The organism is Haladaptatus ordinarius (assembly GCF_054177595.1).
Window position 1 is genome coordinate 1 of record NZ_JBPEHH010000002.1, and the last position, 55,474, is coordinate 55,474.

General features: G+C 62.3%; 57 protein-coding genes, 2 tRNA genes and 2 pseudogenes (1 of these 61 cut by a window edge). 27 read left to right on the plus strand and 34 right to left on the minus strand.

The window, feature by feature from the left end; genetic code table 11:
- From ACR3FF_RS01320 to ACR3FF_RS01340, 5 genes and pseudogenes are all read left to right on the plus strand, one after another.
- A pseudogene (locus tag ACR3FF_RS01320) lies at positions 1-286 on the plus strand (ISH3 family transposase); the annotation flags it as partial.
- A gap of 323 nt (positions 287-609) precedes the next feature.
- On the plus strand, positions 610-1,686 hold the full coding sequence (locus ACR3FF_RS01325) for a DHH family phosphoesterase (RefSeq protein ID WP_458185357.1): 1,077 nt from the start codon (positions 610-612) through the stop codon (positions 1,684-1,686).
- 67 nt (positions 1,687-1,753) lie between these two features.
- Positions 1,754-3,100, plus strand: a complete 1,347-nt coding sequence (locus ACR3FF_RS01330; RefSeq protein ID WP_458185359.1) for an alkaline phosphatase family protein — start codon at positions 1,754-1,756, stop codon at positions 3,098-3,100.
- Between the two features lie 209 nt (positions 3,101-3,309).
- A complete protein-coding gene (locus ACR3FF_RS01335; RefSeq protein WP_458185361.1) occupies positions 3,310-4,587 on the plus strand; it encodes an RNA-guided endonuclease InsQ/TnpB family protein in 1,278 nt (425 codons plus the stop codon).
- Between the two features lie 75 nt (positions 4,588-4,662).
- Positions 4,663-5,520 carry a DMT family transporter gene (locus ACR3FF_RS01340; RefSeq protein ID WP_458185363.1) on the plus strand — a complete coding sequence of 286 codons (858 nt, stop codon included), beginning with the start codon at positions 4,663-4,665 and terminating at the stop codon, positions 5,518-5,520.
- A 26-nt stretch (positions 5,521-5,546) separates the two neighbouring features.
- Here the strand turns inward: ACR3FF_RS01340 and ACR3FF_RS01345 are convergent, their stop codons facing one another.
- Positions 5,547-6,077 (minus strand): SRPBCC family protein, encoded by a 531-nt coding sequence (locus ACR3FF_RS01345; protein WP_458185622.1) that lies wholly within the window; start codon positions 6,075-6,077, stop codon positions 5,547-5,549.
- A gap of 195 nt (positions 6,078-6,272) precedes the next feature.
- Here ACR3FF_RS01345 and ACR3FF_RS01350 point away from each other — a divergent pair, with 195 nt between their 5' ends.
- From ACR3FF_RS01350 to ACR3FF_RS01360, 3 genes are all read left to right on the plus strand, one after another.
- Positions 6,273-6,560: a C2H2-type zinc finger protein gene (locus ACR3FF_RS01350; RefSeq protein ID WP_458185364.1), complete on the plus strand. Its 288-nt coding sequence runs from the start codon at positions 6,273-6,275 to the stop codon at positions 6,558-6,560.
- A 75-nt stretch (positions 6,561-6,635) separates the two neighbouring features.
- Positions 6,636-7,385: an NAD(P)/FAD-dependent oxidoreductase gene (locus ACR3FF_RS01355; protein WP_458185366.1), complete on the plus strand. Its 750-nt coding sequence runs from the start codon at positions 6,636-6,638 to the stop codon at positions 7,383-7,385.
- A gap of 2 nt (positions 7,386-7,387) precedes the next feature.
- Positions 7,388-7,576 carry a hypothetical protein gene (locus ACR3FF_RS01360; protein ID WP_458185367.1) on the plus strand — a complete coding sequence of 63 codons (189 nt, stop codon included), beginning with the start codon at positions 7,388-7,390 and terminating at the stop codon, positions 7,574-7,576.
- A 410-nt stretch (positions 7,577-7,986) separates the two neighbouring features.
- Here the strand turns inward: ACR3FF_RS01360 and sugE are convergent, their stop codons facing one another.
- Positions 7,987-8,310 carry a quaternary ammonium compound efflux SMR transporter SugE gene (gene sugE / locus ACR3FF_RS01365; protein ID WP_458185368.1) on the minus strand — a complete coding sequence of 108 codons (324 nt, stop codon included), beginning with the start codon at positions 8,308-8,310 and terminating at the stop codon, positions 7,987-7,989.
- A gap of 142 nt (positions 8,311-8,452) precedes the next feature.
- Between sugE and coaBC the strand changes: the two genes are divergently transcribed.
- From coaBC to ACR3FF_RS01380, 3 genes are read left to right on the plus strand one after another with little or no spacing between them, the layout of a single operon-like run.
- Positions 8,453-9,619, plus strand: coding sequence for a bifunctional phosphopantothenoylcysteine decarboxylase/phosphopantothenate--cysteine ligase CoaBC (coaBC, locus tag ACR3FF_RS01370; RefSeq protein ID WP_458185370.1), 1,167 nt, complete (start codon positions 8,453-8,455; stop codon positions 9,617-9,619).
- A 57-nt stretch (positions 9,620-9,676) separates the two neighbouring features.
- A complete protein-coding gene (locus ACR3FF_RS01375; protein ID WP_458185372.1) occupies positions 9,677-10,519 on the plus strand; it encodes an NAD(P)H-dependent flavin oxidoreductase in 843 nt (280 codons plus the stop codon).
- 27 nt (positions 10,520-10,546) lie between these two features.
- Positions 10,547-10,702: a hypothetical protein gene (locus ACR3FF_RS01380; RefSeq protein WP_458185374.1), complete on the plus strand. Its 156-nt coding sequence runs from the start codon at positions 10,547-10,549 to the stop codon at positions 10,700-10,702.
- Between the two features lie 9 nt (positions 10,703-10,711).
- Here ACR3FF_RS01380 and mnhG read toward each other — a convergent pair whose 3' ends face one another.
- From mnhG to mbhE, 7 genes are read right to left on the minus strand one after another with little or no spacing between them, the layout of a single operon-like run.
- On the minus strand, positions 10,712-11,032 hold the full coding sequence (gene mnhG, locus ACR3FF_RS01385) for a monovalent cation/H(+) antiporter subunit G (RefSeq protein ID WP_458185375.1): 321 nt from the start codon (positions 11,030-11,032) through the stop codon (positions 10,712-10,714).
- A complete protein-coding gene (locus ACR3FF_RS01390; RefSeq protein WP_458185376.1) occupies positions 11,029-11,313 on the minus strand; it encodes an MrpF/PhaF family protein in 285 nt (94 codons plus the stop codon). Before ACR3FF_RS01390 ends, mnhG begins: the two co-directional genes overlap by 4 nt.
- On the minus strand, positions 11,303-11,893 hold the full coding sequence (locus tag ACR3FF_RS01395; RefSeq protein ID WP_458185378.1) for a Na+/H+ antiporter subunit E: 591 nt from the start codon (positions 11,891-11,893) through the stop codon (positions 11,303-11,305). The genes ACR3FF_RS01390 and ACR3FF_RS01395 overlap by 11 nt, the downstream gene beginning before the upstream one ends.
- The gene (locus ACR3FF_RS01400; protein WP_458185380.1) at positions 11,890-13,458 is read right to left on the minus strand and encodes a complex I subunit 5 family protein; all 1,569 of its coding nucleotides are present in this window, start codon (positions 13,456-13,458) and stop codon (positions 11,890-11,892) included. Before ACR3FF_RS01400 ends, ACR3FF_RS01395 begins: the two co-directional genes overlap by 4 nt.
- Positions 13,455-13,802, minus strand: a complete 348-nt coding sequence (locus ACR3FF_RS01405) for a sodium:proton antiporter (protein ID WP_458185382.1) — start codon at positions 13,800-13,802, stop codon at positions 13,455-13,457. The genes ACR3FF_RS01400 and ACR3FF_RS01405 overlap by 4 nt, the downstream gene beginning before the upstream one ends.
- Positions 13,799-14,263, minus strand: a complete 465-nt coding sequence (locus ACR3FF_RS01410) for an MnhB domain-containing protein (protein ID WP_458185384.1) — start codon at positions 14,261-14,263, stop codon at positions 13,799-13,801. Before ACR3FF_RS01410 ends, ACR3FF_RS01405 begins: the two co-directional genes overlap by 4 nt.
- Complete coding sequence (gene mbhE / locus ACR3FF_RS01415) at positions 14,260-16,608, minus strand: hydrogen gas-evolving membrane-bound hydrogenase subunit E (protein ID WP_458185624.1); 2,349 nt, start codon at positions 16,606-16,608, stop codon at positions 14,260-14,262. The genes ACR3FF_RS01410 and mbhE overlap by 4 nt, the downstream gene beginning before the upstream one ends.
- Positions 16,609-17,228: 620 nt before the next feature.
- On the opposite strand from mbhE, the gene hpt reads away from it, so the two are divergent.
- The 5 genes from hpt to ACR3FF_RS01440 are packed head-to-tail and all read left to right on the plus strand — an operon-like array spanning position 17,229 to position 19,178.
- A complete protein-coding gene (hpt, locus tag ACR3FF_RS01420; RefSeq protein WP_458185386.1) occupies positions 17,229-17,795 on the plus strand; it encodes a hypoxanthine/guanine phosphoribosyltransferase in 567 nt (188 codons plus the stop codon).
- A gap of 1 nt (position 17,796) precedes the next feature.
- The gene (locus tag ACR3FF_RS01425; protein ID WP_458185388.1) at positions 17,797-18,132 is read left to right on the plus strand and encodes a hypothetical protein; all 336 of its coding nucleotides are present in this window, start codon (positions 17,797-17,799) and stop codon (positions 18,130-18,132) included.
- A gap of 45 nt (positions 18,133-18,177) precedes the next feature.
- Positions 18,178-18,429 carry a hypothetical protein gene (locus tag ACR3FF_RS01430; protein ID WP_458185390.1) on the plus strand — a complete coding sequence of 84 codons (252 nt, stop codon included), beginning with the start codon at positions 18,178-18,180 and terminating at the stop codon, positions 18,427-18,429.
- A gap of 4 nt (positions 18,430-18,433) precedes the next feature.
- Complete coding sequence (locus tag ACR3FF_RS01435; protein WP_458185391.1) at positions 18,434-18,958, plus strand: hypothetical protein; 525 nt, start codon at positions 18,434-18,436, stop codon at positions 18,956-18,958.
- Positions 18,959-18,965: 7 nt separating this feature from the next.
- The gene (locus ACR3FF_RS01440; protein WP_458185392.1) at positions 18,966-19,178 is read left to right on the plus strand and encodes a hypothetical protein; all 213 of its coding nucleotides are present in this window, start codon (positions 18,966-18,968) and stop codon (positions 19,176-19,178) included.
- On the opposite strand, the gene ACR3FF_RS01445 is transcribed toward ACR3FF_RS01440, so the two are convergent.
- The 11 genes from ACR3FF_RS01445 to ACR3FF_RS01495 all read right to left on the minus strand — a co-directional run bounded on the left by ACR3FF_RS01445 (position 19,175) and on the right by ACR3FF_RS01495 (position 28,501).
- On the minus strand, positions 19,175-19,405 hold the full coding sequence (locus ACR3FF_RS01445) for a hypothetical protein (protein ID WP_458185393.1): 231 nt from the start codon (positions 19,403-19,405) through the stop codon (positions 19,175-19,177). The genes ACR3FF_RS01440 and ACR3FF_RS01445 overlap by 4 nt on opposite strands.
- Before the next feature lie 67 nt (positions 19,406-19,472).
- Positions 19,473-19,931, minus strand: a complete 459-nt coding sequence (locus tag ACR3FF_RS01450; RefSeq protein ID WP_458185394.1) for a hypothetical protein — start codon at positions 19,929-19,931, stop codon at positions 19,473-19,475.
- Positions 19,928-20,422, minus strand: coding sequence for a hypothetical protein (locus ACR3FF_RS01455; RefSeq protein WP_458185396.1), 495 nt, complete (start codon positions 20,420-20,422; stop codon positions 19,928-19,930). Before ACR3FF_RS01455 ends, ACR3FF_RS01450 begins: the two co-directional genes overlap by 4 nt.
- Positions 20,423-20,489: 67 nt before the next feature.
- Complete coding sequence (locus ACR3FF_RS01460) at positions 20,490-21,860, minus strand: ABC transporter ATP-binding protein (protein ID WP_458185398.1); 1,371 nt, start codon at positions 21,858-21,860, stop codon at positions 20,490-20,492.
- A complete protein-coding gene (locus ACR3FF_RS01465; protein WP_458185400.1) occupies positions 21,830-22,981 on the minus strand; it encodes an ABC transporter ATP-binding protein in 1,152 nt (383 codons plus the stop codon). The genes ACR3FF_RS01460 and ACR3FF_RS01465 overlap by 31 nt, the downstream gene beginning before the upstream one ends.
- Before the next feature lie 3 nt (positions 22,982-22,984).
- Entirely contained in the window at positions 22,985-23,941 is a 957-nt protein-coding gene (locus ACR3FF_RS01470; protein ID WP_458185402.1) for an ABC transporter permease, read from the minus strand.
- Positions 23,942-24,931 carry an ABC transporter permease gene (locus ACR3FF_RS01475; protein WP_458185404.1) on the minus strand — a complete coding sequence of 330 codons (990 nt, stop codon included), beginning with the start codon at positions 24,929-24,931 and terminating at the stop codon, positions 23,942-23,944.
- A 183-nt stretch (positions 24,932-25,114) separates the two neighbouring features.
- Complete coding sequence (locus ACR3FF_RS01480) at positions 25,115-27,154, minus strand: ABC transporter substrate-binding protein (protein ID WP_458185405.1); 2,040 nt, start codon at positions 27,152-27,154, stop codon at positions 25,115-25,117.
- Positions 27,155-27,298: 144 nt separating this feature from the next.
- A complete protein-coding gene (locus tag ACR3FF_RS01485; protein ID WP_458185406.1) occupies positions 27,299-27,574 on the minus strand; it encodes a hypothetical protein in 276 nt (91 codons plus the stop codon).
- Positions 27,575-27,630: 56 nt separating this feature from the next.
- Positions 27,631-28,314, minus strand: a complete 684-nt coding sequence (locus ACR3FF_RS01490) for a type 1 glutamine amidotransferase domain-containing protein (RefSeq protein ID WP_458185408.1) — start codon at positions 28,312-28,314, stop codon at positions 27,631-27,633.
- 112 nt (positions 28,315-28,426) lie between these two features.
- Positions 28,427-28,501, minus strand: a tRNA-Met gene (locus tag ACR3FF_RS01495).
- A 149-nt stretch (positions 28,502-28,650) separates the two neighbouring features.
- Between ACR3FF_RS01495 and ACR3FF_RS01500 the strand changes: the two genes are divergently transcribed.
- On the plus strand, positions 28,651-30,906 hold the full coding sequence (locus ACR3FF_RS01500) for a DUF2298 domain-containing protein (RefSeq protein ID WP_458185410.1): 2,256 nt from the start codon (positions 28,651-28,653) through the stop codon (positions 30,904-30,906).
- Here ACR3FF_RS01500 and ACR3FF_RS01505 read toward each other — a convergent pair.
- Positions 30,903-31,721, minus strand: a complete 819-nt coding sequence (locus tag ACR3FF_RS01505; protein ID WP_458185411.1) for a nucleoside phosphorylase — start codon at positions 31,719-31,721, stop codon at positions 30,903-30,905. The two genes, ACR3FF_RS01500 and ACR3FF_RS01505, sit on opposite strands and share 4 nt — an antisense overlap.
- A gap of 455 nt (positions 31,722-32,176) precedes the next feature.
- Between ACR3FF_RS01505 and ACR3FF_RS01510 the strand changes: the two are divergent.
- A pseudogene (locus ACR3FF_RS01510) lies at positions 32,177-32,464 on the plus strand (zinc ribbon domain-containing protein); the annotation flags it as partial.
- 76 nt (positions 32,465-32,540) lie between these two features.
- On the opposite strand, the gene cdd reads toward ACR3FF_RS01510, so the two are convergent.
- From cdd to ACR3FF_RS01540, 6 genes are all read right to left on the minus strand, one after another.
- Positions 32,541-32,927 carry a cytidine deaminase gene (gene cdd / locus ACR3FF_RS01515; protein ID WP_458185412.1) on the minus strand — a complete coding sequence of 129 codons (387 nt, stop codon included), beginning with the start codon at positions 32,925-32,927 and terminating at the stop codon, positions 32,541-32,543.
- A 438-nt stretch (positions 32,928-33,365) separates the two neighbouring features.
- The gene (locus ACR3FF_RS01520) at positions 33,366-34,415 is read right to left on the minus strand and encodes an ABC transporter permease (protein WP_458185414.1); all 1,050 of its coding nucleotides are present in this window, start codon (positions 34,413-34,415) and stop codon (positions 33,366-33,368) included.
- Positions 34,408-35,580 carry an ABC transporter permease gene (locus ACR3FF_RS01525; RefSeq protein ID WP_458185416.1) on the minus strand — a complete coding sequence of 391 codons (1,173 nt, stop codon included), beginning with the start codon at positions 35,578-35,580 and terminating at the stop codon, positions 34,408-34,410. Before ACR3FF_RS01525 ends, ACR3FF_RS01520 begins: the two co-directional genes overlap by 8 nt.
- Positions 35,577-37,160: an ABC transporter ATP-binding protein gene (locus ACR3FF_RS01530; protein WP_458185418.1), complete on the minus strand. Its 1,584-nt coding sequence runs from the start codon at positions 37,158-37,160 to the stop codon at positions 35,577-35,579. The genes ACR3FF_RS01525 and ACR3FF_RS01530 overlap by 4 nt, the downstream gene beginning before the upstream one ends.
- Before the next feature lie 141 nt (positions 37,161-37,301).
- The gene (locus tag ACR3FF_RS01535; protein WP_458185419.1) at positions 37,302-38,372 is read right to left on the minus strand and encodes a BMP family lipoprotein; all 1,071 of its coding nucleotides are present in this window, start codon (positions 38,370-38,372) and stop codon (positions 37,302-37,304) included.
- 88 nt (positions 38,373-38,460) lie between these two features.
- Positions 38,461-39,822: a phosphohexomutase domain-containing protein gene (locus ACR3FF_RS01540; RefSeq protein ID WP_458185420.1), complete on the minus strand. Its 1,362-nt coding sequence runs from the start codon at positions 39,820-39,822 to the stop codon at positions 38,461-38,463.
- 91 nt (positions 39,823-39,913) lie between these two features.
- On the opposite strand from ACR3FF_RS01540, the gene ACR3FF_RS01545 reads away from it, so the two are divergent.
- The gene (locus ACR3FF_RS01545; protein ID WP_458185421.1) at positions 39,914-40,045 is read left to right on the plus strand and encodes a hypothetical protein; all 132 of its coding nucleotides are present in this window, start codon (positions 39,914-39,916) and stop codon (positions 40,043-40,045) included.
- Between the two features lie 12 nt (positions 40,046-40,057).
- Here ACR3FF_RS01545 and ACR3FF_RS01550 read toward each other — a convergent pair whose 3' ends face one another.
- On the minus strand, positions 40,058-40,531 hold the full coding sequence (locus tag ACR3FF_RS01550) for a DUF5793 family protein (protein WP_458185422.1): 474 nt from the start codon (positions 40,529-40,531) through the stop codon (positions 40,058-40,060).
- A gap of 247 nt (positions 40,532-40,778) precedes the next feature.
- Between ACR3FF_RS01550 and ACR3FF_RS01555 the strand changes: the two genes are divergently transcribed.
- The 8 genes from ACR3FF_RS01555 to ACR3FF_RS01590 all read left to right on the plus strand — a co-directional run bounded on the left by ACR3FF_RS01555 (position 40,779) and on the right by ACR3FF_RS01590 (position 46,586).
- On the plus strand, positions 40,779-42,413 hold the full coding sequence (locus ACR3FF_RS01555) for a type II/IV secretion system ATPase subunit (RefSeq protein WP_458185424.1): 1,635 nt from the start codon (positions 40,779-40,781) through the stop codon (positions 42,411-42,413).
- A complete protein-coding gene (locus ACR3FF_RS01560) occupies positions 42,413-43,060 on the plus strand; it encodes a hypothetical protein (protein ID WP_458185426.1) in 648 nt (215 codons plus the stop codon). Before ACR3FF_RS01555 ends, ACR3FF_RS01560 begins: the two co-directional genes overlap by 1 nt.
- A gap of 202 nt (positions 43,061-43,262) precedes the next feature.
- Entirely contained in the window at positions 43,263-44,153 is an 891-nt protein-coding gene (locus ACR3FF_RS01565) for a type II secretion system F family protein (protein ID WP_458185428.1), read from the plus strand.
- Between the two features lie 12 nt (positions 44,154-44,165).
- Positions 44,166-44,495, plus strand: a complete 330-nt coding sequence (locus ACR3FF_RS01570; protein WP_458185429.1) for a hypothetical protein — start codon at positions 44,166-44,168, stop codon at positions 44,493-44,495.
- 48 nt (positions 44,496-44,543) lie between these two features.
- A complete protein-coding gene (locus ACR3FF_RS01575) occupies positions 44,544-45,185 on the plus strand; it encodes a class I SAM-dependent methyltransferase (RefSeq protein ID WP_458185431.1) in 642 nt (213 codons plus the stop codon).
- A 69-nt stretch (positions 45,186-45,254) separates the two neighbouring features.
- Positions 45,255-45,325 (plus strand) — tRNA-Gly (locus ACR3FF_RS01580).
- Between the two features lie 123 nt (positions 45,326-45,448).
- Positions 45,449-45,901, plus strand: coding sequence for a hypothetical protein (locus ACR3FF_RS01585; protein WP_458185432.1), 453 nt, complete (start codon positions 45,449-45,451; stop codon positions 45,899-45,901).
- 88 nt (positions 45,902-45,989) lie between these two features.
- Positions 45,990-46,586 carry a class I SAM-dependent methyltransferase gene (locus ACR3FF_RS01590; protein WP_458185434.1) on the plus strand — a complete coding sequence of 199 codons (597 nt, stop codon included), beginning with the start codon at positions 45,990-45,992 and terminating at the stop codon, positions 46,584-46,586.
- 109 nt (positions 46,587-46,695) lie between these two features.
- Here ACR3FF_RS01590 and acs read toward each other — a convergent pair whose 3' ends face one another.
- From acs to ACR3FF_RS01620, 6 genes are all read right to left on the minus strand, one after another.
- Complete coding sequence (acs, locus tag ACR3FF_RS01595) at positions 46,696-48,669, minus strand: acetate--CoA ligase (protein WP_458185435.1); 1,974 nt, start codon at positions 48,667-48,669, stop codon at positions 46,696-46,698.
- Positions 48,670-48,815: 146 nt separating this feature from the next.
- A complete protein-coding gene (locus tag ACR3FF_RS01600) occupies positions 48,816-50,516 on the minus strand; it encodes an acyl-CoA mutase large subunit family protein (protein WP_458185437.1) in 1,701 nt (566 codons plus the stop codon).
- 218 nt (positions 50,517-50,734) lie between these two features.
- Positions 50,735-51,556, minus strand: coding sequence for a CBS pair associated ParBc domain-containing protein (locus tag ACR3FF_RS01605; RefSeq protein ID WP_458185626.1), 822 nt, complete (start codon positions 51,554-51,556; stop codon positions 50,735-50,737).
- Between the two features lie 144 nt (positions 51,557-51,700).
- The gene (locus tag ACR3FF_RS01610) at positions 51,701-53,185 is read right to left on the minus strand and encodes a DHH family phosphoesterase (protein ID WP_458185439.1); all 1,485 of its coding nucleotides are present in this window, start codon (positions 53,183-53,185) and stop codon (positions 51,701-51,703) included.
- A gap of 237 nt (positions 53,186-53,422) precedes the next feature.
- A complete protein-coding gene (locus tag ACR3FF_RS01615; RefSeq protein WP_458185441.1) occupies positions 53,423-54,910 on the minus strand; it encodes an NADH-quinone oxidoreductase subunit N in 1,488 nt (495 codons plus the stop codon).
- Positions 54,910-55,474, minus strand: the 3' portion of a protein-coding gene (locus ACR3FF_RS01620; protein WP_458185443.1) for a complex I subunit 4 family protein. It continues 974 nt past the right edge of the window; only the last 565 of its 1,539 coding nucleotides appear in the window; the start codon falls outside the window, past its right edge; its stop codon occupies positions 54,910-54,912. The genes ACR3FF_RS01615 and ACR3FF_RS01620 overlap by 1 nt, the downstream gene beginning before the upstream one ends.

Consider the following 55,474-nt stretch of genomic DNA (forward strand, 5'->3'; position numbering starts at 1 on the left):
CTACCGTGTATTCCGCCAAGCGCGGGTAATAACAACGACACAGGATCCAGTCATCCGCTTTGCGTTCGTCTTGGTTGGATTCTTGTTGGAGAACCTCTGGCTTGTGCTTCGATGGGCGGTCGTCGCCCGCCCACGGCGGGGCGGGCGCGACCTGCCCGAGGAATTCACCTTCAAGACCTTCTCTGACTGGATCAGACACGCATTAGAGGAAGAGTTAGAGCGGAGTTGGGAAATCAAGATGAACGGCGTCGGTGTGCCAGAAACGTACGCATCGGCCGCGGGCTGACGCCAGCCCGCGGCCTTGGGCAGGCACCTGACGAGCAACAGCATTCGTCTAGAACGGCGTATCTCAGCTTTCTCGGTTCGGTTCTCTCCATCTGTGGACTCTAGTTCTCCTTCACTCAGCTACTACACCAGCGTTCACTCTGGTCATCCGTGACTCAGCACAGCTCACGAAGCGACGCTCGGGAAGTACCGACAGTCCTCTTTGTCAGGTAGAAAGACCTCGTTGACACTCTCTCTGCTGACCATGCTGGGGAAGGCTACGAACTCCAGTCATGAAAAAGTATTCACCGCTACAGATGAGCGATCGTCGAAAACACGGCAGTCGTGCTCGTCGCAGTCGCGCTCGTTCTTTCCACCGGAGGAGTCGTCTACGCGGTTCAACTCCGGTCCGTGCGCCGACGGACGAAAAAATCACCCATCGAAACGCTTCAGGAGACGGTAGCGGGCCACAATCGGGTCGCACTCGTCGTTCCCGAGAGCGCGAGTATCGACTCGCTCGCCGCCGCAGTCGGCGTGCAGGCTCTCTGTAAGGACTGGGGCGTCGCGGGACGAATCGCCGCAGAAGGAGACGTAACCGGCGAGGACAGCAAGGCGTTTTGCAACATCTTCGACATCGACCTGACGGTGATCGACGAAGGTGGGAAAGGCCTACCGGACTGCGACGCCGCCATCGCCATCGGCGGGGGCGGTGCGGTTCCGCGTCTGTCGAACAATCCGCCGGTCGTCGGCGTCATCCGCCACCGACCGACGGCCGAGGAGAACATTTTGTCCATCACGCGCCCGGACGACGGTGCCACCTCGACCGTCGTGACCGAACTCGTCCGCGAGGCCGGTCTCATCCCCGACCAGCGCGTGGCGACGGCGCTCCTCTACGGCGTCCGTGCCGGAACGCGGGAATTCCGCCGTGCCAACGGGCCGAACGACTACGACGCTGCCGGATTTCTCCGCGCGTACGCCGACCTCGGGCGCATCGAGGCGTTGCGGTCGCCCGGCGTCAGCAGCGATACCTTCGACCTACTCGGCGAAGCCATCGCCAACCGGGAGCGCCGGGCGAGTTTCGCCGTGGCGAACGTCGGCACCGTTCCCTCCGTAAGCGCACTGGAAGAGGCCGCAGACTCCCTGCTCCGACTCGAAGGCGTCTCGACGGCGGCGGTGTTCGGACTCCACGAAGAGACCATCGTCATCTCGTGCCGGGCAGAGGACGTTCGAACCAGTGCGGTCGACATCCTCGGCGGGGCGTTCGACGCCAGCGAGACGACCGGCGGGAACACGGACGCCGCGACGGCGCGCGTCTCGCTCGGTATCTTCGCGCAGGTCGACGGGCAACACACGACGACGCTGGATTCGCTCACCGACGCGAGTACCCGAAAAGCACTGTTCACCGCCTTTGAGAGTTCGTAAGAGAGATACTTGAGAGGTCGTAGCATGGAAACGAAGGTTCTTGTAGCCGCCTGTGGTAGGGCGGCGTATGGGTCTATTCGATAAGCTTCGTGGAGGCGACGACCCCCGGGTAGCCTTCTTCGGCATCGACGGCGTGCCGTATAGCTTTCTCAAGGACAACGCCTCGGAGTTTCCCAACATCGCATCGCTGGCGAGCGAAGGAAGCGCCGGCGCGATAGACAGCATCGTCCCCCCCGAATCCTCGGCCTGCTGGCCAGCACTCACGACGGGCGTCAACCCCGGCGAGACGGGTGTCTACGGGTTCCAGGACCGGGAAGTCGGCTCGTACGACACGTACGTTCCGATGGGTCGGGACGTGCAAGCGACGCGCATCTGGGACCGCGTGACCGACGCGGGTCGGAACGCGACGGTGATGAACGTCCCCGTCACCTTCCCACCCCAGCGTAACGTCCAGCGGATGGTCTCCGGGTTCCTCTCGCCCGGCGTCGACAAGGCGTCGTACCCCGACGAGATGCGCGACTACCTGGAGTCGACCGACTACCGCATCGACGCGAACGCGAAGCTCGGTCACCAGGAGGACAAATCCGAGTTCTTAGAGAACGCCCACGCGACGCTCGAAGCGCGCTACGAAGCGTTCCGCCACTACATCGACCAGGACGACTGGGACCTGTTTTTCGGCGTGTTCATGACCACCGACCGAGTGAACCACTTCCTCTACAAGCATTACGAAGAAGACGGCGATTACAAACAGGAGTTCATCGACTTCTACAAGAAGGTCGACGAATACCTCGGCAAACTCCGCGACGCGCTGGCCGACGACGTGACGATGGTCGTCGCCAGCGACCACGGGTTCACCAGCCTCGACTACGAGGTGCACTTCAACCAGTGGCTCGCAGACGAGGGCTGGCTCTCCTACGAGGACGACGACCACGAGGAACTCGGCGACATCGACGACGACACCGTGGCGTACTCGCTCATCCCCGGTCGATTCTACATCAACCTCGAAGGGCGCGAACCGCGCGGAAGCGTCCCCGAGAGTGAGTACGAGGCGAAACGCGCCGAACTCAAGGAGAAACTCGAGAACCTCGAAGGGCCGAACGGGAAGAAGGTGTGTGCCCGCGTGGTCGAGAAAGAAGAGGCCTTCCGCGGCGACCACGAGGACATCGCGCCCGACCTCGTCGCCATCCCCAACTACGGCTTCGACCTCAAGGCCGGATTCAAGGGCCACGACGACGTGTTCGGCGTCGGCCCGCGCAACGGGATGCACAGCTTCGACAACGCCTCCCTGTTCGTGGACGACCCCGACGTGACCATCGGCGAGGGCGTCGACCTGTTCGACATCGCGCCGACCATCCTCGACCTGATGGAAATCGACTACCCCGCGAGCGAACTCGACGGGCGTAGTCTGGCCTGAGCTGGACAGTTCATTTTTCGGCGGTCGCAACGCTGGCAGGCGATTGTGACCTGTTACTCCATTTTCGAGGCCATAGCCTCGCCCTTTAGGGAAATACGACTTATATGTTACTCAATCACCATTAACGGTGGTATAGCCCGATATTCTACTACCTTCACTTTCACTCCGCATGGTGCAGTGTGAAGTAACCACATCACCATAGGTTACGTATGGGGGAACAGGTCGTCACGCGTACCTATCGCGCCCGTATCTGCAACTACTCGCAGGTGCGCGACGACCTCGATTCGCTCGGAATAGCCGCCAGCAAGCTTTGGAATGTCGCCCGATGGACGGCAGGGCGCGTTTGGGATGCTTACGGTCAGATTCCCAACGCGAACGCGCTTATGACGTACCTCAAGAACCACGAACGCTACGCCGACCTCCATTCTCAGTCGAGTCAGCGAGTTCTTCAAGAACTCGGTGAGGCGTTCACCAGTTGGTACGGCAAGCGCAAAAACGGGGACGAAAACGCGAATCCACCAGGCTACCGCAAACACGGCGATGACCATCCGCGTTCAACGGTCACGTTCAAGACAGCAGGGTTCAAACACGACGTCGAGAATAAGCGTGTTCGTCTCTCGAAAGGTAAGAACCTCAAAAACGGCTGGAGTGACTTCACTCTCTGCGAGTACGACGTTATCGGCCCGGCTAACCGAGCCGTCGAAAGCGTCCAGCAGGTTCGCGCAGTGTACGAACACGGCGTCTGGCGATTGCACTTCATCTGTCGCGTCGAGATCGACGAAGACGAGTCGCCCGGCGACCGTATTGCCGGCATCGACCTCGGTATTTGCAACCTCGCCACCGTCTCATTCGGCAACGAAGCTGTATTGTATCCCGGTGGGGCGCTCAAAGAGGATGAATACTACTTCGCCAAGAAACGCGCCGAGACGGACGACTCATCCTCGCGCGAAGCCAACCGTCTCGACAAGAAACGCACTGACCGTCGGACGCACTTCTTGCACTCACTGTCGAAGGACATCGTTGCTGAGTGTGTCGAACGCAACGTCGGGACGATTGTCGTGGGCGACCTCGGCGGTATCCGCGACGACGAGAACGGTGACGCTCGCGACTGGGGCGACCACGGCAACCTCAACCTCCACGGATGGGCGTTCGAACGCTTCACGACAATGCTCGAATACAAAGCCGAAGTGCGCGGTGTCGAAGTCGTCACAAAGTCCGAGAGTGGGACGTCGAAAACGTGTTCGGTGTGCGGTCGGTCTGAGAAGCGACAGCGTGTCGAACGCGGGCTGTACGTCTGCAGATGCGGGTTCGTTGGCAACGCTGACTGCAACGGGGCGGAGAACATCAGACAAAAGGTACTCCCAAATCCCGCCACGGATGGCGGCGATAGGGATAACGGCTGGTTGGCACAGCCAGCGATTCGCCTGTTCGACCGTAACGAGGGTAGTTTTGCCCCGCGAGAACAGGTCACGGGTTGCAAACCGTAATATCCCAAATGCGGTCGGGAATCCTCGCCCTGAAGGGCGGGGAGGATGTCAACGTCGAATCACAATTCCTGGATGATGACGGACCGAGTCGGAACCGCGCTGGTCATCGTCTCGGCGGTGGGCTTTGGCACCCTCGGCATCTTCGGCAAGCTCGCTGCGGAGGCGGGGCTGTCGATTCCGACGGTCCTCTTCTTTCGATTCTTCCTCGCCACCGTGCTCGTCTGGACTGGGCTCGCGGTTCGCGGCCGGCTCACCCGCTTTTCGGGACACAACCTGCTCGTCGGGCTGGGTCTCGGCGCGTTCGGCTACGCCCTGATGAGCGGGCTGTACTTCTGGGGGCTCGCGTTCATGACCGCCGGTCTCGTCGGCATCTTACTCTACACCTATCCCGTCTTCGTCGTCGCTATCTCGGCGCTCGTCCTGGACGAACGCGTGACCCGCCGAACCGGCGCGGCGCTCGTCCTCGCGCTGACCGGCGTCGCGCTCATCACGGGTGGCGACCCGGCGGGAGCCGACCTCCGCGGTATCGTCGTCGTCCTCGGAGCCGCCGTGGTGTACGCCAGCTACATCACCGCGAGCAGGGTCGCACTAGACGCCGTGCCGGCAGACCAGCTCACCGCCCACGTCCTCCCGGCGGCGGCCTGCGCGTACTTCGCCTTCGGGGCGACCACCGGAACCATCTCGATGCCGGCGACGACCACCGAGTGGTCGGTCATCGTGGCTATCGCCGTGGTCGCGACAGCGTTGCCCATCTTCACCTTCTTCGCCGGTCTGGAGCGAATCGGTGCGAGTCGCGCGAGCATCGTCAGCACCATCGAACCCGTCATCACACTACTCCTCGGTGCCGCCATCCTCGCCGAACCGATAACGCCCGTGACCGTCGCCGGTGGCGGGCTGGTGCTCGCTGGCGTGTTGCTCGTGCAGGTCGAGTGACCCGAAAAAGACGCGACAGCCCACCCTCAGACCGAATCCGGTTTCTCGTGCACGACGAGTTCCACGTCGCGCGGTTCGCCCTCCAGGTCGGCGACGATTCGCTCGACGACGGTCTCGGCCTCCCGAAGCACGATGGGTTTCACCTTGTTTACGACCCAGCCGAGCGAGACGAACATCGGCAAATCGAGCATGCTGGAGTCGGCCGAATCCGCGTCGAACTGGATGACGAGCCACACCCGTGAGGCCGTCTCCTTTCCCTCCGGTGCCTCCTCGGGCACCTCCTCGACTCGCCAGTGGCCGTGGGCGTGCAAATCCTTGATTATCCGCCAGTCGATGCGCTTTGGCGGGTCGAGGTCGGTCACCTCCGACCGGACGGTGTACTGGAGTTTCCACCACTTGAGGTGGATGTCGTACTCCGTTCCGCGCCTGCCGTCGCCCTTCCGCGTGACGCCGGTGAGATGTTTCGAGTAGTTCGCGTAGCCCGGAAAGTCGATGAGAAACTCGTAGGCCTCTTCCGGCGGCACGTAGACGACGGTGCTGAGTTCGACGCTATCCACGCCGTTCAGTTTTGCGTGGCTGAAAGTAAGCATTCCGGCGGACAGGTCGGGGATGCGGTGGGGTGTCATCGGCCTCCTCCGCTCAAAAAACGACGGTTCGTGCCCGCCGTGGAACGGCGATTCGAGTCGATACCGTCCGACGAGGTTGCATTTGCCGGTAGAACCCTTTCAACCCTCCCGCGGAAAGAACACGGTATGGCAGAATCAACAGAGGAGTTCTCGTGCGAACAGTGCAACGAGTCGTTCGAAAAGCGAGAGCAGTTGAACGAACACATGAAGGAAGCCCACGGAGTCGCTCCGAACGAAGCCAGTGAGGATGCCGCCGCGGCCGGTTCGGATGCGAGTGGGTCGACTGGCTCTATCACCGAGGAGACGAACGATTCGCCGTCCGCGGCGGAGCCATCCGAGGCGGCGGGCCCATCCGAAAGCGACGCGGACGTCCGTCCCGAATCGGACGACGCTACCGACGAAGACGAGTCCTGAAAAACTCCGTCCGTTCTCTTCTGCTCTGCGCGCCAACACCACCAGTTTATACTACACTACCCGCTACCTTCGACCATGACACGGTACGACGTACTCATCGTGGGTGGTGGCGTCGCCGGACTCTCCGTTGGCGTCTTCACCGCCCGTGCAGACCTCGACACCCTGGTCGTGAACGACGGCGTCTCCATCCTCCAGCGGAACGCGATCCTCGAGAACTTCCCCGGCTTCCCCGCCGGAATCGACTCGCGGCTGTTCTGTCTCATGCTCGAAGAGCAGGCCGAACGCGCGGGCTGCGCGCGACTCGACACCGCCGTCTCGGACGTCCGTCACGCGGACGAGAGTGCGGGCGAGAGGGGCCGCTTTTTGGTCGAAACCGACGCGGAGACCATCGAAGCCGAACGAGTCGTCGCAGCCTCGTGGTCGAACTCGGAGTACCTCGAGGGACTCGGCCTCGACTTCGAGCAGTCCGGAAGCAAGCAGTTCGTCTCGGTAGACGATACGGGTCGAACCGGCGTCGACGGCCTCTACGCCGCCGGGCGACTCGCGGAGCAGTACCACCAGGCCATCGTCGCGGCGGGCCACGGTTCGCAGGTCGGCATCACCGTCGTCCACGACGCAGACCCCGAGTTCTACCACGACTGGGTCGCGCCGAAGGGCTATTTCACTAACCGCGACCGGGAGGTACCGGTCGGATGCGAGGAGATTTCGGAGGACGAGCGCCAGCGCCGCGCACGCCGGGCACACGACCGACTTCGAAAGTACGTCGAAGAGTGGGAAGACGAGACGCCCGTCCCGCATCCGAGTTTCGTCGAGAAGATGGACTGAACGTGGACAACGTCCTGGTTTTGCGTATCTGCTCGAACGAACGTGGAAACCGTCGGCACGCGGGAGTGAACGACTCGGACGAGGTTCGCTCGTCCGACGTGCGGGAGGAGGGTGGGGAGGACGAGGTGCGGTTGCGGTACGAGGAGTCGGCATCGGCTATGGTCACTGAAGTGACATCCTCCTCGCCGTAAACGGTGAGGCTTCCCGTTCGCACTGATGTGTGTCGTCTATAACATCAAGCGAGCCGTGAAGCAGTGAACTCCGCTGCCGTATGGCGATTCAACACAGCCCCTGACTGCCATTGACGGTGGTTTGTATCGGGGCTGTCGGATTCACTCCCGCCGTAAACGGCGGGATTCTCTCCTTGGAGAAAGATAGATGCTGCGAGTGGGAGCTAGCTACTGTCGACTCCCATCGTACCGCCACCGCCCCGCACCGCGCCACACCCTCCCCGACCGATTGCGTTTCTCACTCCGGGAGAGTTCGCTCTTCCGTGCTCTCGCTCGCTTCGCTCACGAAGACCTCGCACGCTGTCGGCACAGCGCGCCGTGTCGTTCGTCCCCAATTCGGACCAGTATCAAATCCGCCCCACCGATTCGATTCAGTGTCCACCCGACGATAGGTGAAGACCGACAATGCCGACGACGATGAGGCCGATGAACGCCACGCGGAGCAGGTCGGCGGGTTCGTCGAAGAGCACGACGCCGAGCGTCGCGGTGCCGACCGCGCCGATTCCCGTCCAGACCGCGTAGGCGGTGCCGACGGGAAGCGTCTCGATGGCCTTCGCCAGCAGCACCATGCTGACGACGAGGGCGACGACCGTCGCCACCGAGGGCCAGAACTTCGAGAAGCCGTCCGAGTACTCCAGTCCGATAGCCCACGCGACCTCGAACACCCCGGCGACGACGAGTATCTTCCACGACATCGCTCTCTCCTCTCGCAGGACGAACGGTATGCCTTGCGTTTCACACCGTCCGTGAAACGCAAACGAGTCGGCCCGCCCGACGCACTCGACGCGAGAGCCGAACCCGTGACTTTTTATCGGATTCCGCACCCAATAGCGGGTAATGCTCACCGGAGTGAACGTGGCGCTGGGGGTGACGGGTAGTATCGCGGCGGTGAAGGTCGTCGAGTTGGCACACGAGTTGCGTCGACGCGGCGCGAACGTCCGGGCAGTGATGTCGTCGAGTGCGCAGGGAATCGTCCACCCCTGGGCAGTCGAGTTCGCGACCGACAACCCCGTCGTCACCGAGATAACGGGGAAGGTCGAACACGTCGAACTCTGTGGCCGCGAGGGGTGGGCCGACGTGTTCTGTATCGCCCCGGCCACGGCGAACACGGTCGGGAAGATAGCGAGTGCGGTCGACGACACGCCGGTAACGACCTGCGCGACGACGGCACTCGGTGCGGAGGTTCCCATCGTCGTCGCACCCGCCATGCACGAACCGATGTACGACCACCCGGGCGTGTTAGACGCCATCGAGCGCGTGGGGTCGTGGGGCGTCGAGTTCGTCGAGCCGAGACTGGAAGAGGGCAAAGCGAAGGTAGCCACGGAAGACACGATTGCGCTCGAAATCGCTCGGGCGACGGGTCCCACCCCGCTCGCCGGGAAGAGCGTCGTCGTCACCAGCGGAGCGACCAGCGAACCCATCGACCCGGTGCGAGTCCTGACCAGTCGCGCGTCGGGGAAGACGGGACGGGCCGTCGCTCGCGCGTGCTACGTCTACGGCGCGAACGTCGCGCTCGTCCACAACGCGCCGGACGTTCCCTACGCGACGGGAGTTCGGGTCGAGACGGCAGGAGAGATGGCAGAGGCCGTCAGCGACCTCGTAACGGCGTTTCCGGCCGACGCGCTCGTCTCGGCGGCGGCAATCAGCGACTACACCGCCGACGCGGCGGACGAGAAGATTCGCTCCGGCCAGGACCTCTCGCTCGACCTGCATTCGACGCCGAAACTCATCGACGAGGTTCGAGACGACCATCCCGACCTCCCCATCGTCGGATTCAAAGCCGAGACGAGCGGTGACGACGAGGCGATGGTGGCCGCCGCCCGCGAGACGCTCGAACGGGCAGACTGCTCGTTCGTCGTCGCGAACGACGCGAGCGTGATGGGCGAAGACGAGACCCGAACCCTGTTCGTCCGCGAGAACAGCGTTCGTCAGTACAGCGGAACCAAGACGGAGCTCGGATTGCGAGTCGCAGCGGAACTCGCAGACGAGATGGCCGAGAACTGAGCGTTCGCATCCGACACCACAATTTTTAGCTGTTCGAATGAGATACTATCCGGAACGATGTCACGTTTGACCACCCGCCTCACGGCCGTCCTCGGAATCGCCACGCCAATCGTCCAGGCACCGATCGGGAGTGCAACCTGTCCCGCGCTCGTGGCGAGCGCCGCCGACGGTGGTGCTCTCGGAATGCTGGCAGTGACCTGGCGAGACGAAGCGACGACCCGCGAACTACTCGCCGAAACGAAAACCCGTACCGATGGTGCGTTCGGCGTGAACGTCGTCGTCGATTCGAACGCGAACGAACTCCCGGCGGACAGGCACGTCGGCATTTGTCTCGAAGAAGGCGTCGAGATATTCTCTTTCTCGTTCGGCGACGCCGCCCCCTTCGTAGAGCGTATCCACGCCCACGGCGGAGTGGTTTTTCAATCGGTCGGCAGTGCCGAAGAGGCCCGCAAAGCAGTGAGAGACGGGGTCGACGTCGTCGTTGCACAGGGATGGGAAGCAGGTGGACACGTCCAGAGCGAGGTCGCGACGATGCCGCTCGTCCCGCGAGTCGCGGACGCAGTTCCCGAAACGCCGGTCGTCGCCGCCGGCGGCATCGCGGACGGTCGGGGTATCGCTGCCGTCCTCTCGCTCGGCGCGGACGGTGCGTGGCTCGGAACGCGATTTCTCGCGACGGAGGAGGCGCGGGTCCATCGACTCTACCGTCGGCGGGTTCTCGAAGCGGAGGAAACCGAAACCACCTATTCTACCCTGTTCGACGAGGGATGGCCGAGCGTTCCCCACCGAGTTATCGAGAACTCGACCGTCACCGAGTGGAACACGGCAGGCCGTCCCGAAACCGACCGCCCGGGGTCGGGTGAGGTCGTCGCGACGTCCGAAGATGGCGAACCGGTCTACTGATACGAAGATTCACTCGCAGTGCCCGAAATGGAAGGAGACGTCGAAGCCCTTCCACTGTACGCCGGCCAGAGCGTCGGATTGACCCGGGAGGTTCGACCGGCGAACGAACTCGTTGCGACCCTCGTCGACGAAACGACGGCTGCTCTCGAACGGGCGAACGGCTGTCTGACGGCAGTCGAGTGAACGTCGCAGTCACTCGTCGGGCCACTCGGTGTCGCCGAAGAACTCGATGCCCATCTTCTGGGCCGACCTCGATATCATGTGGGCACCGGTCGGGGCGGTGAGAAAGAGGAAGATGATGCCGACCAGCGACGTCAGACCTGCTCCCTGCGGGCCGAAGTGGACGAACCCGGCGAGAAAGAGCGAGGCCGCACCGAGCGTCGTCGCCTTGCTGGTGGCGTGCATCCGGTTGTACACGTCCGGGAGCCGGAGGAGGCCGACCGTTCCGACGACGAGGAAGAAACTCCCGACGACGACGAGCAGTGCGACGACGAGTTGTTGGACGGTACTCATTCGATGATGTCCCCCTCGATGACGTACTGTGAGACCGCTATCGTGCTGATGAACCCGATGATAGCGAGCACGAGGCTCACCGTGACGAACAGGCCTTCGCCGGTAACGAGCGCGTACAGGACCGCGATGGCGACGACGTTCGTTCCGATGGTGTCGAGCGCCACGACCCGGTCTGGAACCGTCGGCCCTCGGATGACGCGGTAGCCCGCGAGCAGTGTGAGTCCGCTGGCGAGTATCAGACCCGCCTGAAAGACGAGAGCCAGGGTGCCGTCAGTCGCCACGTTCGACACCTCCCTCGACCGATTCGCCCTCGGCGTGGGCGGGCGGCATTTCGGGCACCGGGTCGCCGGGTTTGTGCTCCTCGTCGAAGATGACGAGGGCGTAATCTTCCCACGTCCGAATCGGTTCGACGATGGATTCGGGGTCGCGGGCGTCGATGCTGTGAACGTACAGTGAGTTGGTTTCCTCGTCGTAATCCATGGTCAGAGTCCCAGGTGTGAGCGTGATGCTGTTGGCGATGGTCGTTATCGCCGCGTCGCTCTGGACGCGAAGCGGGACGACGACGACGCCGGGCTGTATCGGCATGCCCGGCGCGAGAACGCGATAGGCCACGTCGATATTCGCCGTCAGGAGTTCCTTGAGGAAGACGACGACGTACAACAGCGCGTACGGTGCCGCCTGCAGGTTCCGGACGACGTCCGTCTTCGGCGTGTAAAAGCGCCGGAAGGCGAAAGCGATGAACAGGCCGAACGAGAGGCCGATGAGGAACTCCCCGAGGATAGCCACCGGGTCGAGTTCGACGCCGCGGACGAACAGCCAGAGGACGGCGAGCACGAGACCGATGGCGGGCCACTTTCTCACGCCGAACCACCTCCCAGAACCGCGCCGACGTACCCCTGTGAATCGGTCGCCGCCCGCGCTGCGGATTCGGCGGCCTGGAACACCGGGTCGAAGCCGATTCCGGCCAGCAAGACGAGCACCGCGAGTGTGGCGACGACGACCACGCCGACCGGGCGACCACCCTGTTCGACCATTGTACTCTCTGTTCCCCAGAAGCCGCGATTCCACGCTCTGGTGAAGTACGCGATGGTCAGGATAGCGCCGACCAGCGCGAACGCGAGCGCCACCGTCGCCCCGGCCCGGCCTGCCACGTCAAAGACGAGGAACTTACCGAAGAAGCCCGAGAGGGGCGGAATGCCGATGAGCGAGAGCGCGCCGACGAAGAAGACGCCCGACAGGACGGGGTCTTTCCGCGTCAGTCCGCCGAGGTCGGCGAAGCGAATCGAGCCGACCGACGAGAACACCGACCCCGAGACGAGGAACAGGAGCCCTTTCGCCAGCGCGTGGTTCAGCGCGTAGACGAGCGCCGCCGTGATGGCGAGCGTCCGAACCTGCGGAACGGTCGCGCCGATGGCGAGGGGGAGGATGATGAAGCCCACTTGCCCGATGCTCGAATAGGCCAGTAAGCCATCGATGTCCTCCCTGCTGACTGCGCCGAGACCGCCGAGCAGGATGCTCGCGCCCGCCATGACGAACATGATGGGTCCGAAGAAGGCGAGCGCGGAGGTTCCGCCGAATCCGGCGAGTCCGAGTCCGCCGGGAATCCGTAGCTCCGCGAAGACGGTGAAGTAGAGGCGGATGATGGCGTAGACGCCCACTTTCTTTACGACGCCCGCGAGCACCGCGGAGACCGGCGCTGGCGCGGCGCGGTACGCCGCAGGCACCCAGAACTGGAAGGGTGCGATACCGGCTTTCAGCGCGAAGACGGCGAAGAGGAGCGCCGACAGCCCGAGAACGGGCAACGGGGAGATGTTCCCCGACCCCGTGGCCAGTCGTTGTGCGAGCTGGGCCATGTTGAGCGTCCCCGTCGTGGCGTAGATGCCGCCGATGGCGAGGAGCATGACCGCGCTCCCGATGAGGTTGAGCACGACGTAGTGGAGCGCCGCGCGGGTGTGCTGTGGCCCGCTGTAGAAGACGACGAGGACGTAACTCGACATGAGCATCACCTCGAACCAGACGAACAGGTTGAAGATGTCGCCCGTGAGGAACGACCCCGTCACACCGACCAGCATGAAGTGATAGAGCGGGTGATACGAGAGGCGCTGGCCGAACTCGTCTACGTACCGAACCGAGAACACCAGCGCGGCCAGCGAGACGACCGCCCCCAGCGCGAGCATGAACACCGACAGCGAGTCGGCGACCAGCGTGATGCCGAAGGGAGCCTGCCAGTTACCGAGCTGGTACGGAAGGACGTGCGACGCGCCGAGCGGTTCCACGTCGGCCCAGAGTGCCGCCACTGCGAAGACGTAGGCGATACCCCCGAGCAGGCTCACGCCGCGCTGGACGTTCTGGAATCGCCGGGCGAGCAGCGTCAGTATCGCCGTCACGAGCGCGACGAGCAACGGTGCGATGACGAGTTGATTCATACCGACTCACCCAGTTCGTTCATGTCGATGGTCCCGTGTTCTTCGTAGACGCGATACGTCAGGACGAGCGCGAAAGCGGTCGTCCCGAAACCGATGACGATGGCGGTCAGGACGAGCGCCTGGACGAGCGGGTCGGTGACGGCGTGTCCCCCACCGTGGCCGCCGCCGTGTGAGAGGATGGGGACACTGCCAGCCAGTCCACCCATCGTGACGAGATAGACGTTGGCCGCCTGGCTGATGATGGAGACGCCCCACACGACCCGCACCACGTCCCGGCGCAGGACGAGGTAGGTGCCGAGCGCGAACAGGAAGCCGAGGACGGCGGCGAGCGTGAACTGCGTCATTCGGCACCCACCACCGAGAGAATCGTGAGCAGAGCGCCAACGACGACAAGGTAGACCCCCGTGTCGAACGCGATCGCGCTCGCTACCTCGAAGTGCGGGTAGAGCGGGATGTGCTCGAGGTAGACGAACGTCTGGTCGAGATAGCCTCGGCCGAACGCGATCGACACCAGTCCGCTTCCCGCCGCGAGTGCGAGTCCGAGCGCGAACATCGCCCGGTAGTTCTCGACGATTCCGTGCTGGAGGTGTTCGACTGGGCCGCGAACCATCCGGTGGAACAACTCGTCTTCGAGGTAGTCCAGCCCGTAGACGATGTAGATGAGGGCGAACGCCGTCGTCGTCAGGACGCCCGCGATGAACCCGCCACCGGGGAGGTTGTGCCCCTGCAACATCAGCGCCACCGCGGTGACGAAAATGAGTGGAACCACCGTGCGCGTGACGGTGCGGGTGATGACGGTCGTCATTGTGTCTCACCTCGCTCCCGCATCGCGATGAGTGTCAACACCGAGAGGGCGGCCATGGCGACGACCGAGATTTCGCCCATCGTATCGAAACCACGGTAGTCCACGAGAATGATGTTGACGATGTTGGTACCGCCTGCCTGGTCGATGGTCACCTGCGGGTCTTTGAAATACGACGCGATGGAGTCCGGGTGTGCCTGCGTCGTGAGCAATACCGTGACGAAGACGGTCGCACCGACCGCGACCGAGAGCACGCCATCACGCACCACTCGACTCGTTCGTGGCTCGCCGTAGAACGTCGGGAGACGGTCCAGGACGAGCAGGAAGATGACGAGTGCGAGCGTCTCGACCACGAGTTGCGTGAGCGCGAGGTCGGGTGCGTCGGCCAGCACGTAGAACAGGGCGACCATGAACCCCAGAATCGAGAGGGTCAGCACGCCTGCCACGTGGGACGGGGCGATGCTCACCGCGACCGCTCCCACCACCGCGACCAGCAAGACGAGCAGAATGGGGACGGTCATGTTCGGGTTCAGCCCATCGAACGCCGGGAGCGAAACGCCGGCCGCGACGTAACCGCCAAGCGCGAGCGCGGTGACGGCCGCGAGCGTCCACGTCGCGTAGGTTCGGAGCAGGCCGGTCTGGACGCGCGGGACCATCGCGACGCTCGCGTCGTTCAGGCCGTCGACGGTATTGTCGTACCACCAGTTGGCACGGAGCGCGTCGACGGAGAGCAGCCGGTTTATGCCGTCGTGCAGACGGTCGTAGAACGGGTAGGCCGCCACGCCGAGCGCGATAGTCGTCGCGCTCATGATGACGTAGGGAGTGACGTGCGTCGGCAGTTTGTAGGAGAACGCCTCGTGATGTGCGCCCGGCGGGAGGACGCTCTCGACGACCAGCGTGACGAACTGGTCGAGGGGCGCGATGTGGATGCCGAACGTCGAGGTGATGCCGCCGAGTCCGATGAGCGCCGCGATGGTGCCGAGGATGGCGGGCGGCACGAGCATCACCGCGGGCGGGCGGTGGACGTGCCCGAGACCTTTCGGTTTCTCACCGAAAAAGAGCATCATGAACTTGACCGAGTAGAGGAACGTGAAGACGCTCCCGAAGACGGCCACGACGGGGTAGAGCCACGCGAGGCCGCCCGTGGCTTCCGCCGCGTGGTAGGCCGCCTCGAACAGGAACTCCTTGGAGTAGAAGCCGTTGAAAGGTGGCACGCCGGCCATCCCGAGTGCGGCGACGACGGTGATGGCCGCAGTGATGGGGAGGTCGTGGCGCAGACCGCCGAGGTGTTTTATCTTCCGCGTGCCCGCCTCGTGCGCGATGATTCCCGCGACGAGGAACAGTGCGGCCTTGAACAACGCGTGATTCAGGATGTGGAACACACCCGTCTCGGCACCGAGTTCGGAGGCGAAGCCGAAGCCGGCGACGATGAGTCCGAGGTGGCTCGCCGTCGAGTAGGCCAGCAGTTCCTTGATGTCGGTGGCGGCGACGGCAAGGATGGCCGCGACGGTCATCGTGGCGAGACCGAGAACGGTAAAGAGCACCGACCACTCGGGGATGCCGTGTGCCCCCTCCGGCAGGAGAATCGGACGAAACCGACCGACGAGATAGACCCCCGCCTTGACCATCGTGGCGGAGTGGAGGAACGCGGAGACGGGCGTCGGGGCTTCCATCGCGTTGGGAAGCCAGATGTGGAGTGGCACCTGCGCCGACTTGGCCGCCGCGCCGACAGCGACGAGCGAGAGAACCGGCAGGAGCATTCCGGCGGTCTCCAGTTGGTGGTGGACCTCGCCGGGGCGTTCGAGCATCGCCGCGAGGTCGAACGTCCCCGTCACGTCGTGGAGCAACAGGAAGCCGACGAGCATAAAGAGGCCGCCTGCGACGGTGATGAGCATCGACTTCCGGGCGGCGTACTGCGAGGACCGCTGGTCGGTGTAGTGGCCGATGAGGATGAACGAGGAGAGACTCGTCAGTTCCCAGAAGACGAACAGGGAGACGAGGTCGGCCGCGAAGGCCACCCCGAGCATCGACCCCATGAACGCCAGCAGTGCCGTGTAGTACTTCGCCTTGCCCGGTTCGCCGTGCATGTAGCCTCCCGAGTAGGTGAGAATGAGCACGCCCACCCCGCTGGCGAGAAAGCCGATGAGGAGTGCGAGGCCATCCACGTAGAACCGAAGGGAGACGTCGAGCGAGGGAATCCACGCGAAAGAGACAGCGCCGTGGCTACCTGCCTGACTGGCGACCATCCCGAAGCAGGCGAGCGCGACCGCCGCTGCGTAGTAGGCGGTGCGCTCACCCAGCACGCGATAGACGAGCGGTGTCAGCGCCGCCGCCGCGAACGGGAGCATCACCAGCGCAAGCACAACCACGGCTACCGGGTCCGATGGTGATTGCACACTCGACAGTGAGCGATGGACTCACCTTAACGCTTCTCAAACCACCTGGATAGGTCCCAAAACGGGGTCCCTTTCGATGCAGGCGGGGTCGAAACGACAGAAATGCGACCAGTCGAACAGTCGTTCTCGTCTCTCGCCGGTCGAGTTTTAGCTCTGACGCGCCGAAAATGAAGGCGCCTCCCGAAGCGCCCGAAACACACCATTGGCCTTGCGTTCGGAACCCCCCACCGAAAAGGGGGATGGAAACGAATCGAACCCTGCTGGGGGAAGGGGTCTTGGCAACCGAGTCGCGGGCCTCGCCAACCCGCGTCCTACCGTAGGGTCGGTTCGGTAAAAGCGGTGAGCCTTACCCGGACTGAAAGTGAAAGTCGTCACGAATGAGGTGACTCTATCGCGTCGAGTACCCGGACACGGTTGTGAGAGAACCACACCTGCGACCGGACGACTTTCCGTAGTGGACGGCGTCTGCGTTGCTCGCGCGTCGATCGGTGGTACGCTCCTCTCGGCCACCGTCGAGACTCCTCGGAGGCGTGATTCCGATACCTTTTACTGGTGGATTGAATACCTCCAACATGGACCAGTTGAAGCAGTCGCTTCTCGAAGCTCCGATAATCGAGAAAGAGGGGTATCACTACTTCGTTCATCCCATCAGCGACGGGATTCCGATGCTCGAACCGACGCTCCTGCGCGAAATCGTCATCAAGATCATCCGCAAGGCGGACTTGGAGAACGTCGACAAGATCGTCACGCCTGCGGCGATGGGCATTCACATCTCGACCGCCGTCTCGCTGATGACCGACATTCCGCTGGTGGTCATCCGCAAGCGAAAGTACGGCCTGGAGGGCGAAGTCGCCCTCTCCCAGCAGACCGGCTACTCCGAGAACGAGATGTACATCAACAACGTCCACGAGGGCGACCGCGTGCTCTTGCTCGACGACGTGCTGAGCACGGGCGGAACGATGAAAGCCGTCACCGAAGCGCTGGAGTACATCGGTGCCGACGTGGTGGACGTCTGTGCCGTCATCAAGAAAGTCGGTGCGAACGAGTTAGACGACACCAACTACGCGGTGAAGACGCTCATCAACGTGGACGTCCAGGACGGCGAGGTCGTCATCGTGAACGAGGACGGCGACGGGTAAGATGGCCTCCCGTCAGCTGCTGGCGATGCTCTCGACGTTCACGCTCGTCTCGGGAGCACTGCTCGTCGGTGACGCCCTGCACGGGTCGGTCGTCACGGGGACGTACGGCGTCACGTCTCCGGCGTTCGTCATCCGGTTGCTCCCCGGCGTCGTACTCATCTGGATAGGCTACACCCTGCGCGAGAATCACGAGCGGTTCGTCTCGGCGTACTTCGCCGGGCGGGACGCGGCGAGACAGCCCTCCGAGGAGGAGTTCGACGAACGAATGTCACCGCTTTCGGGAGACGGTCTGGAGAACGTCGAGGCGCGAGAGCGTGAGGTCGAAGAAAACGAGTAAGCTTCGTTGCAGAACATTTATGCTTGTGCCGAAGTAGCACAAACCATGGCGTTAAAGAATCGCGTTCCGCGAGCGTTGCGCGGTCCGGTCGGGCTACTTTCGATAATCGTGGCATTGCTCGGTATCGTAATCGGGTACATCTACCTCCTGTTCGGCCTCTCTCTGTACTTCGAACTGATTCCACAGATGCGGGCGACGATGACCACCACCGAGTCACTCGTCGTCATCGCAGGTGGTGTCGTCTGTCTCATCATCGGCTACGCCGGATGGCGTGGATTCAACTACTTCGCGTACTGAGGCCATGGATATTCGGAACCATCCCGACGCGCCGAACTTCGAGGAACTGCAGGACATCGTCATCGAACCCGTTCCGCAGTCCGAAATCGAGGCACGGAGGGCCGACGGCGAGGTGTTGGTCGAGGACAACGTCAGGGAACGGGAGGACTTGAACGTCGTCGCCTACATCAGTGGCGACCCCGACGCCAGTCAATCCGACAACATCGGCGTTCCGCTCTATCGTCTCGTCCAGCTGTTCGGAACACCACAGTTTCCCGAACTGCAAGCGGGAGCGGACATTAGCTGGCGGACAGACGAGACGTTCAAGTATCTCTTCCGGGTGACCCACGACGACCCCGGCGAACTCCCGTCCGAGTGGTTCATGACGATTCACGATTCACACATCAGGTTCGCCGCGAGCGTCGCCGAGTGGCGCGACGAAGAAACGGCGTTCACCGCCGACTCGAAACTCGCGCTCACGACCTACGCACTCGCACAGGAGCTCGTCCTCGAACCGGTCGAGTGTGTCTACGAAGGTCTCCTGTTTTAGGCCCATCATGGACGACCTCGGAACCCGTCTCCTCTACTGGCTGACCGACGAGACGAACCTCTCCCTACTGCTTTTCGGCGTGGCCATGGTGCTCGGCGTCGTGAGCCTCGTCCTCTATTTCGTTTCGAACGAACAGTCGCCGACGCAGATAGAGTTCGGACTCCTCGTCGCGGCGATGACCGTCTTGTTCTACATGACCCTTCGGAACTCCACGTTCTAACGAGTCAGGACGTGCATGAGGCCGAATGCGATCACGATGGCTCCGAGAAGGAGACCCGCGAACGCCGGAATGATTCCGCTGTAGGGGTACAGGTCGTACCAGTAGCCAGCGTACGCGAGCAAGATGAACGTCGGCACCGAGAGGACGAAAAACAGCGACGAGAGGTAACTGGCCAGCGTCGGGTCGTCGCCGTGCTTGGCGAACGTGCCACGTTCACGAGTGGACATTTCGCGCGTTGGAACGTCTTTCGACACAGACCAACGTACAGACGCTCAGAACAAAACCCTCACGGTTCTACGTTGAGGCGTACGCGTCCACGGTGAGTGTGGTGAGGTACGCCGCGAGATACACCGACGCGTAGACGAGAGTGGCAGCGACGATGGCAGTACCGGTTATCTTCGGGAGGAGTATGTCGCGAGCACCCGCGCTGTACGGGAGGATCCACAGTGGCGCGATCCACGCGGCGACCATCGTAACGCTTCCGAACAGGAAGCCGACCAGACCGACGTGAATGCTCTCGCGGAGGTCGTGTGCGAGCAGATGGGCATACATGCCCGCGAGGGCGACGAGTCCGAGCACTAACTGTGGGTCTATCGCCGTGGTCATCAGTGCCGACTTGTTGTACACGAACGCCGCCAACCCGGCGATCCCCCCCGACACGAAGCCTTTTCCGAGGACTGCGAGCTGGTAGCGTCGGCGACGACTCCCGTATCCGCTCTCGCCGGTCCACTCGTTTTTGTTCGCTTCGGTCATGCGTCTCCCCTCTCGATTCGCACCGGGACGTCGACGCGTTCCCGGCCGATTTCCCCGTTGAGTTCTCCCCTGATGCTGATAGCACCGTCTTCGGCGGCCCGTTTTGCCCGCGACTGCTGGCCCGGTTCCAGGTCGATGTCGGCGGTTATCTGGGCAGTCTCCCTCGGCGGAATGGTCGTCGTTTCGAACATCGTCGTCGTTCCATCGTTCAACTGCGTCTGGCCAGCGTAGGCGTGTAACACACTCCCGGTGAACAGAATCTCCCGACCGGTCGGGTTGTGGACGTCGAACGTAACCGACAGGTGTTCGCCGCCGTCGGTGACGGCGAACTCCGTCGCCGTCACGTCGACACTCCCGACGTTCATGATAGCGATGTGTCCCTGCATCGTCGGGACGAAAAGCCACAGGGTGACGAGGACAGTAACGAGGACTGCACCGACGACCAGTGGTCGCTTTGGCCGGAGCACAGAACTGGCAGACAAATTCGACATGGGGTAGCGGGCGATATGTGTGTCAGTGCCGTAAGATTTTCCATTGGCACGAGAAACGACGACGAAATCAGTCAGACGCGTCGGGCGTGACCGGTTCTGCACTCGACGCCGAGGACTCGTAGAGATGACAGGCGGCTATCTGGTCGCCCGTCTGCCGGAGTTCGGGGTGGTTCTGCTCGCAGATGGTCTGGAACTCCCGGTCCAGTTGCTCCTGGGCCTCCTCGACGTTCCCGTCGAGGAGGTCACGCGCGGCAGACCGAAGTGCGTTCTCGGCCTGGCGCGGCATATCGAGTTCGCGAAACTCTATCGACCCCTGGCTCTCACCTTCAATGCGATGTTCCTCCGGCAACTCCAGTGCGAGAGTCGATTCGAGCAGTCGGTCGACTGCGTCTCGCTGGTCTACGCTATCGTCGTCGTAACTCTCCAGTTCGATGTCGTCCATCGCGACACGACGTTTGAATTGGAAGGCGCGTCGGAACGCTTGCTGACTCCCGGTCCAGTCCTCTGGCGGGATGATTTTCGAACAGCGGGGGTGGAACTGACAGCCGCTCGGCGGGTTCCGGGGATTCGGGACCTCCCCCGTCACGTTCGCCCGGTGACGTTTCGCACCGGGGTTGATCTCCGGCACGGCGTCGAAGAGAGCTTCGGTGTACGGATGTTTCGGGTTCGTCACCACGTCGGTCGTCGGTCCCTGTTCGATGATGTCGCCGAGGTACATGATAGCAGTCCGGTCGCACATGTACCTGATGAGCGAGAGGTCGTGACTGATGAACAGGTAGGTCAGCCCGTACTCGTCCTGCAACTCTTTCATCAGATTTAGCACGCCTGCGCGAATCGACACGTCGAGCATCGAGACGGGTTCGTCACAGACGACGAAATCGGGGTTGACCACCAACGCACGTGCGATTGCGACGCGTTGGCGCTCACCACCCGAAAGTTCCTTCGGGAACTCGTTCAGGTACGCCTCGGCGGGCGCGAGTCCGACGTCCTCTAACACTTCGATGACCCGCTCCCGGCGGTCCTGGTATCCGTCTCCGATGCCGTTGATCTGTAACGGTTCGACGACCGACTGCAGGACCGTCATCCGCGGATTCAAACTCTCGAAGGGGTCCTGGAAGATCATCTGTACCCGCTGGCGGAACACCTTCTCGTCCTCGCGCGAGAGTTCGGTCACGTCACGACCGTCGAACGTGATAGTGCCCTCCGTCGGGTCGTACAGTTTCACCAGCAGCTTTCCGAGCGTGGTCTTCCCACAGCCGGACTCGCCAGCGATACCCATGATGTCACCCTTGTTGATGGTGAGGTCGACGTTCTGAACCGCGCGAACTGGCTGTGCTTCTTTCCCGAGCAACTGTTCGACGACACCCTGTGAGAGGTCGAACAGCTTCGAGACGTTCTCTAGTTCTACTAGCGGGTCTGAGTCGTGTTCTGGAGCCATGTGTCCTCCTCTTGTGCTTCAGTTCGCATCATTTCGAGTTCGTCGACACGATAACAGGCCGACCGGTGAATCTGCGGTGACCGCGCTTCGGTCCGCTTGCCCGTCTCGGCTTGATCGACGTCGTACATAGGTGGGTGTGCCGAGTGACATTCGTCCACGACGAACGGACACCGCGTCGAGAATCGACAACCGTCACTCGGGTCGAGCAGCGTCGGCGGCGTGCCGGGAATCGAAACGAGGTCCTGGTCTTCCTCGTCGACCGTCGGGAACGAGTTTTTCAACCCGAGCGTGTAGGGGTTCGCCGAATCGACGAGTACCTCGTCTTTCGGTCCGCTCTCCATCATCTTACCACCGTACATCACGGCGAGTTGGTCACAGATTTCGGCCATGACGCTGATGTCGTGGCTGACGACGAGGATGGCGACGTCGAACTCCTCTTGAAGCGCTTCGAGTTCCTCCAGGATACGGTCCTGGATGATGACGTCGAGTGCCGTCGTCGGCTCGTCTGCGATGAGCATGTCCGGGTTGCACGCCATCGCCATCGCGATGACTGCCCGCTGTTTCATCCCGCCGCTGAACTGGTGTGCGTAATCGTCCGCACGCTCCGGTTCGATGCCGACGCGTTCGATGAGGTCGCGGGCACGCGCGTCCGCTTCCTCGTGTGTCGTTTCGGGTTCGTGTCGAAGGATTGCTTCGACGATTTGGTCACCGACCTTGTACACCGGATTGAGCGCGTTCATCGCGCTCTGTGGGATGAGCGCGATGTTCCGCCATCGCATATCTCGAATCTGGTGGTTGTCCAGCTTCGCGAGGTCGGTCATCCCGTCTTCGCGCACCGGATACCGGTCGTCATCGATAATCTCCTGGCGCGGATTACCGTTCTCGTCTTCCCAGTCGGGAAGCGTTCCGTCGAACCAGATTTCACCGCTTTCGATGTAGCCGTTCGAGTCGAGCAAGTGGATGAGCGACTTCGCGAGCGTCGTCTTTCCACAGCCTGATTCACCGACGAGACCGTACGTCTCGCCGTGTTCGACACTGAAGGTGACGCCGTCGACGGCGTGGACCTGCTTGTCCCCGGCGTCGTAGCGAACGCAGAGATCGTTGACTTCTAGTAACGTCATTTGTTACTCCTGTGGGTTGGCAACGTCCTCCACCGAGAACCCGATGAAGTAGAACGCCGCAGCGATGGACGTAATCGCCAATCCTGGCGGGATAAGCCACCACCACGCGGTGAAGATGTAGTTTTCTGCTTTCACGTTCTCGATCATGATACCCCACGAAAGCTGGTCGAACGGGGCCAGACCGAGATACGCGAGCGATGCCTGGACGAGAACCGCGGCCGCCGCGTCCTGTGCGAGGAACACGAATGCGAGTGGCACGACGTTCGGCAGGATGTGCCGGAACACGATTCGCGTGTCGCTCGCGCCCGCGACTCGTGCGGACTCGACGTACGCTCTCTCTTTCAGCGACAGCGTCTCCCCGCGGATGAGGATGCAGTTGTTGAGCCACGACGTGATGGCGATGCCGAGGATGATGTTGGTCGTGCTGATTCCCCGGATGGCGACGAGGACGATGAGGAAGGGGAGAAACGGAAGCCCGTACATCACGTCCACGATTCGCTGGATGAGTTCGTCTATCCAGGTGTCGCCGTAGAACCCACTGATGAGGCCCAACGGAACCCCCACGAGACTGGAGAGGAGTCCGGCGGCGAAAGCGATGTACAGCGCGTTTTTCGTGGCGTACACCAACAGCGAGAAGACACCGTGTCCGGTACTGTTCGTCCCGAGAGGTGCGAAGAACGGGTCACCGAACGCGGGTGGGTGGGGGAGTTGTTGGGTCTGCTGGAGCGTCATTCGGATGTTCGGGTTGCTGCCGACGAACGCCCGCCACTCCGGACTGTGTGGCGCGAACACCGAGGGGAACAGCGCCCAGAGGATGTACATGAGGAGGATGAGGATGCCGAGGACACCCATCTTGTGTTGGGTGTATCGACTCCACGCTCGCCTGAACCGTTCGATTCGTGGTTCCCATCGTTCCTTCAATGACGTGGTCGCTGAGGCGCTTTCGGATTGTGTCGACATCTATGATTCCTCCCCGAACTTGATTCGCGGGTCGAGATACGTGTACGCGATGTCTGTGATCAGTCGCATCGTGATGATGAGGACGGCGAGCATGAAGAACGCCGCCTGCGTGACGGGGTAGTCCTGGCGCAGTACGGCTTTGACTATCAGTTGCCCGATACCCGGCCAACTGAACACCTGCTCGATGAGGATACTGCCGTCGATGAGGAACGCCAACCCGATGATCGCCTGCGTGGCGACCGGAATCAGCGCGTTTCGAGCCGCGTGTTTCATCATCACCGTTCGCTCACTGAGACCCTTCGCTCGCGCGAGGAAGACGTAATCTTCCCCGGTGACGTTGTTCATCGACGGTCGCATGACGAGCATCGCACCGACCCAGCCGACGAACGCGATACTAAAGAGTGGTAAGGCGATGTGGTGTAAGATGTTCGTCATCGCCAACGTGGGCGTCCAGTTGCTAATGCCGAACTGGTCGACCATGAACGTGCTCTTCAGCAAGCCGAGTTCGTAGTCGAACAACCAGATGAATAACCACGAAATCCAGAACGCCGGCATGGAGTACATCGTCAGGCCAGCGGTGTAGGTCAGCTTGTCTCTCCGCGTTCCGCGCCACCAGCCGAGATACATCCCGACGAGCGGACCGATGGTGTACGCGATGACGAACCCGGCACCGAACAGGATGATGGTGCGCGGGAATCGTCGGATGATGACGTCCCAGACGGGCTGTTTGTGCGTCGGTGAGCGACCGAACTCGCCGATCTGGAAGTTGACCATGTAGTTTACGTACTGTTTCCAGAGCGGTTCGTTGAGCCCCCACGTCTCCCTGAGTTGTTCGATCTGTACCGGCTTCATGTCCGGCGTTATCATACTCGAGATGAACGACCCCGGCATGCTTCGAACGAGCACGAACAGAATCGTCATTATGACGAGCAGCGTCAGATAGGAGACGACGAGCCGCTTTGCGAGGTAGCGAGTGCTAATCCTACTCATTGCCTCTCCTCCGTTAATGTTGGTATGCAGTTTACCATATCGCTTACTATTGTGTATCCATACCTTGCATGGTACACATTCATTATCAATGTGGTGATTCTCATATCGTTCCGGTCCCAAATCGCATCGTCTGCGCCCCTATTGAGCCGCAAAAACTAGCACCAAAAGGTCGTGGTGACCCCGTTACTTCTTGAGGTTCGACTTGAGGAAGACGTTGCCGTACTCGATGTCCCAGTTCTGGAAACCAGGGTCGACGATGTTGTCGACGAAGCCGTCGAATTTCGACGTGTTGACCGGCCATCGGTACTTCTCGTAGTCACGCAGCATGTACGGCATGTCGAGGTAGACCTTCTCGATAGCCTTCGCCCACTTCTTGTTGCGCTTTTTGGGGTCGGTCTCGCCGTACGCGTCCGAGATGAGTTTGTCGGCACTGCCACCGGAGACGCCGTATCCCGTCGAGTTGTAGGCGAACTTCTCGTGGTCGTCGCCCGAGTTCTCCGAGTGGAAGAACGAGTGAATCGACGACCCGTACGGGCTGGTACCGCCCCATCCCATCGGGTAGATGTCGAACTCTTCCGTCTGGTAGACTTTGCCAGTCATCGTGTTGAACGCGACGGGTTCGGTGCGAACCGGGATACCGACTTGCATCAGGTTCTTCGCCCACTGGTCGATGGCTTTCGCCTCCTTGGGCTGTTCGCTCGGCGGGTCGATGAAGATGGTGATGGGGTTGCCGTCCATCATTTCCGGGATGGTGCTGCCATCGACACGGATCTCCTTGTCTGCGCCCGCGTCCTTGAGCACCTTCGTTTTGACCGAACCGAACGTGTAGTCGTACTTGGAACTCGACCGGCTAGCTTTGACGCCAGAGAACGTACCAGGGAAGTCCTGTCCAGCGTAGGTACCTTTCCCGCTGACGACGTTTCCGTCCGTCAGGAACTTGCGAACGGCCTGGACGTCGGGCTCTTTGCCCTCTTTGCCACGGAAGTTGAACGCTTCCGTTTCCGGCGCGGTCAGCAGTTCACCGTCGTAGACGGACTCGGGGCGTACGGCCCGGTATCCGGGGGACTGGGCGTAGTCGCCCTTAATGACGAAGTTGCCCTTCAATGTCTTCACCCAGTAGATGTCGTCGTACATGAACGACATCGCCTGGCGGAGCGTCACGTCGTCAAGCGGTTGACGGCGGCAGTTGAAGCCGTAGTAGGAGAATCCGCTGTCGTACCCCTTGACGAGGCCGAGACCGTCCTGCTTTTTGGCCTGCGGAATCTTCGAGACTTCGAGGCTTCCGTAGTGGGTGTCGATGTCGCCGCGCATGAACGCCTGCGTCATCGGGCCCTGCCCACCGTACACCTTGAAGTTCACGCCGTCGAGGAACGGACCGCCATGGATGAGCGACTGGTGGTCTTTCTGCCACTGCATCCGGTTGAGCGCGTAGGTGTTCTCGATGTAGTCGCGGCGGAACTTGACCTGCATCGAGGTGTCCGGGTTGTACTTGACGAGTTTACCTGGCCCCGTTCCGACGGGCCCCTCGTCGTTTTTCTTCATCGGGTCGTAATTCTTGTAGTTGACGCCCTCCCACTTGTGTTTGGGAATGATGGGTGCACCCTGCAAGATGTCGACGTCCCACGCACCGACCTGTCGCGACAGTTTGATGTGGAAGTCCCAGTCGTTGCTCGCTTCTTCGATCTTCTCGAAGTCGTTCCAGACGGAGAACTCGCCCGGTTCATTGTCGAGCATGAACTGATAGGAGAACAGGACGTCCTCCATCTTGAACTTCTCACCGTCGTTCCACTCCAGGCCCTTCTTTCGGGCGTTGAAGTAGACGTCCGGTTTCTCCTTATCGCCGTTTTTCAGCTCCCAGTCGGTGAAGACGCTCGGTTTGACTTCGAACGTTACCGGGTCGGGAGCCGTCCCGTAGTCGTAAATCGGGTCGAGTGCGACTGCGGAGTACACACTGCCGGATAGCATGATGTTCGGACTGTCAGGAGCCTCTGGAAGACCGTAGCGGAGCGTTCCGCCGGGCTCTATGTTCTCCGGGCTGGCACTGACAGTGCTAACGTCATCCGTCGTTGTCGAACCGGTCCCATCACCGGTGGTGGTCGTCCCTTCGTCGTCCTGCTGGCCTGAACAGCCAGCGAGTGAGAGAGCAACGGCACCAGCACCGCTTGCCTTCAAAAAGTTCCTTCGGCTATCATCGGTACCACTTCGGTTGCGTCGCCGTGGCATACCAAAGACTTGTACAAGATGTATTTAAAGCTACTGGTTGCCAGAAGCTTTTAGTTTTAGAGGTTCATAGAAGGCGATAGTGGTTCTAAAGCAGGATGAGTTACAGATAGTAGTATGACATATCTGTTGGTGTAACTTTCGTTCTCATCTGTCGACAGCTTCTCTAGCGAGCATTCCGTAGTAGACTACACCAGCAATCGCCGTCGTCCCCAACAGGAGATGAGATTCTGCAGAGAGCGTCGTTCGGTTCGGGTACGTCTGTGCCCACACGACGCTCAGTCCCGACCACAGCGAAGCGAGAAAGAATCCGGCAGTCAGCAACCAGAGCCCCGTCTCCCGTCGGCCCGAGTGTATCACGACGACGGCGATGGACATCGTAACCCCTGCCAGAATCGCCAGTACACCGCGCGTCCCTACCATTCGTTATTACTGGGAACGACGACGGTATAAAATTCTCGTTTTCACTATCAGCCTGCTTACTCGACGCCGAGCGCGTCGAGAAGTGTCGTCGCCGCCTCGTGAGACGACCCCGGCCCACGTCCGGTAATCAGGTCGCCGTCCGTCCGGACACTCGTGTCCGCGTCGAGTTGTGCATCCCAGTTTCCGCCCGCTGCGGTCACTTCGTCCTCGACCCAGTAGGGGAGTTTTCGGCCGTCCGGCATGCAGTCGTCCTCGTCCACGATGCCTTTCTCCCATTCGTTCGGGAATCCCGTCACGTCGCGCCCCGCGACGAGGAACTCACCGTCGCTGTTTCGCGTGAACGCCAGCAGTCCAGTCGCGTGACAGACGGCGAGTGCTTTCTTCTCGCCCGTCTCCACTGCGTCGCGGAGCAACGCGCGGGCGTGTCTGTCCTGATTTACGTCCCACTCCGTCCCGTGACCGCCGGGGAACACCACGGCGTCGTACTCGTCCATGCTCGTTTTCGCCAGTGGAGTCGGGTTCTGGAGCCGCGGGTCGTTCTCGTCGGCCTCGCGGACTCGTTCTGCGGTCTCCTCGCCGACGTTTTCCGGGTCTGTCGACCGCTCGTCTACGACGGGCTTCGAACCGCTCGGCGTCGCGACGGTTATCTCGACGCCCGCGTCCGAAAGCGTCTGAAGCGGCACGATACACTCTTCTCCCCAGTAGCCTTCTTCACTGACCACGAACAGCGTGGAAGTCATACAATCGCTATCGTGGTTCACAATCAATAAATCGCGTGGCCTCGGCAAGCTGTCGAATTCCGTACTCTCTCGTCGTTCTAATAGGACGACTACCCATTCGATAGTGTAAAAGTAGCGGGAGGTAGATTTGAACTACCGATCTGCGGGTTATGAGCCCGCCGGAATCTCCTGGCTATCCCATCCCGCTACTATCTCGTACTGCCGTTCACTAGTTAAGGATTGTGATTCAACCGCCGTATGTGAGTTCCTCCCTCGAAGCCAGCGACGGAAATTCGTATCGGAAAAGCATCACGACCCCAAGACGTATATCTGTGCAGCGCACGCACCAAACCAGAAATGGAGTTTGCGCTCGTCGCTCTTTGGTTGTTCGTCTACTACGCACTCGCGCTCGCCGGTCTTCCGGTCGCTACGGCGCTATTTTCTCGGTTCCCCGACCGCGGTGCGACGTTCGCGCTGCCCGCCGCTCTCACTGTCGTAACGATAGTGACCTACTGGCTCGGCCAGTTCATGTTCTCGCTCGTCACGGTCGTCGCGGCTCTCGGGGTGCTCGCGTCGCTCACCGTTCTACTGACCAGACGCGACATCGAACTCGATTTGCGAGAGTACGCGGAGGCGATGGTCGTCTTCACCGTCGCGTTCTGTTTTCTCGTCATTATTCGGGCAATCGACCCGGCGCTTCACGCGGGCGGCGGTGAGAAGTTCCTCGACTTCGGTCTCCTGAAGTCACTCGTGCGCGCGCCCGCGCTTCCGCCCGAGGACATGTGGTTCGCCGGGGAACCCGTCCGCTACTACTACGGCGGTCACCTGGTCGCCGCACTCCTGACGAAACTGACGGGGACGGTCCCACGAATCAGCTACAACCTCGCACTCGCGGGGTTCTACGGGATGCTCGTCACCGCCGCCTACGGACTTGCGGGCGCAATCGCCGCCCGACATGGGACGCCTCGGCGTCTCGCCGGCCTGCTGGCAGCGTTCTTCGTCGGCTTCTCTGCGAACGTCTTCACCCCAATTCGATTGGTAGCGAAAACGTTCCCTCGGTCGCTCGCCCAAGCCATCGCGACCCCGCTGGAGATGGAGCCGACCCAACTGCCACTCGTTGCGAAGGAGTTTCACTACTGGGACGCCAGCCGCGTGATGGTCGGGACGATAAACGAGTTTCCGTTCTTCGCGTACCTGAACGGTGACCTGCACGCCCACATGATGGGACAGCCGTTTCTCCTGTTCGTCGCGGCACTCGGGTACGCCGTCTACCGGTCGGAAACTCGCTGGCGTCGAGGGCTCGTTTTCGGCGTCCTCCCGCCGACCGTCGCGTTCGTCAGCACCATCAGCTCGTGGAGTTTCCCGACGGCGCTCGGCGTCGTCTGGCTCGCGCTGACCTTCGCCGACGAACACCCGGCCACGCTCTTTCCGGGCGGCGAACGAATCACGGGAGGGTCGTCGGCAGTCGGGCGCGAACTCGGACGGGTCACGGTTGCGATGGGGACGACGCTCGTTGTCGGGATTCTCTCGCTCGTCTGGGCGGCACCGTTCGTGGCGAATGTCTTGCTCGGTGCGGCGAGCACCAGGAGCATCGAGTTCTTGCCCGACCGGAGTAGCTTCATGGAACTTCTCGTCGTACACGGCGCGTTCCTCGTCGTCTTCGCGCTCTACCTCGGTTCGAACGTCCAGTGGCGAGACAGAGAGGCCACGCAGGTCGGTGTTCTCGGGGGGGTACTGGTAGTGGTCGGATGGCAAGGAGGCATCGCGGCGTTCGCACTGGTCGCCCCCCTCCTCGTCGCTGGCTGGGTGCTCCTCCGACTCGACACAGACCTCGGCTTCGAGACGGTCTTGCTCATCGGGGGCGCTGGCCTGGTCTTACTCGTCGAGTTCGCCTACGTACAGGACAACGCCATCTCCGGGCGATTCAACACCGTTTTCAAAGTGTACATGCAAGTCTGGGTGCTCTGGGCCGTCGCCGCTGGCGTCGCGCTGGCCCGACTCCTGACCGACGCCGTTCCGGACCAACTTTCGGGATTGTTTCTCACACCGCGACAGTGGATGGGTGTGTTCGCCGCGTTCTTGCTGCTGTCGACGTCCGTCTACGGCGTCTTCGCGCTCGGTGAACACGTCGGAACGGACAACCCTATCCACCGCGTGGACGATCCCTCACTCGACGGGTTGGCGTTCGTCGAGACGTTCCGACCGGACGAGGCCGGGGCAATCGCGTGGTTAGACGACCGGGACGGACGACCGCACATCGTCTCCGCGCCGGGGAAGGCCTACCAGTGGAGCAGTCCGGCCGCGTCACTCACCGGTTTACCGACCGTCCTGGGGTGGCCCCAGGAGCGAGCCTACCGGGGCTATCAGGCGTACGCGGAGCGAAAGAACGACGTGAAACTCGTCTACGAGTCGGACACCGAGTGGTGTACTCGGGCACGAACGCTCCAGCGCTACGACGTCCAGTACGTCTACTACGGCCCACAGGAACGCGAGTGGTACGGTCGAACCGGATTCTCTTCCTTCCCGGGCATCGAGCGCGTCCATCGCTCCGGGTCGGTGTCGGTCTACCGCGTGAACCAGTCGGTTATCGACCGACAGGTTGCGGCTTGCTAATCGAGCGAGAGTCCGGGATGCCAGCGGTCGACGCCCGCTTTTGCTTTCCGTTCGTCCATCTCTGCGAGTAACGCCACCGCGAGACTGGCGGTTTCGGCGGCGCGGTGTTCACCCTCGGTTCGGAACTCCCCCGTCTCGCGGTTGGCGTACACCGAACAGACCGCGCCTGCCCGCAGGCCGTAGACGTTCGCGATAGTCAGGATGGCGCTCGCTTCCATCTCGATGTTCTTCACGTTCGCGTTCTTCAGGTGCTCGACCAGTTCGTCGCTCCCTTCCGCGAGGAAGCCCTCGAACCCGGGACGTCCCTGCCCGGCGTAGAAACTGTCCGCACTCATCGTGATGCCGGTGTGGTAGTCGTGGCCGAGTCGCTCGGCCGCGGCGACGAGTGCGGCGACGACTTCGTAATCCGCGACGGCGGGGTAGTCCTCGCGGACGTACTCCTCGCTCGTTCCCTCCTGTCTGACGCCGCCGGTGGTGATGACGAGGTCGCCGACGTCCATCTCCGGTTGAATCGCACCACACGACCCCACGCGGACGAAGGTATCCGCACCGATTCGTGCCAGTTCCTCCACCGCGATGGCGGCAGACGGACTCCCGATTCCCGTCGAAGTGACGCTGATGGGCGTCTCGTCGTAGGTGCCGGTCACGGTTCGGTACTCACGGTGGGAGGCGACTTCCTCCGCCGAGTCCCAGAACTGCGTTATCTTCTCGACGCGCTCGGGGTTGCCCGGCAGGAGGACGGCGTCGGCGACGTCACCCTCACCGACCTCGATGTGGTACTGTACGTCCGCGTTCGGGTCTTCGCTGTCGTCCATACCCGCCACGTCCGTCGCCGCCAAAATAGGTGCTTCGCGTCGTTTCCGTCTTCAGCATAATTCGAGGTGGAGCCTCCAGCCTCAAGGAGTGAACGAAGTGAGCGAGTAGGCCGGAGAGGAAACCGACACAGGATTACACAACCGCAGCACGATGGTTATCTAACTCTCGGATGTTTAAGTAACGTCGAGTTGTAATTTGAAACATGGAGGTGCGTCGAACTGCAGCGGTTAAACTCGCTGTTCCTGACGAGCGGCGCGACGACCTCCACGAATCCGCCCGCCAGTTCCTTTACTGCGCAAACCGTGCGAGCGAGTTCTGTTGGGACGATACAAGCTATAAGAACTGTATCACCGCCAATACAACCGCACGAAACGCGCTCTACAAGGAGTTGCGAGCGGAAACAGATCTTAGCAAATCTCGTTCAAGAATCCATCCGACGTGCCGTGCTGTCGAAGCGAAACAGGTCGCACCGAACCACACGTCTCAACGCTGTTCTCGGACGGATTGTGGATTCACACACGAAGACAACCGCGACGGTGAACACTTCCATTGTTTGAAGTGCGGCTATGAAGTGAATGCGGACTACAACGCGGCGAAAAACATCGGGCTCCGGTCTGCTCGAAAGCGACACCACAGACTCCGTTCCTCGCCCAAGTCGGGGAGCGTAGACGCACCAGTAGACGTGTGTGTGAATGGTGGGATGGTGAACGCCAAGAGTCACCGGCCGATTGCTGGTGACTGATTGCCGGGAGTCCACATCAAAGCCCCACCCTCCGGGAGCGAGCGGGGGATCCCGTGAGTGAGCAGGGTGGGGTAGTTTACTCGAGCATCTCTTCGGTAATCGTGTTCGGGAGCAACTCGCCGAGCGTGTACTCGGCCACGCCCTCACCGTCGTCACAGACGATCACGAAGTCGTCATCACAGAACTCCGCGAGCGTCTGGCGGCACATCCCGCAGGGGGTTACGCCGTCGCGCCGGGCGGAGCTCACCGCGATTCGGTCGAACTGTCGGTGGCCCGATTTGACCGCCTCCGCGATAGCCACCTCCTCCGCGTGGAGCGAATTGCTGTAGTTGGCGTTCTCGATGTTACAGCCGACGTACACCTCCCCGTCTGCGGTTCGAAGCGCCGCACCAACCGGGTAATCCGAGTAAGGGACGTGTGCGCGTTCCTGTACGCTGCGTGCCTGCTCTACGAGTTCGTCCATACGAGGAGAGTGCGTGACAGAGGGTCAAATAAAACGCGGAGCGATTCCGGCGGCTGTGCGGATTGCCGGCGACTGGCCGAACGGGACTCGAGTTCGACGACGTCGAAACTAACTGGGTCGATTTTCTCAGTGCTTCGCGCGTGCGAAAGAGAACATACCGCACTTACGCGAGCGGCGAGTGAAGAGGACGGGATCGGGCGTCGGTACGGTGTGTCACGTCGCGGACGACGGGTGAACGACGCGAGATGTCTCGCCGAAACTTTTTGTACCAGAACGCAACCAGAATCGCCGTGTTTCGACGCCTGTTCGTTTCGGTCGTCGTCTGGCTGTTCGTCTCGGAACGCCGACGGAGCCGAGGACACCGACTGCGCTCGAGAAGACGACCGAACCACCGCACGGAGAGAGGCCATCGGTCGTCACGACCGACCGCCCACCGCCTCAGTCCTCGCCGGATTCGTAGTGGTCGCCTGCCGCGTCCGGAGTGCGGGTCCGCCCGACGAGCGCGAGGACGACGATGACGACGACGTACGGCACGAGACGGACGAGCGTCTGTGAGACGTCGAATCCGAGGGTCTGAAGCCGTATCTCCAGTGCGGAGAGCGCCGCGAACAGCAGCGACGCGCCGAACGCCCCAAGCGGGTTGTAATTCCCGAACAGGTACGCCGTGATGCCGATCCAGCCCCGACCGTCCACCATGGTTGCGCCGCTGCCGATGAACTGTCCCAGCGACAGGGAGAGTCCGGCACCGCCGATACCGCAGAGGAGACCCGAGAGCAGAACGCTGGCGTATCGCACCCGGCGCACGTCCACACCGGCCGTGTCCAGCGCCTGCGGATTTTCGCCGCTGGCGCGAACCCATCGGCCGAACGGCGTACCCTGGAGCACGTACCACGACAGTGGCACTGCCACCAGGAGCATGTACACGGTCGGATTGGCGTCAAAGAACACCGGTCCGAGCACCGGAATCTCGACCAGTCCTGGAATCACCCAGTTCGACAGCGACGGCACCGTATCGCTGGTGGTGCTTCCCCAGATGATACGACTGGCGAACGGCGCGAGTCCGAGCGCGATGAGCCACACCGCCAGTCCCGCGATAATCTGGTCGGCCTTCAGGTCGATGGTGACGATAGCAAACAGGAGTGCGAACACGGTGCTGACGACGACAGCCGCCAGGAAGCCGAGCCACGCGGCCGTCGACGGGGAGACGAATCCGGTCGATCCCCCGCTGACGGCGATACCGGTGAACGCGGCGATGATGAGCAGCCCTTCGAGACCGATGTTGATGACGCCGCTCTTCTCGGCGAAAATTCCTCCGAGCGCCGCGAAGGCGATGGGGACGGTCACCCGGAGCGACGCGCTGAGGTAGCCGGCGTCGACGATGCCGATGACCGCTGCGACGGGACTCGCCGGGAAGAACATCTCCACGACGAGTGCACCGACCACGAGCAACGCCGCGAGTGCGGCGAGCAGGGCGTGTTTCTTACGCATCGCCGTCACCTCCGCTGTCGCCGTCAACTCCAGATGGGTCACCACCGTCCGCGGCGACGCGTTCGCGGTTCGCAACCCCGAGTCGACCGCCGACCATGCGGAAGAACTCCGGCATGGCGACGAACAGGATGATGAGACCACGGAGAACGCCGATGAGCTGGGGTGGAACGTCCGTCTGGAACCCGACCGTGAGGCCGCCGCTTTTCAGGACGCCGAAGAGGAACGCGGCCGGAATCACCGCGAGCGGGTTGTTCCCTGCGAGGATGGAGACGGTGATGCCGTCGAAGCCGAGCGACGGCGGGGCAATGTACCGCCCTTCGACCATCAGGACGAAGATGGCTCCGGCCACCCCACCGATTGCCCCCGAGAGCGTCATGCTCGTCACGGCCATCCGTTTGGCGTTTACGCCGGCGTACGCCGCGGCTTCCGGCTGGAGACCGCTCGTTCGCAAGTCGTAACCGAACGAGGTGTTCTTGAACAGGTGATAGACGCCGAATGCGAGCGCCAGCGCCCCGAAGAACACGAGCAGTGAGAAGCTCGAACTCGGGTGGAACAGTAACGGTTCGAACATCGCGTAGCCAGGAAGGCTCTCGGTCGCGACCGTCGAACTCACCCGGAAGTAGTTGTTGACGAGGTAGAACGCGATTCCGGTGGCGATGAAGTTGAGCATGATGGTGGTGATGACCTCGTTGGCGTCGGCGTACGCCTTCAGCGCGCCCGGAATCGCCCCGTACACCCCACCCGCTGTGGCTCCGGCCAGCAACCCGAGTGGGATGAGTACGATAGTGCCGACGATACCGGACGGAACCAGTGGGGCGACGTAGATGACGGTCAGCGCCGTCGCCAGAGCGCCGAGCACGAGTTGGCCCTGCGTACCGATGTTGAACAGTCCGGCGCGAAACGACACTGCGACGGCCAGTCCGGTGAACACGAGCAGGGTCATCTGCTGGAGGGTGAGCGCGACGTTGAACGGCGTTCCGACCGCGCCGTAGAACAGGTAAACGTATACGAGTAGCGGGTTGTAGCCTGACGCCACGAGCAACACCGCACCGACGAGAAGTGCTGCGATCAGTGCCGCGACGCTCAGTGCCAGCCGCTCTACTGCCGACGCGCCCACGAGCCGTTCGAGTCCGGACCTCGCCTGGCTCCAGAGACCGCCGCTCATCGGCGCTCACCGCCAGTGAGTGTACCGCCGTCCGCCGTACGCGCCGCCATCCGGGGCACCGAGTCGGGTTCCTCACCGGCCATCAGCAACCCGAGCTGTTCTTCGGTGACTGTCTCGGGGTCTACCACGTCGACCAACTCACCGGCGTGGACGACGCCGAGACGGTCAGAGAGCTGCTGTACCTCGTCGAGTTTCGAGGAGACGAGCAGGACGGCTTTCCCTTCCTGTCGCAGACCAAGCAGGCGGTCGTGGATGAACTCGATGCTGCCGATATCCACCCCGCGGGTAGGATGGGAGGCGACGACCAGTGAGGGGTCGCGGTTGAACTCCCGGCCGACGACGAACTTCTGCTGGTTGCCACCTGACAACGAGTGCGCTTCGGCGTCCGCGTTTCTCGGGCGCACGTCGTACTCCTCCACGAGACCTTCGGCGTGGTCCCGGGTCGTCTCCCAGTCGATGCCACCACTTCTGGTGTACGGCTCGCTGTGCTGACTGCCGAGCAAACTGTTCTCGACGAGGTCGAACTCCATGACGAGTCCCCGTTCCTGACGGTCTTCGGGGATGTACGCTATCCCGCGTTCGATGTGTTCCTGACGCGAGCGGCGGGTCACGTCCTCCCCGTCGAAGACGACGCTGCCTGCGTCGGGCGTTCGCATCCCCGTGATAGCCTCGACCAGTTCGTTCTGGCCGTTGCCGTCAACTCCCGCGAGGCCGAACACCTCGCCCTCGCGCACGTCGAAGCTCACGTCGGAGACGCGCTCGATACCGGACTCATCGACGATGTCGATATTCTCGACCGAGAGGACCTCGTCGCCGGGAGGGCGGGGCTCCTTTTCGGCTTCCAGGATGACCTCGCGGCCGACCATCAGCTCTGCGAGTTCCTCGCGGGTCGCTGCGGCGGCGTCCACGGTGCCGACGTTCTTGCCGTCGCGGAGGACGGTGATGTCGTCGGCTGCGTGCATCGCCTCACCGAGTTTGTGCGTGATGAAGATGATAGTCTTGCCCTGGTCGGTCAGTTCCTCGAAGACGGCAAACAGGTCCTTGACCTCCTGGGGAGTGAGCACGGCCGTCGGCTCGTCGAGGATGAGGACGTCGGCACCGCGGTACAACGCCTTCAGTATCTCCACGCGCTGCTGGACGCCGACGCTGATGGACTCGACCCTGGCGTCGGCGTCCACGTCGAAGCCGTATCGCTCGCTCAACTCGACCACCTGTTCGCGAGCGCGTTCGTGGTCGACCGCCAGTCCGCCCCACTTCCGCGGCTCGTTGCCGAGGACGATGTTCTCGGTGACGGTCATCGGGTCGACGAGCATGAAGTGTTGATGTATCATGCCGATGCCGACGTCGATTGCGTCCCGAGGTGATTCGAACGCACACGCCTCATCGTCGACCCGAACCGTCCCCTCCTCGGGGCGGTACAGACCGTAGAGGACGTTCATCAGCGTAGTCTTCCCCGCACCGTTCTCGCCGAGTAGCGCGTGAACGGTGCCGTGTTCGACGACGAGGTCGACGTCGTCGTTGGCGACGACTCCGGGGAATCGCTTCGTGATTCCATCGAGATGTACAGTAGGAGTGCTCATAGATGTATGACGACGCGGTCCCCGGCAGTCGGCGCGTACCTCGCCCCGCCGCCGTCCACCGTCTCCGGCGGTCCGGCGACTGCGTGTGCCGACCCTCGTCGACAGCGCCGTCCAGGAGCCACGTCAGATTCAAGTGTGTTCTTAGACGTTCTTCGGGTCCGTCGGCACCGAGATGTCGCCGTCGACGATGGCTTTCTTCGACTCTTTTAACTTCGAGGTCATCTGTTTCGGGATCTTGCCGGTGAACTTCTGCCCGATGACGGCTTCGACCCCGTCTTTCTGCAGGCCGAGGGCGTGCGTTTTGCCACCCTCGAAACTGTCTTCGGCGACGTTCTTCACCGATTTGTAGACGGCGGTGTCCACGTGCTTGACCATACTGGCGACGATCCAGTCGGCGTAGGATTTCGCGCTCTTGGACTGGTCCGAGTCCACACCGATGGCGTAGCGACTCCGCTGTTTCGCTGCCTTGAACACACCGTTTCCGGTACCGCCAGCGGCGTGATAGACGACGTCCGCGCCCTCGTCGTACATCGAGAGTGCTATCTCCTTGCCGCGCTGGATGTCACTCCACGACCCCGCGTACGCCGATTTGACCGTGATGTCGCTGTCGACGTGCTTCGCACCGGCCATGAATCCTGCCTCGAACTTCTTGATGAGTGGGTTCTGCTTCCCACCGACGAAGCCGACCACTTTGTCGCCGTTCGTCGAACCGCCGCCCTCGCTGAAGTCGCTCGTCGTCAGCATACCAGCGAGGTGGCCGACCTGGAAGGAGCCCTGGTGTTCTTTGAACACGTAGTTGGAAACGTTGTCCTTCTCGACCGCACTGTCGACCAGCATGAAGTTCCTCTTCGGGAAGTTCTTCGCCGTCTTCTTCAATGCGTCCGTCTGCACGAATCCGATACAACAGATGAGGTCGTACTCGGGACTCTTCTGGGACGCGAACTTGCGCTGGAGCGTCTGGAACTGGCTCGCGTCCTCCGGTTCGACCTCGGAGTACGCGACGTCCAGTTCGTCTTTTGCCTGCTTGACGCCCTTGAACGCCATGTCGTTGAACGAGTTGTCGCCCTTCCCGCCGAGAGCGTACACCATACCGACGTTCGTCTTGTCGCCACCGGAACCAGGGAGTCCTCCGAGACATCCCGCCAGACCGCCGATGCCGAGCGCACCACCAGTTTGTACGAGTCGCCGCCTCCGTTTGTCAACGTTCGTCATCTATGTATAATCCACCCTGATTGTTCCTCATAAACGCTCCGCTTCACTGTTTTGACGGCGGAAAAACGGGATTCCCGTCGAAAACGGATTACTGTATCGGGTTTGACACCGCCTCCTCGACGACGGCTTCGGTTTCGGCGACCAGCGTGTCGACGTCCTCGCTTTCTGCGTAGATTCTGAGGTACGGTTCGGTGCCACTCGGTCGGACGAGAATCCACGAACCGTCCGGCAGTTCGGCCCGCACGCCGTACTCGGTTCGGACCGTCGCGTCGGGGAACCGTGACGGAATGGTCTTCTCTAACCGCGCCATCGCCCCCGTCTTTACGGCGTCTGGACACTCGACGCTTACTTTCCGATACGGGCGCTCGGTCACCTCGCTCCGTAGCGACTCGACGCCCCCGACGTCTGCCACGAGTCGAGCGAGCACCGCCGCGCTGACGACGCCGTCTATCCAGCCTCCGAACTGGGTGTGAACGTGTTTCCACGGTTCGGCGGCGAAGACGACGTCGGTATCCTCGTCACCGACTTCGAGCGCCGAGGCGATTCCCTCGTGGAGCGCACCGAGTCGCACGCGTTCGACGCGACCACCCGCCCCGCGAACGCGCTCGTCGATTCGTGCCGAGGCGTTCGGCGTCGTCACGACGACAGGGTCCGAACTGTCGCTCTCGCGGACGTAGTGTTCTGCGAGAATGGCGACGACGGTATCCTCGTGGACGATCTCTCCCGCTCCGTTGATGAGCACGAGTCGGTCTGCGTCACCGTCGTGTGCCAACCCGAAGGCGAAATCGTCCGAGGCGACAAAGGAAGTCAGGTCCGTCAACGTGTCCGGCGTCGGCTTGCTCGGTCGACCGGGGAAGTGCCCGTCGACGTTCGCGTTCAGCGTGACCACGTTCCCGCCGAGTGCGCGGAGCACCTGCGGCGTGGCGAGACTCCCCATCCCGTTTCCACAGTCCACGGCGATACGAAGTCCATCCAGCGGTGCGCCGTGTTCGCGGGTGTACTCGACGACGGCGTCCCGGTAATCGTCTAACACGTCCTCTCTGGTACTCGTTCCCCACTCGTTCCACGGACGCGGTGGTGAGTCGTCGGCGACGCGTGATTCTACCGCACGCTCGGCGGTGCGGTCGTACTCCTCGCCGTCTTCGAACAGTTTGATGCCATTGTCGGTCGGCGGGTTGTGACTCGCGGTGAGCATTGCGCCACGACGTCCGCGCGACGCGAACGCCAATGCAGGTGTCGGAAGCATCCCGACGCGGCGTACGTCTGCACCGGCACTCTCCAGTCCGGCCTCCATCGCGGCGGCGAGCGCTGTTCCAGTTTCGCGCCCGTCACGGGCGACCACGAACTCGTCACCCGGTCGCCCCGCGGCGCGTCCGACCGCGACGGCGAGTTCGGGAGTCACACGCTCGACGACGTTCCCGCGAATACCCGCTGTTCCGAACAGGTCCATACGCGTTCGTTTGCTCGTGGATACTTAGATTCACTCGGTTCTCGGCTGGTTTCCCAGCAAAAATAAACGGCTCTTCGGCGTAGTGACTGACATGAAACTGCCAAAACTGACGACGCCAAGCGGTGTGTTCGACTACCTCATCGGCCTCATTGTCGTCCTCGCGGCGCTCGCGGGACTGTACATCGTCGCAGTCAGCGCTGGCGTCATCAATCCGTGGTTCTGAGCGCAAAAGAGATTACAGTTCGACGCCGCTCGGGATGAGACTGTGCTGGCGGAGGAGATTTCCGTCGCGGTTGTAGATGAGGAAGGTCGCTTTCTCGTACGACACCACGTGGTCGCCGTTGATGGCGATGTCGACGTGGTAGCGTCCATCCGTATCGTCGGTCTCGTTTCCGTACGCGCGGGCGGCTTTGATGAATCTGAGTACGTTCCTCGCTTTCTCGTTGAGTTCCAGGATGAAATCACCGGTCGTGCGGTTCGTCACGCCCACCACACCCGTCGCTTCGGGGTCGTCGATACTCGCCTGGAGTCGGAAGGTCACGTCCGTTTCGTCGGCGTCCAGGAGTTCTCCGTCGAGTCCGGTGAGGCGTTCGCGAAGTGTCGAAGACGGTCCCTCGAAATCGATGATTACCGTCGGCTTACGGGGAGTTCCGTCCGCTTCGACCCAGTCGATATTTTCGACCTCTAGTGTGAAATAGTCGCGCCTCATTCCGTATCTGCGCCTACGTTCTCACGTCTCATGAACGTAACGCCACAGGATTATGCGTACGAAACCGTAATCGTCATCGCCGAACGACGTCGTGCGGTACCTCGAGACAGTTCACTCTGGTGAAACTATCCAGCCATTGATTTAAGTAGCCGTACTCCAATGAGCGAGACGACAGAACCTATCACGCACGTGGAGAGGAGTACGTACGCGCCCTCCCGGAAATCCGTTCCTGACCGACACACCATACATGTCGAGTTTAGAGCTAGACGAACTGACTGTCCACGTCCGAGAGTTTCGGCGAACGATTCGCCGTACCGCCGAGTTACTTCACGGGTCGACGCTCTCGGTCGACGACGACGACCCCACCGCACACGGGCCGCTCATCACGTTCACCGGCGTGCCGGAATATCGGGAGGTCGAACGCTACTGGGTGAACGCTCCGTTCGCCTTCGTCACCATCTACTACGACCCGGACGCGAACGAACACCTGTACTACGTGGTCCAACCGGAGTTGGACGAGTTCGAAACCGACCTGCTGGACCGTCTCTTTTCCGACCTGCGGGAGTCGCTCATCTACCGCCGGGAGATAGACGACAACACTGCAGAGACCGTTCTCCGCGACGAACTGCGCGAACTACTGGAAGTGTACGGCGTCGAAGTGGACGCGACCACCTTCTACCGGCTCTTTTACTACCTCTTCCGGTCGTTTCGTGGGTTCGGTAAACTCGACCCGCTCATGCACGACCCGCACATCGAGGACATCTCCTGTGACGGCTACGACCTGCCCATCTTCGTCTATCACGACGAGTACAACGACATCGAGACGACCGTCGTCTACGCCGAACAGGAACTCGACAGCCTCGTCGTCCGCCTCGCACAGCAGTCCGGCCAGCACGTCAGCGTCGGCGAACCAGTCGTCGAGGCGACCCTGCCGGACGGCAGTCGTGCGGAGCTCGCACTCGGGAAAGAAGTCACGCCGCGCGGGTCGGCGTTCACGATTCGGAAGTACGCCGACGAGCCGTTCACGCCGGTCGACCTCGTGAACTACGGCACCTTCAGCCTAGACCAGATGGCCTACCTCTGGCTCGCTATCGAGAACAACAAATCGCTCATCTTCGCGGGCGGAACGGCCTCGGGCAAGACCACCTCGATGAACGCGATTTCGATGTTCATCCCGCCGCGTTCGAAAGTGCTCACCATCGAGGACACCCGAGAGCTAACGCTCTATCACGACAACTGGCTCTCGTCGGTAATCCGTGACCGACTGGACGAGGGGGCGGACATCACGATGTACGACCTGCTTCGCTCCGCACTGCGCCACCGACCGGAGTACCTCGCCGTAGGCGAGGTGCGCGGGCAGGAAGCGATGACGTTGTTTCAGGCGATGAACACGGGCCACACCACCTACTCTACGATGCACGCCGACAGCGTCCAGACGGTCATCAACCGACTCGAAAACGAACCCATCAACGTGCTGCGGGCGATGATACAGTCCCTCGACATCCTCTCCATCCAGACGCTCACCTACGTCGGCGAAGAGCGCGTGCGCCGAAACCGAACGCTCGCCGAGATAACCGGTATCGACCAGCGAACCGGGGACCTGGATTACACGACTGCGTTCAAGTGGGACGCAGCGACCGACACCGTCCGCAAGCGCGACAGCGACGTACTGGACGATATTCAGGACAATCACGGCTGGTCGCGGTCGGAGCTACTGACGGAACTGCGAAATCGAAACCTCGTCCTCCAGTATCTCCGCGAGAACGACGTGACGGACTATCGCCGGTTCACTGCGATGGTCAACGAGTACTACGCCGACCCCGAGCGCGTCGTCGCGAAAGTCGAGCGAAACACCGAAACCGAGGTCTCGGAGTTCGACTGATGGGATTCGTCAACTTCGTCCCGCTCGTCTTCGCGCTCCTGTTGCTCACACCAGTCGCGCTGTCGCCCGTCAGCAGGACGGCGTACCGAATCGTCACGCGGGTCGCGTTGCAGGTGTTCGGCACCGCGGTTCAGACGGACGGCCGCCGTCGGTCGAAACGAAGCCAACTTCTTCGTGCGGCCCACGTCGGGGAGACGTACCGACCGTACGCCTCGAAGACGTGGGTGTACGCCACGCTGGCGGCGGTGTCGGGGAGCATCCTCGGAGTCTATCTCATCAGTCTCGTGTTGACCGTCCTCTCGGTGTCGCCCGAAACGGTCCGTGAGACGCTTCCGGCACGGTTCGAGTTCCTATCGAACGTCATTTCGGTGCCGAGTCTCTCCGCCGGTGAACTGTTCGTTCTCCTGCTTTTCAACAGCGCGACGGTCGGTCTCCTCGGTGGCGTGACGACGTACTGGTATCGCTGGGAGAGGCTATCCTACCAGGGCAACGTCCGTGCCCGGCGAATCGACGCGAGTCTCGCACGAACCGTCGCGTTCATCTACGCCCTCTCGCGGAGCGGGATTGCGTTCCCGAAATCATGCGGACGCTGGCGCGCAACCGCGACGTGTACGGCGAATCCGCGGAAGAGGTCGCAGTCGGCGTGAAGGCGATGGACCTGTTCGGTCTCGACATGCTGACGGGCATCCGCCAGATGTCGCGCCAGTCGCCAAGCGATAAGTTCGAGGAGTTCGGTGAGAACCTCGCGAGCGTGCTCCAGAGCGGCCAGAGCCTCCCGTCGTACTCCACGACCAGTACGAACGCTATCAGCAGGACGCGAAAGCGGAACAGGAGGCGTTTCTCGAACAGTTGGCGACGCTCGCCAAAGGGTACGTCACGCTGTTCGTCGTCGGACCGCTTCTTTTCATCACCATCCTCCTCGTCATCGGGTTGATGGGCGTCGCGGACACGCTGTCGTTTCTCTCCCTGATGGCGTATCTCTTGATTCCGCTCAGAAACGTCGGGTTCGTCGTCTACCTCGACAGCATCACGGAGTCGCTCCGAATCAGCCGTGGCGGGACCGGGACGGTAGAGGAGAGTCTCCCCGACGTTCGGAAGGCGACCGACCCCAGCGCGGGACGTGCCGTGAGCGACGGCGGGACGACGGCGAACGCCGAACGTCTCGAGACGTTCGACCGTGTTCGGTGGTTCAGATACGCGTTCACCGACCCGTTCCGCGCGATACGCGAGAACCCGGTCACGCTCCTGTACGTGACGATACCGCTCGCGTTGCTCTCCGTCGCGTTCCGTCTCGCCCCGGAGATTACGGCAGGAACCCTCACGGTCGCGGGGGCTGACGACGTGGTGATACAGGCGACGCTCTTCGTCCTGAGCACGTTCGCCGTCGTGCAAGAACTCCGGTGGCGGCGACTCGCGGCGATAGAGGCCGCCGTTCCGGACTTTCTCGACCGCCTCGCTAGCGTCAACGAGGCGGGAATGACGGTCGTCGAGAGTTTCGGCCGCGTCGCCAACAGCGACCTCGGCGTGTTGGACACGGAACTCCAGCGCACGTGGCGGGACATCGAGTGGGGAACCGACGCGGCGACTGCACTCCGCCGGTTCGAAGACCGGGTCGGCACGCCGACCATCACGCGGGTCGTGACGCTCGTGACAAACGCGATGCACGCCAGCGGCGACATCGGGCGCGTCCTCCGTATCGCGGCGGACGAGGCACAGACGACTCGGCGACTGAAACGCTAGCGCCGACAGGAGATGGCGACCTACCTCGTCATCATCTACCTCTCGTTTCTCGTCTTCCTCGTCATCATCGGCTCGCTGAATAGCATCCTCATCCCCGCACTGGAAAGCGTGTCCGCCGCGGAGGCGACTGGTAGCGGGCCGACCGGCATCGCCGGTGTCGGCGACATCGCGGCCGTCGATATCGACGCGTACACTCTCGTCTTCTTCCACACCGCACTCGTGCAGGCGGTCTTCTCCGGGTTCGTCGCGGGGAAGATGGGCGAGGGGAGCGTGAAAGACGGCGCGAAACACGCGACCGTCCTGTTCACCATCGCTTACGTCGTCTTCCTCCTGCTCCCGTAGTCGTCTGCTTCCCGGAGGACATTTGGCGCAGGGCGCGAGAGTTCGGATATGGACCCGACCAGCCGCGACGTACGGGCGACGTACGACCGCATCGCGGCCCACTTCGCCCAGACTCGGGAGTACGCGTGGCCCGAAGTCGAGTCGTTTCTCGACGGGCGAACCGTCGACACAGCCCTCGACCTCGGTTGTGGCAACGGACGGCACGCCGAACTGCTCAGCGCGAACGCACGACGCGTCGTCGGCGCGGACGTGAGCGCGGGACTGCTCGCGGAGGCCCGCGAACGCGCACGCGAACGCGCGTTCGACGTCGAGCTCGTCCAGTGCGACGCGGCCCGTCTCCCCCTCGCCGACGATTCCGTCGACCTCGCGGTGTACGTCGCGACGCTCCACCACCTCCCCTCTCGCGAGGCTCGCGTCGGGAGTCTGGAGGAGTTGGCACGGGTGCTCGGTTCGGCGGGCGTCGCGCTGGTGAGCGCGTGGAGTACGGCCCACGACCGATTCGACCGCGAGGAGGGATTCGACACGACGGTCGATTGGACGCTCCCCGGCGGCGAGACGGTTCCGCGATTCTACCACATCTACTCGCCCGACGAGTTCCGAGACGACCTGGCCGACAGCGCGTTGCGCTCGGAGGACGTCTCGATTTCGAGCGGCAACTGCTACGCGGTTGTTCGCGGGCGAAAACAGTAACACCCTTAAGCCGGGCGGCACAATTCGGGAGTACGCTCGAACACACGTCCGCGTGAGCGAGCGACACGAGCACCGGTGGTCTAGTGGCAGGACCTGAGCCTTCCAAGCTCATGGCACGGGTTCAAATCCCGTCCGGTGCATTCTCCGACCGTAACCGAAGAGCGACGGACGAGGCGTTCTTCGTTCTGGACCGTCGTGACGAAAACCCAGACCCCGCGAGCGGGGCTCAACCGTTTTATCCGACCGCTCCCCTAGTCGACTCGATGGATTCCGACACCATCTCGCCGGTTCACTTCGTCACCGCCCAACTCGCGGTCGTCGTCGCGGTAATCCACCTCTCGCTGGGCGTGCTCAACTGGACGCGGTGGCTGATGGCCGGGTTTTTGCTTCCCCGCGACCTCCGGTGGCCGCTGTTCGTCGTCTCGGGAGCGGCGATAGTTCTCGGACTGTTTCTCGCCGCGGCAGGCACGTCCCGTCGACCGCTGTACGCCGGCGGAATCGTTCTCATGGCCGCGTACGTCGTCGGCTACTTCGGCTGGCACGTCGGCGGGCATCGACCGCTGTTCTTTTTCGGCGCGGGAACGCGACACTCCGGCCCCATCGTCCCGTTTCTGCTCGACCATCTCTTCGCTGGTCCGGTGGAATTTCTCGCCATCGTCTCGGAGGTCGCGCTGCTCGTGCTGTTGGTCTACCTGTTCGTGACGGACTCTGGATGAGGTCTATCGGCGGTCGGCGGCGTAACCGAGTCCCCCGTTCTGCGACAGTGACACATAAGGGATAGTGTCACATCGTCTCTCGTGAGAGATGACGGACCCCGGAACGATATCGACCTACCAGTCGGTCGCCGACGAGTATCGGGAGCGCCACGCCGACCGCTCGGCCATCGCGGAGTTGGTCGAGCGATTCCTCGCCGCCGTCGAAGATGCCGTGGACGACGAGCGCGCCCGAATCGTCGACGTCGGCTGTGGCCCCGGCTGGGAGTCGGCCACGTTCTCCGCTCGCGGACACGACGTGGTGGGTATCGACCTCACGCCGAACTTCCTCCACGCGGCACGCGACCACGCCGCCAGCGCTTCGTTCGCCAGGATGGATATGCGCCAGGTCGGGCTGGAGTCGGACTCTTTCGACGGACTGTGGGCCTGTGCGTCTTTCCTCCACGTCCCCCGGACCGACGCCCCCGCCACCCTTTCGGAGTTCAGGCGAGTGCTCCGTCCCGGCGGCGTCGTCCACCTCTCGGTCAAACGCGGCGACGGCGAGCGGGAGGGAAGAAGCTACGACGAGGACGACCGCCGATTCACGCTCTACCAGCCAGACGACCTGCGTTCGATGGCCGAAGACGCTGGCTTCGAAATCGAGTCGCTACACGCCGACGAGTGGGTACAACTGCTCGCACGCGCCTGAGTCGAAAAAGACCGGGAAAAACGAAGCGGTGACGTTCCGTTCTCGTGGGTGAAGCGAGAGCGAGAGTGTCGAGTCGGTACGACCGCGAAAAACGTGTGCGTGAATCGCGTCAGTCGCCCTGGACCTTCCGCTGGATGTCCTCGACGACGTCGGGGTTCCGGAGCGTCGACGTGTCCCCGAGTTCGTCTTCGTTGGCGATGTCTTCGAGCAAGCGCCGCATTATCTTCCCCGAGCGCGTCTTGGGGAGTTCGGGCGTGAAGATGACCTGTTCGGGACGGGCAATCGGACCGATAGCGTCCTCGACGCCCGCCTCGATTCGTTCGCGCATCTCATCGTCGCCTTCGTGGCCCTCCTCCGTGATAACGTACGCGTACACTGCCTCACCTTTCACGTCGTGGAGACCACCGACGACGGCGGCCTCCGCGACACCCTTCACGCCGACGATGGCGCTCTCTATCTCCATCGTCCCGAGGCGGTGGCCGGAGACGTTGAGCACGTCGTCCACACGTCCGAGGACGGTGATGTACCCGTCCTCGTCGAGTTTCGCACCGTCCTCGGGGAAGTACACCCACTCGTCCGCCTCGGGGTCGGAGTACTCGGCCCAGTACTCGCTGATGTAGCGGTCGTCGTTCTTGTAGACCGTACGGAGCATGCCAGGCCACGGTTTCTGGACGGTGAGGTAGCCCGCACGTCCAGCGCCCACTTCCTCGCCTTTCGTGTCCACGACCTTGGCGTCGATGCCGGGGAGGGGCGGCCCCGCACTGCCAGGTTTCATCGTCCCGATGCCGGGAAGCGTCGTCACCATCATCCCGCCGGTTTCGGTCTGCCACCAGGTGTCCACGATGGGACACGACTCGTCGCCGATGTGCTTGTAATACCACTTCCACGCTCGCGGGTTGATGGGTTCGCCCACGGTACCCAGCAGGCGGAGACTGGAGAGATCGTGGCGGTCCGGATACTCCGTTCCCCACTTCATGAACGCCCGGATGGCGGTCGGCGCGGTGTAGAAGATGTCCACCTCGTACTCGGAGACGAGTTCCCAGAGGCGGTCTTTCTCGGGGTAGTCCGGCGTCCCCTCGTACATCAGGCTGGTCGTCCCGAGCGCGAGCGGTCCGTAGACGATGTACGAGTGGCCCGTAATCCAGCCGATGTCGGCGGAACACCAGTAGGTGTCGTCCGGTTCGATGTCGAGTACTGCCTGCGAGGTCCACGCCGCGTACGAGAGGTAGCCCGCCGTGGTGTGTTTGACGCCCTTCGGTTGTCCCGTCGTGCCGGAGGTGTACATCAAAAAGAGCATGTCCTCGGCGTCGCGGGAGACCGGTTCGACTTCCGCCCCTTCCTGGTCCGCGACGAGGTCGCCGTAGTCGTGTTCCCTGTCGGCCATCGGGTGGTCGTACTCCTCGCCCAGTCGGTCGACCACGACGACGGCTTCGACGTCGTGGTCGACCTGTGAGAGACCCTCGTCGGCTTTCTCCTTGTGGTGGAGCGGGTCACCCCGGCGGTAGTAGCCGTCACAGGTGATGAGGTACTCGGAGGCCGCACTCTCCATCCGGGTCGCCAGCGCGTCCGCCGAGAAGCCGGCGAAGACGACGCTGTGGGGTGCGCCGATTCGCGCACAGGCGAGCATGGCGATGGGCAGTTCCGGCACCATCGGCATGTACATCGTCACGACGTCGTTCTCCCCGACGCCCAACTCGCGGAGCGCCGCCGCGAACTCGTTTACTTCCCGGTGGAGCTCCTCGTAGGTGTAGGTTCGCGTCTCGCCGAGTTCGCCCACCCACTCGATTGCGGCTTCGTCACCTCGTTCGTCCAGGTGACGGTCGAGGCAGTTGTACGAGGCGTTGAGCGACCCGCCCGTGAACCACTCGTAGAATGGCGCGTCGCTGTCGTCTAGTACGGTGTCGTACTCCTCGTCCCAGTCGAGCAGGTCGGCGGCCCGCTCCCAGCACTCCGGCCAGTTTTCTTCGAACTCCTCGTAGATTCCTTCGTCCGAGACGTTCGCCTGCTCGACGAACGATTCCGGTGGCTCGAACGATTCTGCCTCTTCGAGCCGAGCTTCGAGTTCCACGGTATCGTCTGGCATGTATCCGTGCTAGCGTGCTTTAAGGAGAAGCATAAAGATTTGCCACGACGGGAGATATATCGGGGAAAAAGACGGTGTAGGACGGACCGACCGGTGTCTCTCTCGCGACGGGTGTGCGAGCGAACGAGAAAGTAGCAGCCGCTCGGTCAGGCCAGTCCGATCGTCTCCTGATACGAGCCGTGTTCGGCCTCGAACACTTTCATTATCTCTCCCATCGTCGCGTAGGCTTTCACCGCGTCCACGATCGCCGGCATGACGTTCTCGTCCTCGTCGATGGCCGTCTGGAGGTCGGCGAGAGCAGCTTCGACCGCCTCGTCGTCGCGTTCTTCTTTGACCTCGGCGAGTCGCGCGAGCTGTCGGTTCTGGGTCTCCTCGTCGACCTTCAGAATCTCGGGACGGGTGTCTTCCTCGATTTCGTACTTGTTGACGCCGACGACGATTTCCTCTTCGTCTTCGACGCGCTCCTGGTACTCGTAGGAAGCGTCCTGAATCTCGCGGTGGAAGTACCCGCGTTCGATACCTTCGAGGACGCCGTCTCGCACCGAGCCGTCGCCCATCTCCTTGATTTCCTCGATGTACGCCATCGTCTTCTCTTCGACCTCCTCGGTCAGCGATTCGACGGCGAAACTCCCGCCGAGCGGGTCGATGATGTCCGCCGCACCGCTCTCGTCGGCGATAATCTGCTGGGTACGCAGGGCGACGCGAACCGCCTCCTCGCTGGGCAGCGCGAGCGCCTCGTCGAAACTGTTCGTGTGCAGGCTCTGGGTACCGCCCAGGACGCCAGCGAGCGCCTGAATCGTCACGCGGACGATGTTGTTGAGCGGTTGCTGGGCTGTGAGCGACTGACCCGCGGTCTGCGTGTGGAACTTCAACTGCTTCGACCGGGGGTCTTCGGCGCCGTACCACTCGTCCATCACGGTCGAGTAGATGCGTCGTGCGGCGCGGAACTTGGCGACCTCCTCGAACAGCGAGTTGTGCGAATTGAAGAAGAAAGAGAGCTGTGGTGCGAAATCGTCGACGTCGAGTCCGCGGTCCATCGCGTCCTCGACGTAGGCGAAGCCGTCCGCGAGTGTGAACGCGAGTTCCTGGACCGCCGTCGAACCTGCCTCTCGGATGTGGTAGCCCGAGATGGAGATGGGTTTGATGTTCGGCGTCTCCTCGATGGCGAACTCCACCGTGTCCGTGACGACGTCGAGCGACGGCTCCGGCGGGACGACCCATTCCTTCTGCGCGATGAACTCCTTCAGCATGTCGTTCTGGAAGGTGCCGCGAAGCTTCTCACGCGGCACACCGCGATTGTCCGCGAGCGCGACGTACATGGCGAAGATGACCGGCGCGCTCGGATTGATGGTGAAACTGGTCGAGACCTCGTCCAGGTCGATGCCCTCGAAGAGTATCTCCATGTCGCGCAGGGTGTCGACCGCAACACCCTCCTTGCCGACCTCCCCATCCGAGAGGGGGTCGTCAGAATCCTTGCCCATCAGACTCGGCATGTCGAAGGCGGTCGAGAGACCGGTCTGCCCGTTCTCGATGAGGTAGTGGAATCGGTCGTTCGTCTCCTCTGCGGTGCCGAATCCGGCGAACTGGCGCATCGTCCACGTCCGACCGCGATACATCGTCGGGTAGACGCCACGGGTGTAGGGGGCTTGGCCGGGGAAGCCGAGGTCGTCCTCGTAATCGATGTCGGCCACGTCCGTCGGGTCGTACAGATCGTCGACTTCCAGATTCGAGACGGTCGCGAACCGGTCCTTTCGTTCGCCGAACCGCTCCAGCACGGGCGAGAGGGTGTCGTCTTCCCACTCCTCTCGGGCCTGCTGGATCTCCTGCAGGTCGTCCTCGTCGTACATGTCCGTAATTTCTGCCGGGCAATCCATTAAGGATTCGGTGAGCGATTTTCGAGAGCGGTCTCGAAAACGTTTTTCAGACCCGCCATCACGAGAGATTTGCTCGACAGCGTGGGTTCTGTGACCGACGACTCCAAACTCCACACCCGTACGGGGACAGTGAGACGGTTCTCGTGGAGTGGATGCGGCCATAGAAGGGTTCCGCGCTCGCCTCGCTATCGTTACTGCAGTCGCTTCGTCGTCTCGACCAGCGGGTGGCGGGCGTAATCGACCACCTGGATGTCGTCGATGGTCTCCAGGTTTTCCTTGCGCGCCGTCTCCGCCATGCCGAGTTCGACGCGATGGTCGGTGACGATGACGTAGGCGTCCATCTTCTCGATGTCGAGTCGGTCGGCTGCTTTCGCTCGGTGGTGCCCATCTGCCAGCAGGAGGGTGTGGCCGTTCTCGATGACGACGAGGGGTTCGGCCAGTCCTCGCTCCATCTCGTACACCCGGCCTTCCAGTTCGTCGGCGTACACTTTCCCCTGCGTCGGTACGAGGTTGGCGAGCGAAACCTTGCGGCGCTCCTGAGAGACCTCGGTGTCGTGGATGGACTCTAACGTGCGCATCAGTTTGCCCACCTTCTCTGGAGTGACGCGCTCTATCTGGCTGCGGATGACGTCGGTGTTGCTGATGATGCCGACGAGGTTGCCCGCGTCGTCCACCACCGGGAGTTTCTGGATGCCAGACCGAAGGATGACGCGCGCTGCGTCGTTGACGTCCATGTCGGGGTGTGCGACGATGAGTTCCTGGCTCATCACCTTGAAGATGGGTTCCTGGTCGTTCGCGAGCAGGAGGTCGCGCGCGCTCACGAATCCCTCGACGCGCCGTCCGTCGCACACCGGAAATCCGTTGTGTCCGTCGCTTTCGGCGATTCGGCGGGCGACGTCCTCTACGGTTGCGTCCGGAGAGACGGTCGCTACCTCGCGAGTCATGTAGTCGTTGACCGTCGCTTTGATACCCTCTCTCCCACCGTCGGAGATGGTACGTACGGCTGGCGACATGCGGTGACCGTCTTCCTCCTCGGCCTCGTCCATGCAGAGTAACCATGCGCTACCGGACAAAAAACTTCCCGACCGCGTCGCTCCTGGTGAATCCTCGCGTTCTCCGAATCACCGGAGTACGAACCTGCTTTCGTTCTCCGCTGGTTACTCCTCGCCCTCTGCGAGTTTGATGTCGAACGAGGCGATTCGCTCTCGACTCGAACCGTACTCGTCCCCACCCGGATGAGAGCGAACGGTCTCGAAGAAGCGGTCGGTGATTATCTCGCCGACGATGGTCGATAGCGACGCTTCCTCCTCGTCTTCGACCTCGCCGAGCAATCCGAGAGGAATCTGAGCCCCCGCCATGTCGGCGTGTCCACCCGCACTGCCGATCTGCCCGAACGCGGTCCGCATGGTCTCCCCGAGGTCCACGTCGGTCCCGCGAGCACGGGCCGACACGTAGACAGTGCCGTCCATGAACCCGAAGACGAGCGTGACGTTGACCCCATCCATGTTGAGCAGACGGTCCGCCGCCTGCGCGAGCGCGTCGCGATCGGAGAGCGACCCGACGCAACTTGCCAGCACCGACCCGTCGAGTTCGCGGTTTCGAATCGCACGGGCGATGATGTCGAACGTATCTCGGCTGACGGACGGACTCTCGACGCGTTCCAGGATGCCGGTGTCGGCGTAGGGGAGCAAGAACGCCGCCGCCTCGAAGTCGGCTTGGGCCACCTCCCGACAGAAGTTCTTCGTATCGACGCGGATGCCGTAGAGCAAGCCGGTTGCGACTTGCTCGTCGGGGGCGACGCCGAGATGCTCCAGGTGGTCGGCGAGCAGGGAACTCGTCGCACCCACTCCGCTGCGGAGGTCGACGAAATCGGCATCGACCGGGAGATTCGGCGGGTGGTGGTCGATGATGACGTTCACGTGCGTCTCTTCGGGCAACTGGTCGTTGACGCCGGGACTGGAGTGGTCGACGAGTGCGATGCCCGCGAACTCCGAGATGTCCTCGTCCCGGTCGAGATTGCGCAGGTCTAAATCCAGCAGATTGACGAACGCTCGATTCTCCTGGTGGGAGATAGCCCCGTAGTAGCACGTCTCGGCCTCGGTACCGACGGCCTCCGCAATTCCCGCCAGTGCAGTCGCGCTGGCGATGGCGTCTGGGTCGGGGTTGTCGTGCATGAAGATACCGAGTTTCCCGTCGACGTCGCGGAGCGTGCGCTGTAGTTCGTGGGTCCGGAACGCTGCGTCCTGGTCGGTCATCGACAGTAGCCGTTCGACGATAGCCACACCGGGGTCGATGAGCCGGTCGGCGAGGTCGGCCAACTCCTCGCGTATCGCCTCTGGTGGGTTCTCGCCGGTGTACGCGACGAGATACGCGCTCGGCCGTGCCGACCTGAGCGCTCGTGCCGCTCCCAGGTTCTGTTCGGGGTCGTCCCCGGCGACGAACGCCACGTCCACCGTGGAGTGGGAGGTGACGACCTCGACGTCCGTGGGGTCGCCACGCGTCGCCGAGACGCCCTCCGTGCGGAGCGTTTCCACTCGGCTCTCGTTTTCGTCCACGACGACGATGTTTCCGGGACGGTCAGCCACCGACTCGACGAGTGCATGCCCGACGGAACCACAGCCGAGCATGAGCCGCGAAACCATTCTACCACCGATTTCTGTCCAGAGACCTAAAACCTGTTGGGAACACACCAGCGAACCTGATTTTCTGGATATCGAGGAATGACAATCAGTGAACTGACACGACGAAACCGGGAGCGACTCAGAGTCGGAACGATGGCCGTGGTCCTGCTGTCGATGGAAACGCGATTGCAAACCTCGAATTACGAGCAGTGAACTGCAAGAACTGAACTGCAAAACTGAACGGCGAATAGTTCGCGTTCAGGCGAAGAGCGTCGCAGCGGCGTTGATGGCGGTGTCGGCCACCGGGCCGAACGCCGGCAGCAAGATGACCGTCGCGACGGCAGCGGCGAGCACTGCGACGTAGAGGCCGGTCGGCGTGCTCCTGATGTTGAACTCGCCTTCCGGTTCTTCTATCCACATCGCCTTGACGACACGGCTGTAGTAGAACAGCGACAGCGCACTGTTCACGGCACCGACGGCGGCGAGCCACCAGAAGCCGGCACCGACCGCGCCCGCGAAGAGGACGTACTTGCTGAAGAAGCCCGCGAACGGCGGGAGTCCAGCGAGACTGAACATGAACACCGTCATGGCGACACAGGCCATCGGCGCTTTCGTCGCGAGGCCGTTGTAGTCCTCGAACGTCCGGCCGACGTCCCAGTACTCGGCCAGCGCGATGAACAGGAACGCGCCCGTGTTCATGAAGCCGTAGACGAGCAGGTGCATCATCGCACCGCCCATGACCCAGTTGTCGTTGCCGCCGGAGAGGGCGGCCAGTCCGATGAGCGCGTAGCCCGCGTGTCCGATAGAGGAGTACGCGAGCATGCGCTTGACTTTGTCCTGGGTCGCGGCGGCGAAGTTCCCGAGCGTCATCGTGACGACGGCGAGAATCTGGAACGCCAGCACCCAGTCGACCGCGGCCGCCACGTCAGCGATGGGGAACGCGGTGACAAACACGCGGAACGCGACGGCGAACCCGGCGGCCTTCGAGGCCGACGAGAGGAACGCCGAGATGGGCGCGGGTGCACCTTCGTACGCTTCCGGTGCCCAGAAGTGGAACGGAACGCTCGCGGTCTTGAACGCGAAACCACCGAGCACCATCAGCACGCCGATACCGAGGATTCCGGCGAGGTTGTCCCCGCCGAGGTTGGACGCGATGAGGTCCAGGCGCAGGTGACCGGTGACGCCGTAGACGAGGCTGATACCGTAGGCGAAGATGGCCGACGAGAGCGCACCGATGAGGAAGTACTTGAGCCCTGCCTCCACGCTCCCGCGGTTTTTCTTCAGCATGGCGACCAGCGCATACGAGGGCAGACTGGCCAGTTCGAGGCTGACGAAGACCGTCGCCAGACTGTTCGAACTCGCCATCAGCGTCATGCCCGTCGCCGCGAGGACGACCATCGAGTAGAACTCGGCCTGATACGGCTGACCTTTCATGTAGTCGTAGCTTGCGACACAGACCAGCGCGGTGACGCTGGTGAAGATGAGCGCGAAGAACAGGCTCATCGTATCCACGATCAGTGCGCCGTTGTACAGTTCGATGGGTTCCTCGCCCGTCCCGGCGAAGAGGAACCACATAGCGAGTCCCCCGGCGACGACTGCGCCGAAGGTCGCGATGCCCGCGAGAAGCGGGCGGTTGCTCGTGTCGGGGTCGATACTATCCGCGACCAACAACAGGAGCGCCGTCAGTCCGAGGACGATGGCGGGAGCCATCGCGGACCACGTCGGCCACGTGAAGACTTGCGCCATCAGTGACCACCTCCCGTGATGAGGTCCATCTCACCCACGGCGTCCTGAATCATCCCGTAGAAGATGTCCGGCTGGACACCGAGCAGGATGACGAGCAGGATGAGTACTACGAGGGGTGCCACGTCGTGGAACGCGGCGCGGCCGACCTCGTAGTCCGTTTCGATGTCGAACGTGCCGAACAGGGTGCGCTGCATGGCAAAGAGCAGGTAGCCCGCGACGATGACGATACCGAACATCGCCGCCGCCGTGAACAGCGCGAGCGCGTGCCCACCGAGGACGGTCGACTGGAACGCGCCGACGAAGATGAAGAACTCCGCCGCGAACCCGGCCATCAGCGGCAGCCCCATGTAGCCGAACGCGCCCGCCACGAACACCGCGACCGTGATTGGCATCTTGTCGGCCAGTCCGGACATGTCCGAGACCATCCGAGTGTGGGTCGTGTTGTAGATGACGCCGACCGCCATGAACATCAGCCCCGAGATGAGGCCGTGTGCGACCATCTGGAACGTCGCGCCGCCGACGCCGTACATCGTGAACGCGACGAGGCCGAGGATGACGTACCCC

What these genes read in the sequence shown, in the direction of transcription:
- ACR3FF_RS01330 (WP_458185359.1), top strand. Translation starts at nt 1,754, where the DNA reads ATGGGTCTATTCGATAAGCTTCGTGGAGGCGACGACCCCCGGGTAGCC.
- ACR3FF_RS01570 (WP_458185429.1), top strand. Translation starts at nt 44,166, where the DNA reads ATGGCGACCTACCTCGTCATCATCTACCTCTCGTTTCTCGTCTTCCTC.
- ACR3FF_RS01585 (WP_458185432.1), top strand. Translation starts at nt 45,449, where the DNA reads ATGGATTCCGACACCATCTCGCCGGTTCACTTCGTCACCGCCCAACTC.
- sugE (WP_458185368.1), bottom strand. Translation starts at nt 8,310, where the DNA reads ATGTCGTGGAAGATACTCGTCGTCGCCGGGGTGTTCGAGGTCGCGTGG.
- ACR3FF_RS01525 (WP_458185416.1), bottom strand. Translation starts at nt 35,580, where the DNA reads ATGAGCGGCGGTCTCTGGAGCCAGGCGAGGTCCGGACTCGAACGGCTC.
- mbhE (WP_458185624.1), bottom strand. Translation starts at nt 16,608, where the DNA reads ATGCTCCCGTTCGCGGCGGCGGCGCTGACACCGCTCGTCTATCGCGTG.
- ACR3FF_RS01380 (WP_458185374.1), top strand. Translation starts at nt 10,547, where the DNA reads ATGGAAGGAGACGTCGAAGCCCTTCCACTGTACGCCGGCCAGAGCGTC.
- ACR3FF_RS01605 (WP_458185626.1), bottom strand. Translation starts at nt 51,556, where the DNA reads ATGTCGCCAGCCGTACGTACCATCTCCGACGGTGGGAGAGAGGGTATC.
- ACR3FF_RS01500 (WP_458185410.1), top strand. Translation starts at nt 28,651, where the DNA reads ATGGAGTTTGCGCTCGTCGCTCTTTGGTTGTTCGTCTACTACGCACTC.
- ACR3FF_RS01545 (WP_458185421.1), top strand. Translation starts at nt 39,914, where the DNA reads ATGAAACTGCCAAAACTGACGACGCCAAGCGGTGTGTTCGACTACCTC.
- ACR3FF_RS01535 (WP_458185419.1), bottom strand. Translation starts at nt 38,372, where the DNA reads ATGACGAACGTTGACAAACGGAGGCGGCGACTCGTACAAACTGGTGGT.
- ACR3FF_RS01550 (WP_458185422.1), bottom strand. Translation starts at nt 40,531, where the DNA reads ATGAGGCGCGACTATTTCACACTAGAGGTCGAAAATATCGACTGGGTC.
- ACR3FF_RS01520 (WP_458185414.1), bottom strand. Translation starts at nt 34,415, where the DNA reads ATGCGTAAGAAACACGCCCTGCTCGCCGCACTCGCGGCGTTGCTCGTG.
- ACR3FF_RS01575 (WP_458185431.1), top strand. Translation starts at nt 44,544, where the DNA reads ATGGACCCGACCAGCCGCGACGTACGGGCGACGTACGACCGCATCGCG.
- ACR3FF_RS01340 (WP_458185363.1), top strand. Translation starts at nt 4,663, where the DNA reads ATGACGGACCGAGTCGGAACCGCGCTGGTCATCGTCTCGGCGGTGGGC.
- ACR3FF_RS01410 (WP_458185384.1), bottom strand. Translation starts at nt 14,263, where the DNA reads ATGACGACCGTCATCACCCGCACCGTCACGCGCACGGTGGTTCCACTC.
- ACR3FF_RS01475 (WP_458185404.1), bottom strand. Translation starts at nt 24,931, where the DNA reads ATGAGTAGGATTAGCACTCGCTACCTCGCAAAGCGGCTCGTCGTCTCC.
- ACR3FF_RS01465 (WP_458185400.1), bottom strand. Translation starts at nt 22,981, where the DNA reads ATGACGTTACTAGAAGTCAACGATCTCTGCGTTCGCTACGACGCCGGG.
- ACR3FF_RS01470 (WP_458185402.1), bottom strand. Translation starts at nt 23,941, where the DNA reads ATGTCGACACAATCCGAAAGCGCCTCAGCGACCACGTCATTGAAGGAA.
- ACR3FF_RS01540 (WP_458185420.1), bottom strand. Translation starts at nt 39,822, where the DNA reads ATGGACCTGTTCGGAACAGCGGGTATTCGCGGGAACGTCGTCGAGCGT.
- ACR3FF_RS01610 (WP_458185439.1), bottom strand. Translation starts at nt 53,185, where the DNA reads ATGGTTTCGCGGCTCATGCTCGGCTGTGGTTCCGTCGGGCATGCACTC.
- cdd (WP_458185412.1), bottom strand. Translation starts at nt 32,927, where the DNA reads ATGGACGAACTCGTAGAGCAGGCACGCAGCGTACAGGAACGCGCACAC.
- ACR3FF_RS01335 (WP_458185361.1), top strand. Translation starts at nt 3,310, where the DNA reads ATGGGGGAACAGGTCGTCACGCGTACCTATCGCGCCCGTATCTGCAAC.
- ACR3FF_RS01555 (WP_458185424.1), top strand. Translation starts at nt 40,779, where the DNA reads ATGTCGAGTTTAGAGCTAGACGAACTGACTGTCCACGTCCGAGAGTTT.
- ACR3FF_RS01530 (WP_458185418.1), bottom strand. Translation starts at nt 37,160, where the DNA reads ATGAGCACTCCTACTGTACATCTCGATGGAATCACGAAGCGATTCCCC.
- ACR3FF_RS01375 (WP_458185372.1), top strand. Translation starts at nt 9,677, where the DNA reads ATGTCACGTTTGACCACCCGCCTCACGGCCGTCCTCGGAATCGCCACG.
- ACR3FF_RS01355 (WP_458185366.1), top strand. Translation starts at nt 6,636, where the DNA reads ATGACACGGTACGACGTACTCATCGTGGGTGGTGGCGTCGCCGGACTC.
- ACR3FF_RS01405 (WP_458185382.1), bottom strand. Translation starts at nt 13,802, where the DNA reads ATGACGCAGTTCACGCTCGCCGCCGTCCTCGGCTTCCTGTTCGCGCTC.
- ACR3FF_RS01425 (WP_458185388.1), top strand. Translation starts at nt 17,797, where the DNA reads ATGGCCTCCCGTCAGCTGCTGGCGATGCTCTCGACGTTCACGCTCGTC.
- ACR3FF_RS01590 (WP_458185434.1), top strand. Translation starts at nt 45,990, where the DNA reads ATGACGGACCCCGGAACGATATCGACCTACCAGTCGGTCGCCGACGAG.
- ACR3FF_RS01455 (WP_458185396.1), bottom strand. Translation starts at nt 20,422, where the DNA reads ATGTCGAATTTGTCTGCCAGTTCTGTGCTCCGGCCAAAGCGACCACTG.
- ACR3FF_RS01505 (WP_458185411.1), bottom strand. Translation starts at nt 31,721, where the DNA reads ATGGACGACAGCGAAGACCCGAACGCGGACGTACAGTACCACATCGAG.
- mnhG (WP_458185375.1), bottom strand. Translation starts at nt 11,032, where the DNA reads ATGAGTACCGTCCAACAACTCGTCGTCGCACTGCTCGTCGTCGTCGGG.
- ACR3FF_RS01560 (WP_458185426.1), top strand. Translation starts at nt 42,413, where the DNA reads ATGGGATTCGTCAACTTCGTCCCGCTCGTCTTCGCGCTCCTGTTGCTC.
- ACR3FF_RS01450 (WP_458185394.1), bottom strand. Translation starts at nt 19,931, where the DNA reads ATGACCGAAGCGAACAAAAACGAGTGGACCGGCGAGAGCGGATACGGG.
- ACR3FF_RS01400 (WP_458185380.1), bottom strand. Translation starts at nt 13,458, where the DNA reads ATGAATCAACTCGTCATCGCACCGTTGCTCGTCGCGCTCGTGACGGCG.
- coaBC (WP_458185370.1), top strand. Translation starts at nt 8,453, where the DNA reads ATGCTCACCGGAGTGAACGTGGCGCTGGGGGTGACGGGTAGTATCGCG.
- ACR3FF_RS01430 (WP_458185390.1), top strand. Translation starts at nt 18,178, where the DNA reads ATGGCGTTAAAGAATCGCGTTCCGCGAGCGTTGCGCGGTCCGGTCGGG.
- acs (WP_458185435.1), bottom strand. Translation starts at nt 48,669, where the DNA reads ATGCCAGACGATACCGTGGAACTCGAAGCTCGGCTCGAAGAGGCAGAA.
- ACR3FF_RS01480 (WP_458185405.1), bottom strand. Translation starts at nt 27,154, where the DNA reads ATGCCACGGCGACGCAACCGAAGTGGTACCGATGATAGCCGAAGGAAC.
- ACR3FF_RS01460 (WP_458185398.1), bottom strand. Translation starts at nt 21,860, where the DNA reads ATGGCTCCAGAACACGACTCAGACCCGCTAGTAGAACTAGAGAACGTC.
- ACR3FF_RS01600 (WP_458185437.1), bottom strand. Translation starts at nt 50,516, where the DNA reads ATGTACGACGAGGACGACCTGCAGGAGATCCAGCAGGCCCGAGAGGAG.
- ACR3FF_RS01490 (WP_458185408.1), bottom strand. Translation starts at nt 28,314, where the DNA reads ATGACTTCCACGCTGTTCGTGGTCAGTGAAGAAGGCTACTGGGGAGAA.
- ACR3FF_RS01445 (WP_458185393.1), bottom strand. Translation starts at nt 19,405, where the DNA reads ATGTCCACTCGTGAACGTGGCACGTTCGCCAAGCACGGCGACGACCCG.
- hpt (WP_458185386.1), top strand. Translation starts at nt 17,229, where the DNA reads ATGGACCAGTTGAAGCAGTCGCTTCTCGAAGCTCCGATAATCGAGAAA.
- ACR3FF_RS01350 (WP_458185364.1), top strand. Translation starts at nt 6,273, where the DNA reads ATGGCAGAATCAACAGAGGAGTTCTCGTGCGAACAGTGCAACGAGTCG.
- ACR3FF_RS01440 (WP_458185392.1), top strand. Translation starts at nt 18,966, where the DNA reads ATGGACGACCTCGGAACCCGTCTCCTCTACTGGCTGACCGACGAGACG.
- ACR3FF_RS01435 (WP_458185391.1), top strand. Translation starts at nt 18,434, where the DNA reads ATGGATATTCGGAACCATCCCGACGCGCCGAACTTCGAGGAACTGCAG.
- ACR3FF_RS01485 (WP_458185406.1), bottom strand. Translation starts at nt 27,574, where the DNA reads ATGGTAGGGACGCGCGGTGTACTGGCGATTCTGGCAGGGGTTACGATG.
- ACR3FF_RS01615 (WP_458185441.1), bottom strand. Translation starts at nt 54,910, where the DNA reads ATGGCGCAAGTCTTCACGTGGCCGACGTGGTCCGCGATGGCTCCCGCC.